Below are 40613 nucleotides of genomic sequence, written 5' to 3' on the forward strand. Positions count from 1 at the left end.
GGCAGCTTGAGATCGAAGAAGTCGGCGTCCGGGCCGGCGCGGCGTACAGCACGCGCGACGCGACCTTCACCGCAGTTGTAAGCCGCCACCGCCAAGGTCCAATCGCCGAAGCGCTCATGCAGCGCTTGCAGGTAGTCGAGGGCGGCGTCGGTGGCGGCGATCGGATCGCGACGTTCGTCCACCCACCAGTCGATCTTCAGGCCGTAGCGCTTGCCGGTGGCGGGAATGAACTGCCACAGGCCCGCCGCGCCCCCCGGGGAGAATGCGAGGGGATCGAGGGCGCTCTCGATGATCGGCAGCAGGCAGAGTTCGGTGGGCAGCTGGCGTTTGCGGACGTCGTCGCAGATCCCCGCCAGGTAGCGCTCGACCCGTGGGCGCAGGCGCTCCAGGTACGTGGGGTGGCGCTCGAGCCAGGCCAGGTGTTGTTGGACGCGTTTTTCGTCCGTGGCATGAGCCAGCTGAAACCCGCCGCGGATCTCATCCATCAAGGTGGCGGGCGGCGGCGGCGCCGCGGCGACGGTCACCGGCTCGGGGGCCGCGGCGGGCTCGTCGACGATCTGTGAGTCGGGCTCGGCGGAGGGGGCCGCGGTCAACGCGGATGGTGGAACGGGATCGGTTTCTGGCGGCGCGCTGGTCTGGGCGGCGGGAGGTGAGGTGAGCGTTGCGCAGGCGCTCAAGCTTGCCGCCGCCAACAGGGCGGCCAGAGTTCTCGTCAAGGTTCCTTCCCCGGAGGAATGTCGAAGCGCGACAAGCTACGCGAAGTCGCGGGTCGACGGCAAACCCGGGGCGGTCGACGACAGGTGGTCGGGTGTGGACGGGGCGTTCAGCGACGCTTCAAGGCACCGCAGGACTTGCGCACGATCAGCTCCATGGGCAGCTGGGCGCTGTGGGTAGGCTCGCCCTCGATCAGCTTCAGCAGGTTGTGCACGAGGCGCTCACCCGCCTGGGCCGTGTCCTGGCGCACGGTGGTGAGACCGGGGTACACGTAGGCGGCGGCGGGCAGATCGTCGAAGCCGATCACGCTCACCTCTTGCGGTACATCTATCCGGGCGTCGTGCAGGGCGCTCATGGCGCCGATGGCGATCAGATCACTGGCGGCGAAAATCGCATCGAAGTGGGCGCCGCTCGCGAGCAAGCGCTGCGCCGCGTGGTAGCCGTCGCGCTCCTGGCTGATCGCCTCCTCGAACAGGCGAGGGTCCGGGTTCATGCCGGCTTCTTCCAACACGGCGCGGTAGCCCCGGTAGCGATCGCGGAACTCGGGACTGCCCGGCGACGCGCCCCCGATGAAGGCGATGCTACGCCGTCCGAGGGCCACCAGGTGGCGCACGGCCTGCATGGCGCCGTCGTAGTTGTCGCAGCTCAGCGAATGGCCTGGGCGGCCCTCTACCGGTGGCCCCCAGATAATGAAGTGGGCGTCTGCGTCCACCAGCGCCTTCAGCTTCTCCCCATAGTTCAGGTAATCGCCATAGCCGAGCAGGATGATGCCGTCGGCGCGATTGCTCGCCTCGTAGGCGGGCGTGAAGTGGTTGAGCTGCTGAAAGGACACCAGCACGTCGTAGCTGCAGGCGGCCGCGGCCCGGGTGATGCTGCCGAGCATCGAGAGGAAGAAGGGGTTGATCTGCGAGTCGTCGCTCGTCGGGTCCTCGAAGAGCAGCAGTGCGAGGGTCCCGCTGCGCCCGGTCCTAAGGCCAGCCGCGTTTCGATCGACGCTGTAGTTGAGCTCCTGGGCGGCCTGGAGGATGCGCTCACGGGTCTCCGGGCGCACCAGCGGGCTGCCGCGGAGTGCGCGCGAGACCGTGGCCTGGGAGACGCCCGCGGCGTGGGCGATATCCAGCGATGTCGTCTTGTGCACCCTGCTGCTCAAGGCATCCCCTCACTGCTCCATCGGACCCGCGGCGAATCGACGGCACTGCCCCGCCTAGCGCGCTTTCTCCGTGCGCCGCGGTGCACAACCGTTTGCATACGTTTTCACGTTTTTGTATCGACGGATCGCGTTAGCATCGATTGGAAGATAATCCAAAGAATACCCGTGGGGGGGAAGACATGGTAGCCGCCAGGCTTAGGGGGAAGAGTATGGAAGGTCAGGGAGCAACACTGTCCTTGTCGTTGGCCGTTGCAGCCGCGCTGTACGGCGGCGCGATGATCGCGCCGGCGGCCATGGCTCAGGACAGCAGCGCCAGCGGCGCGCAAGACGATTCGATGATGGAAGAGGTGCTGGTGACGGGCACCCGGGGACGCCTGATGCGTGCCCAGTCCTTGAAGCAGGACAGCACCACTATCGTCGAGGCGCTCACAGTCGACGACATCGGTCAGTTACCCGATACAAGTATCGCGGAATCGTTGGCGCGCCTTACGGGTCTAGCAGGTGAGCGTCGTAACGGGCGCACCTCCGGCATCTCCGTGCGCGGGTTCCGAGAGGATTACGTGGGCACGACGCTCAACGGGCGAGAATTGCTTGGTATTGGCGACAATCGCGGTGTTGAGTTTGATCTGTACCCGTCGGAGATCCTGAGCGGTGCACTGATCTACAAGTCCATGGAGTCGAGCCTGTACGTGCAGGGGATCGGCGGCGTGGTCGACCTGCGTACGACCAAGCCGCTCGAGGCAGCGTCGTACCTGACGACCAACCTGTCATACGAGCAGAACGGTCAGTCATCTGCCAACCCGGACTTCGATGACAACGGCTACCGGCTCGCCCTCGGCTTTTCCGATCGCTTCGCCGACGACACGGTGGGCCTTGCCTTCGCCGTGACTCATACGGAGTCGCCGAGTCAGGAAGAACACTTCCGCGGTTGGGGCTACCCCACTGTGGATCCGGCCAACGCCGGCGACGGCGTCAGTCTCACGGGCGATGAGACGGTGGTGGGCGGACATGACTCCTTCGCGCGCTCAGCGAGCCTCGAACGGACCGCCGCCACGGCCGTCCTTCAGTTCGAGCCGTCGGAGAAAGTCACTGCAACTTTCGATGCTCTTTACATTGATTTTCAGGAGGACGAAGTCTTCCGCGGCGTGGAGGAAGGCGGCGCTGTTTGGGGCACCGGCGACTACACGATCACCGGCGTCGAAAACGGCTTCGTCACCAGCGGTGATATCGACGGCGGTTTCCTCTCTGTTATCCGTAACGACGCGGAGCGGACCCGCGGAGAGCTCACCACCTTCGGCGCCAACCTCGAGTTCCGCCCGAACGACAACTGGGTGCTGGGCGTTGACGCGTCCTACGGCGAGACCGAGAAGCGCATCACCAACATCGAGAGTTACTCGGGCGTGGGCCGCGCTGGCCTGGACACGCAGGGCGATCCCACGGTGCGCAGCTTCCAGTCCGGTCCCGACGGCACGGTCTACAGCGGCGAGAGTGTGGACCTCACGGACTTCAACATGATCCGCTTAGCCGGTCCTCAGTCCTGGGGTGGTGCCCTGGCGCCGGTCGATGCCTTCGCGCCCAACGATGTGTTCCCCGACATCGGTCCTTCCCAGGCGCAGGACGGTTTCGTCAATGAGCCGATCTTCGATGAGGACCTGACGGCGATCGCCTTCAACGGTCAGCGCTACTTCGAGGGCGCCTTCGTGGATCGCTTGGGCTTCGGTTTGCGCTACTCCGACCGCAGCAAGTCGAAGGACAACGACGGCTTCTTCCTGACCGCACCTACCTTCCCCGAGGATGCGTTGATCCCCGAGGACGTGCGCGCGGGCGCGACGGACCTGAGTTTCATCGGCATCCCCGGGGTGGTGGCCTACGATGCTCTAGCCCTGTTCGACAGCGGCTTCTACACGCTGACGGACGCCTCTGCCTTGGAGACGGGCCGCCTTGGTGACACTTACACGGTGAACGAGGAGCTGCTGCAGTTCTACACTCAGCTCGACTTCCGCCATGACTTCGCCGCCTTCGGCATCAGCGGTAACGCCGGTGTGCAGGTGGTGAACACGGATCAACAGGCAACGGGCTTCTCTACTCAGACGGGCCCGGATCTGTTCGTACAGGCCACACCCGTAGAGGGCGGTGACGACTACACGGATGTCCTGCCGAGCTTCAACTTGAACTTCGACTTCAACAACGGTCACAAGGTGCGTCTGGCCGCGTCGAAGACCCTGAGCCGCCCGCGCATGGACGACATGCGGCCCAACACGACGGTGTCGTTCAACTTCAATGCGTCCAATGTCGCCGCGACCGACCCCGCCGGCGGCCCCTGGAGCGGTAACGCCGGCAACCCAGCCCTACGTCCGCTCGAGGCTAACAACGTCGATCTGGCCTACGAGTGGTACTTCGCCGACGACGGCTTCCTCTCGGTTGGGTTCTTCTACAAGGACCTCCTCAACTGGCATCGCAACGGCGCCTTCCTCGCGGACTTCAGTCAGTTCTTCATCCCGGGCTACCACCAGGCCACGGATGATGACGGCAACATCATCACCCCCGCCACCTTCGACGGCGTGGTCACCTTCCGTGAGGACGGTCTCGAGGGCGATGTGCGCGGCTACGAGTTCCAAGCGAACGTGCCCTTCCACATCTTCCACGAGGCGTTGGATGGCTTCGGTGTTGCCCTCGGCGTCGCGATTGCCAGCGGCGGACTGGAAGACGGTGGGCGAGTCCCCGGACTCTCCGATGAGAACTACCAGCTGACGGCCTTTTACGAGAAGGCGGGCTTCGAGATCCGCGTCTCTGGCCGTCGGCGAACGGATTTTCTAACGGAGGCCCGCGGCTTGAGCCTGGCCCTGACCCCCCTGACGGACCAAGGTGCTGAGCTGTGGGACGCGCAGATTGCATACGACTTCGGAGCCGGCGGTTTCGATCGTCTGTCCGGTCTGCGTGTAGCCTTGCAGGGGCAGAACCTCACCAACGAGGTCACCACCCTCACTAACGACGACACGCGTGAGGTGCTGCAATTCCAGACCTTTGGGGCGACCTATCTCTTGCGCGTGAATTACCAGTTCCGGTAGTACTCGAGCACAAGAGTCGGTGAACACGACGCCCGGGCGCCTCGCGCTCGGGCGTCGTGCCATACTGCTCAGGAAAAATACGCCGCGCCGTTCATGAGTGCCGGCCACGTGTACGCGACACGGCGGTCGTATGCGGCAAGGGAGTAGCTCATGGGAAAGCTAACGAAGAAGGTAGTCATCGTCGGCGGTGGCACGGCCGGCTGGATGTCCGCGGCGTTGTTCAGCCGCGTGCTGGGGCAGCAGGTGGAGGTCGAGCTGGTCGAGTCCGACGCGATTGGCATCATCGGTGTCGGCGAGGCGACGATTCCGCCTATTCAGCATGTCAATGCGGTGCTTGGCCTCGACGAGGCGGAGTTCCTGCGCGAGACCAAGGCCAGCATCAAGCTCGCTATCCGCTTTGAAAATTGGCGAGTGCCAGGTGAGCAGTACTACCACACCTTCGGCGCCCCTGGGCGCAGCCAAGCCTTCTGCCACTTCCACCATTTCTGGACGCGCGCAGAGAAGGCGGGGCAACACAGCAACCTCTGGGACTACGATCTCAACTATCTTTGCTGTGAGGCGGGTAAGTTCGCCAAGCTGCAGGTCAGCGACGCCATGTTCGAGCTGCCCTACGCCTATCATTTCGATTCGTCTCTCTACGGCCAGTACCTGCGCCGCTACAGCGAGGGGCGGGGCGTCACGCGCACGGAAGGGTTGATCCGCGCGGTCGATCTCGATCCCGAGAACGGCCACGTCAACCGCCTGCACCTGGACAACGGCAAACAGGTGGACGGTGATTTCTTCATCGATTGCTCCGGCGGCCGTGGCTTGCTGATTCAGCAACACTTGGGTGTGGGCTTCGAGGACTGGGGGCACTGGCTACCTTGCGACCGTGCCCTCGCCGTGCCGTCGAAGCGCTTCCAGGAGACAGCCCCGTACACTCGCTCCATTGCCCACGGCGCCGGCTGGCAATGGCGAATTCCGCTGCAGCATCGTAATGGCAACGGCCTGGTCTACAGCAGTCGCCACTACAGCGACGACGAGGCCGCAGCGCTGCTGATGGGCAACCTCGATAGCGAAGCGCTCGAGGATGAGCCGCGCCTGATTCGCTTCCGCACCGGGCGCGCCCGCAAGCAATGGCACCGCAATGTGGTGGCCATCGGGCTCTCGAGCGGGTTCCTGGAGCCGCTTGAGTCCACCAGCATCTACCTGATTCAGTCGGCGATTGTGCGCCTGGTTAAGATGTTCCCCCACGCCGGAGTGCTGCCTACGATGGTGGATGAGTACAACCGCCAGTCTCAGGTCGAGTTTGAGTACATCCGCGACTTCATCATACTCCACTACCATGTAAACGGCCGGCACGACACGCAGTTCTGGCGTGATCTGCGGGAGATGGAGGTGCCCCACCGCCTGCGCGAGAAGATCGACGTGTTTCGCGAGAGCGGCGCCTTGTTCCCGGACAATATGGATATCTTCCTGGAGCCCTCATGGCTGCAGGTATTGTTAGGCCAAGGGGTCATGCCGCAGGACTTCCATCCCCTGGCTGGCTCGCTCACCGACGCCCAGCTGCGCGAGAAGATGACCACCATGGCGCGGGTCAAGCGCGAGCCCCTGGCTCGCATGCCTAGCCACGACGGTTTCCTCGATATGTTCTGTGCGGCGAATACCTAGCGCGGTGGGGCCACCGTGAAGCCTAAGCGTATTGTTATCCTGGGAGGAGGCACGGCGGGATGGATGGCCGCCAACCTCTTCGCCCGGGCGTGGCCGTCGCACGAAGTACGGGTCAGTCTCGTCGAGTCGCCGCAGATTGGCACCGTGGGGGTTGGGGAGGGGTCCACCCCCACCCTCAAGCGTTTCTTCGAGATGATCGACGTGCCGGAGGCGCAGTGGATGCCCCGGTGCAACGCCACCTACAAGGTGAGCATCGCCTTCGAGGGGTGGAGCCCGAAGTCTGGCCTTGCCCGCTACGCCCATCCCTTCGTCTCGCAGATTGACACGCTCTCCCAGAACACCTTCATGGGCAACTGTCGCCGCCGTCGCTTCGGCCTTGATGTCCACACCGATCCGGGCGACTTCTTTCTGAACGGCGTATTGGCCCAGGCACGCAAGGGGCCCCAAGCAGCGCAGACCTTCCCGTTTGTCATGGACTACGGCTATCACTTCGACGCCGGCAAGCTGGGCGCTTTCCTGGCGCAGACTGCCGTAGGCCGTGGCGTACAGCACCTGCAACGGCGCGTTGTGTCCGTGGAACAGGATGACGCCGGAGATCTCGCCGCCCTTATCGCGGAGGGCGAGGAGCGCATCGAGGCGGATTTCTTCGTCGATTGCTCGGGCTTTGCCTCAGTGCTGATCGAGAAGACCTTGGGTGTACGTTTTGAGAGTTTCGCTGACAACCTCTTCAACGACGCGGCGGTGGTGTTGCCGACGCCGGTGGAGGAGAGGGCATTGCCGGTGGAGACCGTCTCAGTCGCCCTGTCCAACGGTTGGTGCTGGCGTATCCCGCTTACGCACCGCTTCGGAAATGGCTACGTCTACAGCTCTCGCTACCTGGATTCCGATGCGGCGGAACGCGAGCTACGCGATTTCTTGGGGTTGACGGAAAGCTCGGAGGAGGCGCGACATCTGCGGATGCGCGTGGGGCAGCGCGAACACCATTGGTATCGCAACTGCCTGAGCCTTGGACTCTCCCAGGGCTTCATCGAGCCGCTCGAGGCCACGGCCCTGCTGCTTACGCAGATTAGCGTGGAGCTGTTTATTCACCACTTCAAGAAGGGGGCCTTCGAGCGTGAGGACCGTGATGCGTTCAATCGCCTTGTCCACCAGCGCTTCGAGCGCGTGCGCGATTACATCGTGGCTCACTACAAGTTGAACACCCGCGAGGACTCCGCCTACTGGCGTGACAATCGTGACAACATGGTGCTCTCCAAGTCCCTCCGTCAGCTGCTCGATGTGTGGTACCGCCGAGGCGATCTCACGCAGGAAGTGCAGCGCCAGAAGCTCGAATCTCACTTCGGCAGCCTGTCGTGGCATTGCCTCCTATCGGGCTACGGTGCCTATCCTGAGCTCTCCAAGGAACAGCCCGACGCCAACGATCTCTATCGGGAGGCCGGCGTGGCCCACATGCTTCGCGGTTGTGCCCTCAACTTTCGCGAGCATCGAGAAAACCTGAGCGTGCTCCGCGAGAGCACGAAGGTCCGCGCCTGATGGCGAGCGTGCCGCGTGGGGGCGCGGATCCGGTCACGATTGCGGTTAACCCACTAGCCAAGATCGAGATTCTAGAGATCGGTGACGGCCGACGCTGTGCAATCGTCGATGAATTTCTCGCGGACCCAGCTTCCTTGGTGCGCTACTCGCAAGCGCACGCCAGCGAGTTTCGTATCCGCCCTCACACCTACCCCGGGCCGGGACGCGTGGTTGGAGCGCCGTGCATGGAGCAGATCCAACGCTTCATTCGCAGCCAACTCTCGCGTCACTTTCCCTTCCACCGCAGCGCCATCAAGCTTACGGCCGGGCTGTCCATGGTGACGCTTCGTCCGGAGCAGCTGTCGAACTTCCAGCGCATCTGCCACATCGATCCGCGCCATGCGCAAGATCGACGTACCTTTGCAGGCTTAGTTTACCTGTTCGATAACGCGGCGCTTGGCGGCACGGCCTTCTACCGTTGGAAGCGACAGGCGATTGCCTTCGAGGCGATGGCGAGGGAGCTACGGGATCCGCAGGCGGCGCACCGCTACCTGCAGGCAAACTCGGCCTACTATCGTGAGGCGCCCCGTTACATGACACAAAGCAACGACATTGCCGAGCTCATGGAGGTGGTGCCGGCGAAGTGGAACCGCTTCGTGTTCTACGACGGCGAATACCCTCACTCGGGGCATATCACCCGACCGGACCTTCTGACGCAGGACTTCTCCACCGGTCGCCTCTCGCTCAACCTTTTTGCCAGTGTCAGGCCCACACCGGCCGACACGGCGCCGCATGAGGGCGCTACCCCCCGCGGCGACGCTCGTAGGCTTCGATTTGATTGATCAGCTGGTTGCGCCGCTCCGGCGACAGGTTGACTCGCTCCAGCTGCGCTCGGGCCGACGTCGGGTCTTGGCGCGCCAACCTACGAATAATGTTTGTGGTGGTGCTTTCGCGTTGGGCCGGGTCTTCGATCTCGCGCAGCCAATCGATCGCCTCGTTGACGAAGTCAGGCTGCAGGCTCATACCCACCTGCAGAGCAGCACCGATGGCCTGATCCCGGCCGGAGTCCCGGCTGAGGTCCGTCGCCCAGGAGATCGCTTGCTGTACGTCTGATTGGGCCCAAGCGCTAGCGACTGCGCGCGCCGAGCCCGACCGAGCAGTGTCTGGTAGGCGGTTCACCCAGCGTGAGGCCGCCGGGGGGGCCGAGCGCGCCCACTGACCCATGAGTTGCGGGGCGAGCTTTGCGGTTTGCGACGCCTCGATACGGTCCAGAGCCAACATGGCGCTACGCGGATCGGTCTGCACCCAGTTGTTCAACACGCCGGATAGGGACTCGTCGTAGCCGGGCTCTCCAGCGAAACCCTGAACCCAACTCAGGGCAGCGGCGGGCTGCTTCGCGCCGTAGCGGGTGGCCACCTCGTTCAGAGCCTGGCGTCGCGTTGGGCCGTCCAGGGTCGGCACGAGGTTTGCGGCGGCCATCAGGTCTTCCTGAGCCAACATGCCGATGGTCTGCGGCAGGGCTTGCGCGCGCTGAGCCTCCGGCAGGCGCTCCGCCCAGGCGAGGGCGGCGTAGGGGTCTGAGCGGGCCCAGAGGCTGGCGAGATTCTGCAGGGCGTTCGTGTGCTGCTGAGAACCCTCTGGCAGCAGCGCGAGCAGCGCAGCCGCTTCCTCCGGGCGTTGGTCGGCGATGCGATTGACAGTTGATGCGAGCGCTTCGTTACGGATGCGCTCTGTGGGTGCGCCTTCCAGCATGGTAATGGCCGCGCTGGTATCAGTCAGGGCGAGCGTGTTTACGGCCGCGCTGAAGGCCATCGAGCGCTCGGATGAGGAGCCCAAGGAATTGATCCAGCCCAGCACACCCTCCGGTTGCTGGCGAGCCAGGGCGATGGCGATGCTAGAGACCACCTGTTGGCGCGATCCGCTGGTGTTCAGGCGCGCTAGCTGATCGGCGGCTAGCTGCGCGTCGTGTTCCGCCAACTCACGCAACACATTCTGCGTGTAGCCCGAGTGGCCCTGCACGGATTCGAGCTCCTCGGCCCATCGCAGGGCACCCTGTGGGTCGACGGGCGTTAGGTAACGCAGGATCTTCATCAGCTGCTGTCCACGCTCGGAGCTGCGCCGCCGTTGAGCGATTTGAGCGATGGCGGCGCGCGGATCGCGTTGGGCCCAGCGGTCGGTCACTGCCCGCTCGAAGGCGAGGCGGGCGTTGGCGTCTTCGATCAGCGCTGCTTGGGCGAGGGCGGCGTAAGGATCCGTGTCCGCCCACAGGCGTGCGATCGTCGCGACCTGCTTCCAGCGCGTGACGCGGTCCCTGGTGGCGAGGGCCTTGCCCAGGGTTGCGGCTGGGTCCGTGGCCACGTCGCGCGCGAGAAGTCGTCGGCGTGCCGATTTAGCTTGGTAGGTTGCGGGTAGGCGGGAGATGATCCAGTCCACCCGCGAGGGATCTAGAGCACCCCACACCTCGACAATCGTATCGCCGGCCACTTGACGCATCGGCGAGGACTGTAGCTGGCGTACGCCTTCGATGGCTGCCGTCAGGTCCACCTCGGCCCAGGTGCCGAACACGATGCGCGTGAAGTAGTCCGCATCCACGGTGGCTGCCTGGTTGATTTGGCCGAGTGCTTCCTGCGGTGAGAGCTCCGTGAGCCGCTGTAGGAAGATGCCTGCCGCCGCGCCCCGGCCGCCGGCGCTCTGCCCGGTGCCCGCCATCCGTTCGATGCCGCTGCGCAGCGAGCGAGGGGCGCTTTGCGCCGCGAGTTGGTGTAGCGCGAGGTCTCGGCCGAAGGGAGTGCTGGCGGCGAGGGCTGACGCGAGATCTGGCGGCAACGCTTTGCGCGTCGCATCAGTGGGCGTTTGCCGGAATGGGGTCGCCTCGTGTTGGCCTGCGGCCGAAGGGGCCGCAAGCGCGGGGTCGGTGCGCTGGAGTCTGTGCGTCAACGGGCCGCTAAGGATGGCGCCGACGGTAAGCCCGCCGAGGGCGGCGACAAGCAGGCGGACACCAGGGGACATGAGCAGCAAGCCTCGACGATCAGCACTAGCTCACGATGCCAGATCGCGCCGACGTACGCATCCCGTGGCAATACCGCTCGCCGGCTACCTAGGGGATTTCTATGCGGGCCAAGGGTCAGGACGTCGACTCGATCGTGCGAGCCGTGCGAGGCGCTCTTACGCCTCGCGGGTGGCCTCTGCGAGACGCTTCATCGTCGTTCCCTGCACCAGGATGGAGAACACCACGACGCAGTAGGCTACTGCCACCAGGATTTCGCGCTCGGCACTTGGCGGAAGGGAGAGTGCCAGGGCCACCGAGATGCCGCCGCGGATGCCTCCCCAGGTCATCATTCGCACCACGTTCGGCGGGAACTCCTGACGGGCTCGCAGGAGCTGCACGGGCCCGAGTACGCTGAGCCAGCGCGCGATGAGCACCAGTGGAATGACCAGCACGCCAGCGGCCAGCTCGCGCCCGCCGAAGGTGATCGCTAGCACCTCCAAGCCGATGATCAGGAACAGCACGGCGTTCAGTATTTCGTCGATAAGCTCCCAGAAATCGTCCAGGCGCAGTCGGGTCTGCTCGGACATGGCGAAGGCGCGCCCGCGATTGCCGATCAGCAAGCCAGCCACCACCATAGCGATTGGGCCCGATAGGTGAAGGGAGTGAGCGAGCGTGTAGCCACCAGCCACAAGGGCTAGGGTGAGCAGGATCTCCACCTGGTAGTTGTCGATGGGGGCGAGCAAGCGGTAGACGACCCAGCCGAGGGCAAGGCCGAGCGCGGCGCCGCCCAGCGCTTCGTGCACGAAGAGCTCCGCGATGTGCAGAGCGCTCGCCTCATCGCCCTGCACGGCGATGCCGCTGACGGCGATGAAGACAACCACCGCGACACCGTCGTTGAATAGGCTCTCACCCGCGATCTTGGTCTCGATCGCTTTGGAGACGCCGGCGGATTTGAGCACCGCTAGCACCGCGACGGGATCGGTCGGTGCGATCAGGGCGCCGAAGAGCAGGCCGTATATCCAGGGCAGCTCGATGCCGAGCAGGCCGAAGAGCAACCACGCGCCCGTGCCCACCACGAACGTGGTGAAGACCACCCCGAGGCTCGCCAGGATCCCCACCAACCAGCGGTAGCGGGCCAGTTCCTCGAGCTTCACGTGCAGGGCGCCGGCGAACAGCAGGAAGCTCAGCATGCCGTCCATCAGCGCCTGGTCGAAGTCGATGCCGCGCACGATGTCGCGTGCCTCGCCGAGCTGGGCCTGAAGGCCGAAGTTGCCGGCGAGCACCAGGATAAGGGAGGTGCACATGGCGAGGAGCATCACGCCGATGGTCATCGGCAGACCGACCACGCGATGGTTCAGGTAGGCGAAAGTCGCCGCCAGCGTTAGGAGCAGGGCGCTCAGTTCGAGGATGTTCATTGGCATTTCGTGGCTGCGTCGCTGCGCAGGGCCGGCAGTGTACCCCAGTCCCAGAGCACAGCGATGTGGTTGTTTCAGGACGCCAACCAGATGTGGTGGTAGCCCCCCTTGCCTTGACGGTGAGGACTCACCTTGTGCTCTTGTACGCGATAGCCACTCTTGCGCAGGCGTTGGACGAACTCGCGGTCCGGTCCGGCAGACCAGATGGCAAGCACGCCGCCTCTGCGCAGGGCAGCGCGCGCCGAGCCCAGCCCTTCCAGGGAGTAGAGCCAATCGTTGTCCGAGCGGACCCAGCCTTCGGGCCCGTTATCCACGTCGAGCATGATGGCGTCGAAGCCGCTCCCCGGACGCCGCAGCTGCTTGGCCACATCGCCGATGAAGACGCTAGTGCGGGGATCCTCGAGCGGGTGACCGGCCGGTGCTCCGATCCACTCGCGGTTCCAGTCGACGACCTCGGGCACCAGCTCGGCGACGACGACTTGCGCGCATTCCCCCAACGTGTCCAGGGCGGCTCGGAGGGTGAATCCGATGCCTAGGCCGCCCACGAGCAAGCGCGGCGTTGGGGTCTTGGCGAGGTGGGCGGTGGCGAGCTCCGCTAAGGCCCGTTCGGAGCCGTGCATGCGGGTGGTCATTAGGTCGCCGAGGCCGAGGACTTTGATCGAGAACAGATCGCCGGACTGATACAGATGCAACTGCTTGTTCGTATCCGGGATTGGGGCTGTGGCGAGGAGTTTGCGCGGGAGCATCGGGAGGAGTCTAGAGCACGCTGGCGAAAGCGCTCAAGCTGGGCTTCGGGCTTCGGCGTGCCGCGAGAGGTGGGCGTTATCGACGAAGCGGCGGTATGCTGCGGCCGTGCGCCCACCCTTGCCGAGGACCGTTCCCTATGCGACGTTGGCTCCGATCGCTGAAATACATCTCTCTGTTCTGCTTGTTAGCGGGCGCAATCCCCGGCGCACCGAGCAGCGCCCAGGCACACGGGGATGACCACGAGCTCGCCCCGACACCTACGCGAGTGCTAGGGAAGATCGACTTTCCGACTAGCACGGACTCCAAGGCGGCCCAAGACGCGTTCATTCGCGGCATGCTGCTGCTGCACTTGTTCGAGTACGACTTTGCCAAGACGCACTTTGAGCAAGCACAGCGAGCGGATCCGTCCTTCGTGATGGCCTACTGGGGCGAGGCCATGGTTTACAACCATCCCTTGTGGGATCAACAAAACCGTGAGGCAGCGCGGGAGGTGCTGGCGCGCCTGGGGGACTCTGCCGAGACCCGCGCGGCCCGCGCAAAGAACGAGAAGGAGCGCGACTTTCTGGCCAGCCTCGAAGTGCTGTACGGGGAAGGGGCCAAAGCACAGCGCGATACGGCATATCTGCGCGCGATGGCGCAAATGGCCGCTCGCTACCCTCAGGATCATGAGGTGCAGCTCTTCTACGCCCTCGCCCTCATGGGCGAAGGTGCTGGCGTGCGCGATATCCCCGCGTACATGGAGTCAGCCGCCATCTCGCAAGCGGTCTTCTACGCTAACCGTGAGCACCCAGGCGCTGCACACTATCTGATCCATGCTGTTGACGATCCTATCCATGCCCCCCTGGGACTGGAGGCGGCGCGCGCCCTTGCAATCATGGCACCTGATGCTGGCCATTCCCTGCACATGACCTCGCACATCTTCACCGCTCTGGGGATGTGGTCCGACGTGGTGAGCGCCAATACGGACGCCTCGCGCGTGGCCAACGCGATGGCCAGCGAACGCGGTCGTCAGGCACGAAGCTGGGGTCATTACAACTTCTGGTTGCTCTACGGATTGCTCCAGGAGGGAAAGGCAACCGAGGCCAGGCGCCTGCTCGAAGCCGCCTACGGTGAGTTACCGGAGGCGTCGCGGGCGGATATGGACGTGCTCGAACTCGATGCCGACCGTTCGCAGCTCGGCTCTACGGTGCAGATGTGGGCACGCTATCTGATCGAGATCGGCGGTCGTGATCCGAAGGTGGCCGCGTGGGAGTTCGATCTTGGCGAGGCCTACGATCCTCAGTTGCTGTACCACTACGTGAAGGCTCTGACGGCCCAGGAACTCCCCGACGTTGGACAGCACCTGGCCACCTTCCTCGATCTACAGGCATCGCTCGAGGCGGCGCTGACGGCGCAGAACCGTCGCACCCCATGGAACTTGCTCTACCTAGACCGTCTCGAGGTGATGGTGCTGCAGATGCGTGCGATGCTAGCCCGCCTCGACGGCGACAAGGAGACGATGCTGGCCCACGCTCGGGCAGCAAGCGAGCGGGAAGGCGAGATGCCCTACTCGTACGGCCCGCCCTTCGTCGACTATCCCGCCGCTCAGTTTCTCGGCGACCTGCTGTTGGCGGAGCAGCAGCATGCGGCGGCGGCGTTGGCGTACCGCGAGCAACTCGTGCGCTCCCGCAATCGCGCCCAGGCCGTTCGCGGACTCGCGGTCACGGAGCAGCGCTAAGCGGGCCTGTCTCGCTCAGGCTGCCTTGGCGGGCTGCGCCGCGCGCATCATTGCATCGAGCGCCAGTGGCTGACCGGCACGAACGGTAGTGACACCGAAGTCGAAGGCAACTGGCGCGCCATCGGCCCGCCCCTGTTGCGCGCGTAGGTTCATGCGAAGGCGAGTCAACGCGCGGCTGGCTTCGCCATCGGTGCAGTTGGCGACGAGGGCGACGAAGCGTCCGCCGCCCAAGTGGGCCAGCAGGTCGCGTTCGCGAAAGACCTCCTGCATCGCCTCTGCAAAGCCGAGCAAGGTGCGCTCGAAGGCGGCGTTGCCGAAGTCGCGCTTGAGCTCGCGTGCGCCCTTCACCTGCAGCACCGCCATCGACGCTGGCAGACGCTGGCGCGCGCAGCGCCGAAGCAGCCCTTCGCCCGTATGCTCGAAGCCGCGCTGGTTGGGCAGGGAGGTGATCGGATCCTCGATGGCAGCGCGATCGGTGCGCACGACGTGATCAAGAATTCCGCCGAGATCTAACAGGCGCTCGATGGCATTCTGATCGAGCTTGCGCGGGGCATGGTCGTACACGCAGAGGCTGCCGAAGGGCATCCCGGTGGCGGTCTTCAGAGGCACACCGGCGTAGAAACGTACCTTCGGCGTGCCGCTCACCCAGGGGTTGTCCGCGAAGCGATCGTCCGCCAAGACGTCGGGGACGACCAGGGGGCCCTTGTGGCAGATCGTGTGGGCGGCAAAGGCGACCGGGCGGGGCGTCTCGGTAACCGTAAGCCCTTGGCGCGACTTAAACCACTGGCGATCGTCATCGACCAGGCTCACTAAGGTGATTGGTGCTTCGAGCAGATCGCTCGCGATACGGGTGACGCGGTCGAAACGCTCGTCCGCGCGCGTATCCAGCAGCTGGAGCTCGTGCAGGGCGGTGACGCGGGCGGCATCGTTGTTGGGGATCGGTGGCGCGGCGGGCATCGGTTCTCAGTCGTTGCTGATGGGGTGGCGGCAGCGTTGCCGCAAGCGCCAATATGCCATCATCGGTATCGCCGATACTTAGACCCAGCCCGCCTCTCGCGCACATGTAGGGCCCGAGGTGGGACGTTAGTCTCGCCTTATGTCTCAAGGACGCCTGTGCCCCATGTTGAGCGCGCTTCTCTTAGGATTTCTGAACGGTGCCCGCACCTTCGCCGCGCCCGCGATCGTCGCTTGGGCCGCCGCACTGGGGGTGGTGCGAGTGACCGACTCCAGCATGTCGTTTCTCACCTCTACGGCGCCCGCTGTCATTCTCACGGCCTTGGCGCTGCTGGAACTGGTAGCGGACAAGCAGCCAGGGATCCCGTCGCGTAAATCCCCAGCGGCGCTTGTGGCGCGCGCGGTGGCGGCCTTGTTGATCGGCGCAGCGCTCGCCAGCCACTTGGACGGAGGGATGATCATCACGGCCCTCGTCGTGGCCGCCGCCGTGGTCGGCACCTTCGTCACCTACGAGCTGCGCGCGCGTTTGGCGCAACGCTTCGGACGCGATCGTCCGGCGGCCCTGCTTGAAGATGCCACGGTGATCGGTCTGGCGTGCCTGGCGCTCTCCCCCTTGCTCCTCCCCGTCCCGACCCAAGCCGCTGCGGCGACGGCAAGTGATCGCGTGCCTACGCCGCCCTTAGTCGCAATCGCCACGGCTTTCGGCCCTGAGTTCGATGCCCTCGCTCCCCATGTGGTGTCGGGTGAGGTGGTCCAGCACAACGGGGTGTCTTTCCTAAGGGGATCGATCGCTGGGGTGCCGGTCGTCTTGTTCCGCACTGGCATCAGCACGGTCAATGCCGCGATGACGACTCAGCTTGCCATCGATCGACTTGCCGTGGCTGAGATCGTCGTGAGCGGAATCGCCGGCTCCTTAGATGTCGACCTCGCCATCGGTGACGTGGCGATTCCCGCGCGATGGGGCAAGTACGACGAGATGGTGTACCTGCGCGAGGTGCCCAATGCGGCGAGCGCTTTGCCGCCGGGGATTGCCACGGACTATCCGCCCTTCGAGTTCATGGCGCCGCGTAGCATCCCCGTCGCATCAGTGGACACGGCCGAGGCCCGAAGGCGATTCTGGTACGAAGCGGATCCCGCCCTGTTGGCCGTTGCCACGCGCGTCGCCGATACGGCGGTGTTGAAGGCGTGCCTAACACCGGACGGTGCATGCCTTCGCGCCGATCCGCGTGTGCACCTAGGCGGCAACGGCGTGACCGGATCGGTGTTCCTCGACAACGCGCGCTTTCGCGAGTATCTGCGGCGCACCTTTGATGCACAGGTGGTGGAGATGGAGACCGCGGCAATCGCTCAGGTGGCTTATGCCAACGGTGTGCCCTTCGTGGCCTTCCGCTCCGTGTCAGATCTGGCCGGCGGCGAACCGAAGGGCAACGAGATGCGCGTCTTTATGGGGCTGGCTGCGCACAATGCGGCGACCTTGGTTCGCGCCTACCTCACCGCGCGGGCGCGGACGCCCTGATCAGTTGTATCGGCGCCGCGTAGGGCTGTGATAAGCACGTATACTCGTGTCCCATGCCCTTCACCGTCTCCCACGTGGCTGCCGTGATACCGCTTCAGCGGATGCTTGGCCATCGAACGTCGTTCTCCGCCTTGGTGATCGGCGCGATGGTGCCGGATCTGGGTTACTACGTGCAGTCGTGGACCCTGGCGGTGCATCTGCACACGATCGAGGGGGCCATGACCTTGGGCGTGGCGGTCGGACTCGGCCTGTATCTGCTATACCACTGGGTAGTGCGCCCCGCGTACGTACGCTTGTTACCGCACTGGATCACGAGTCGCCTAGAAGCCGATGTGTGGCGTCGAGGATGGCCAACAGGTGAACCGGTATGGGCCGTGCTCTTGTGTCTCGTTGTGGGGCTACTAACGCACGTTGGGTGGGATTCGTTCACGCATCCCCGCGCTGGCAGCCACTGGGGCGATTGGTTTGCTGCACCGGTCTTCGCGGACCACGCCTGGCCCCGTTACCTGGTGTTGCAACACGTGAGTACGCTCGTCGGCGCGGTGGTGCTGTTTGTTGGGGTTGCTCTGTGGACGAGCGCCACACCCGCCGGGCTCAGTCCTGCGGCCGCACGTCACGGCGTGTTCGGGCATCCCTTGTTGCTGTTGTCGCTGCTCGTCGTCCCGGCACTGGTGGGACTCGCCAGCGCGTCGCTGGCCCTCGCGGGGGTTAAGCCGATGAACGAGTTCGTCGTGCTGGTGGCCTACTTCGGTGGGGCTTGCGTGTTGGCCCTAGGCGTGGTCACAGGCGCCCTCGTGCCTTTGCTGGGGCTAGGTGATCGCAGCTGAGTGACCGCCGCCTATTCACCGCGCCTGACAATATCCTTCGCCATGTTACTGAGGGTGGGCACCATCGCCTTGAAGTGGTTCGCTTGCTCGGGGTTCGAGGCGTTGCCGTCCACCGCTCGCTTTACCACACCCTGAACGATGGCGGCCAGGCGGAAAAAGCTGAAGGCCAGGTAGAACGGCCAGTGCTCGATCCCGTCGCGTCCCGTGCGCTCGCAGTAGTTGCGCACATACTGCGCTTCGCTCGGGATGCCAAGTCTCTCCCGTGCCAGTCCGAGCAGTCCGCGGGTGGCAGCCGTATTTGGCAATCGCCACTGCATGCACTGGTAGGCGAGGTCCGAGTAGGGATGGCCGAGCGTCGATAGCTCCCAATCGAGCACGGCGACGATTCGGGTGTCCTGTGCCGGCCGAGCAGTCTGGATAATGAGGTTGTCGAGGCGGTAATCGCCATGCACGAGCGACACCTGGCCATCGTCCGCTGGCTGGTGCTCCGCCAGCCACCCCATCAGCCAGTCCATCGAGGGGATGGGTTCGAGCACCGAAGCCTCGTACTGCTTACTCCAGCGCGCGATCTGTCGCGCGTAGTAGTTGCCCGGTTTGCCGAAGTCGCTGAGGCCGGCCGCATCCACCTGAACCTGATGGAGCGCCGCCAACACCTGGTTCTGCTGATCGTAGACCGCGCTGCGCGTTTGCTCGTCGACCGTCGGCAGGGCCGGATCCCAGAAGATCTCGCCTGCCACGAAGTCCATGATGAAGAAGTCCCGCCCAATTGGGGAGTCGTCGGTAGCCAGCAGGTGCACCGCGGGGACCGGGACGTCCTGATCGGCCAGTGCGTGCATCACCCGATACTCGCGCGCAACCTGATGCGCTGAGGGCAGCAATTTGCCAGGCGGTTGGGTGCGCAGCACGTAGCGCCCCCCTTCCGCTTTGAGGAGGTAAGTTGGGTTGGACTGGCCTTGGCGGAAGCGCTCGATACTCTGCAAGTTGCCAAAGCCCGAAATCCGGTCGGCAAGGTATGTTCCAATGAGGTCCTGATCCAGGCTGTCGCTGACGTTATCCACGCGCGCTCCGGCGGTCTTGCAAAGTGGGGCTGGCAGGGCGTTCGAGGTCGTCCCTGGGTAGTTGGCGTCAGCTTAACCCGCTCTAGGATCGGCCGACACCCGCGCTTAGCGAGAGGAGTTTCGCCTTGGAAGAACTCACCATGAATCTCGGCCTGAACCCAAAGGCGCAGGCCATGCGCGAGCAAGTGCGCGAGATCGTCGATCGGCACGTGAGGCCGGCCGAGGAGATCTACGCTCGCGAGGTGTGCGTGGGAGATCGTTGGGAACTCACGCCCGTGCAATGGGAGGTGCTCGGTGCCCTCAAGGCACGGGCGCGGGAGGCGGGCCTGTGGAACCTTTGGCTAACCGCCACGGAGGATGCGGCGCTCAACACCGTAGACTACGCCTACCTTGCCGAGGAGATGGGGCGCTCACCGCTCGCGGCGGAGGTCTTCAACTGCTCGGCGCCGGATACGGGCAATATGGAGGTGTTGCACCGTTTCGGAACACCTGCCCAACAGGCCGCGTGGTTGGCCCCCCTACTCGAGGGGGAGATTCGCTCCGCCTACCTGATGACCGAGCCCGATGCGGCATGCTCCGATGCCACCAACATCGCCATGCGGTGCGAGCTCGACGGCGATCACTACGTGCTGAACGGCGAGAAGTGGTGGGCCTCAGGTGCGGGCGATCCTCGCTGTAAGGTCTACATCGTGATGGTGCGCACGGGTGCTGGCGACGTACCGCGCCACCAAGCCCACTCGATGATCCTAGTCCCGAGCGATGCGCCTGGCGTCGAGGTGTTGAGGGCGATGGAGATCTACGGTCACGACGACGCCCCGCACGGCCATATGCACCTGCGATTCACCGATGTTAGGGTGCCGCGCGACCACCTGGTGCTCGGTGAAGGGCGAGGCTTTGAGATTGCTCAAGCTCGCTTGGGGCCTGGTCGAATCCACCACTGCATGCGCGCGGTGGGCATGGCGGAGGAGGCCTTGCGCTTGTTGTGTCGGCGAGCTGTCTCACGCGAGGCATTCGGCAAGCCCATCGCGCAGCTGGGGGCCAATCACGACATCATCGCCGAATGCCGCATGGAGATTGAGATGGCACGCCTGCTATGCCTCAAGGCAGCCTGGATGATCGACCGTGGCGATCCGCGGGCCGCGGCGCCGTGGATCAGCCAGGTAAAGGTGGTGGCACCACGCATGGCGCTGCGTGTGCTCGATGAGGCCATCCAAGTGCACGGTGGTGCCGGCGTTAGCCAAGATACGCCGCTGGCGCGCGCCTGGACCCTGATGCGCACCCTGCGCCTGGCGGATGGGCCTGATGCCGTCCATCGCCGCCAGGTGGCACGCCACGAGCTGCGCGGATACGTGCCTGGTTAGCTACAAATTTTGGCGTTCGCCTGCTGCCCTTCGCGGCGCGCCGTCGGCGGATGCACCGCCTTTGAAAACTCCTGTTACCGTCGTTGACCCCGCGAGGTGTCGGTCCGCACAATTGCCGCGCTAAACAAAGATGATTGCGCCAACGACGTATCGGCGGAGCGCATGTTTCTGAGTTCAAGGGGCTCATAGCGCGCGGCAACATGATGGACATGGCCGTCGGCATGACCATCGCCGCGGCCTCCAACGCGATCGTCAACTCCGCTTCCTCATCCTGTCCTTTGCGATCTTCACGATGGTCAGGGGGATGAACCGCCTGAGGTGTGCGGTGGAGGAAGAAGAGAGTAAGCCGAATCCGCAGGCGCCCGTAGCGCCGGCTGAAGGCGTCGTGTCGCTACCAGAGATTCGCGACCTTTTTGCGAAGCAGTAGCAGGGCAGGACGCCCTGCGATCCCTTGCCGCGCGTATCCCGGCGGGTGCGTGCTGCCTTGGCCGGCCGCCAGGGGGTGGTCGGTCCTTTTTTTGCTCGCCTTATCGAAGTGTTAAGTAGCGTTACAGCGGTTGGTTGCCCTCTGGGGCGGTGGCACGATGGCGGGCATTCAAAGCGGTGTTGATGGAGGGGACGTGATGGATGTTTGGAAGTTCGTACGAGATGCTGGCAAGGCCATCGGCATCGGTCGCAAGAAGGATGCAGGGTCCGACGCAGACGCGCTCAGCGCGGAAGTGAAGGAGCTAGGTCTGCCTGGGGGTGATCTGCGGATATCCGTAGAGGGAGACCGCGTCCGCCTCCAGGGCAGTGCCCCGACTCAGGAGGAGAAGGAGAAGATCATCGTTGCCGTGGGCAACGTCGAGGGGGTAGGAGAGGTCGAAGAGGCAATCGTGGCTGATGCTGGCGCGGCGGAGCCGGTGTTCCACACGGTGGCGTCTGGCGACACCCTGTGGGCGATCGCCGAGAAGACTCTAGGCAGTGGGGCGAAGTACATGAGCATCTTCGAGGCAAATAAGCCTATGCTCAGCAACCCCGATCGCATCTACCCTGGGCAGGTCCTGCGCATTCCTCAGGGCTAGGGAGCGTAGACCTTCCAAAGTCCGCCGACTGAGGACTAGCAGTTCCGGGCGCAGTAGCGGAGTATCTGGGTTGGAAGAAGTCCTCGGATCGCGTAGGCGGTTCGGGGATTTTTTTCGTGGGGTAACCACTCGAGGAGCAGTCCGCTTGAGTCGCCTGGAAAGCCTGGTCGAAGACTACGCCACCGAGCCGGTGCCCGAGGCGAAAACCTACGGGGGCGTACGCATCGGGCTGATTCTCGGCGGCATCGGCGTGGCACTACCGGCGCTATTCAGCGGGGCGGAGGTGGGCATCGCGCTCGGGTTTGAGGCTAGCCTGGCTGCATTTCTCGCGGCCGCATTGCTGGTCAGTGCCCTTGCCATGGTGAGCGGTTGGGTGGGCATGCGCAGCCGCCTCTCCACCTATATGATCCTGCGCTTCTCCTTCGGCGTGCAGGGGGCACGCTGGGTCAACCTTACCTTCGCCATTGCCCAATTTGGCTGGTTTGGCGTAAACGCTTACTTCTTCGGCGCGGCCGCCGAGCAGATTGGCGGGCAAGTGTTGGGCGAGTCGTTGCCATCGGCCGCCTACGTGATGGTCGGCGGACTGTTCATGACCGGCGCTACGATCTTCGGCTTTAAGGCTCTCGACAAGTTGGCGTTGATCGCTTTCCCCCTGATGCTAACGATGCTAGTGCTGATGGCGAGCCGCACCTTCGAAGCGACCTCGTGGACCGCCCTCACGGCGCTCGCACCGACCGAACAGATGAGCTTTGGTCAGGCCGTGACCACCCTCTCTGGCGGCATCATCGTGGGCGTTCTGCTCGTGCCGGACCTGACCCGCTACGCGCGAGGGCCGCGCGATGTGGTCATCGCCATCGTCATCGCCCTGACCCTAATAGAGACCCTCGTTCACGCGGTGGCGGCAGGGCCTGCCCTATACCTCGGCGAGATCGAACCCTTAGCGATCATGCTCGCGTTGGGCTTCGGTGCCTTCGCGCTAGTCTTTCTCGTCGTCGCCAGCCTCACCACCAATGCGGTGAATCTGTACGGGGCTGGGTTGTCCCTCGCGTCGATCTTCCCACGCACTGGCGAGTGGGTTTTCGTGGTGACCTCTGGGGCCATCGGTACGGCGATCGCCCTAACGGATGTGAGCGCCGTTTTCATCGACTTCCTCGTTTGGCAGAGCGTGATCTTCTCCTCGGTGTTGGGAGTGTACGTGGTGGACTTCTTCTTCCTCAGAGGCGGCGACTACCGCTTGGAGCAGCTGCACGGCTGTGAAAGTGCGCTGAACTGGGCGGCCTTTCTCGCTTGGGGTGTGGGTGCGATCGCCGCCGCCTTGGCCTATTTGGAGAAGATCCAGCTAACCGGGATTGCCAATCTGGACGGCGTGATCGTGGCGGCCCTTCTATACGCCGCCTTGGGGGCGGTCAAGGCGCGTGCTGGCCGCAGGGCCAACGCATGAGGGTGGGTGTAGATGTAGGCGGGACGCACACCGATGCGGTCGTCATCGACAATGACCAGTTGCTGGCGGCACACAAGACTCTGACCACAGGTGATATTGCCAGCGGTGTACTGGGAGCCGTGAACGAAGTGCTCAAACAGGCAGGTGTCGCGCCCGGTGCCGTGCGCATGATGAACCTCGGCACGACTCAGTTCACCAACGCCGTAGTCGAGCGCCGCCGACTCTCGCCGATCGCCGCGATTCGCATCGGCGCCCAGTCCTCCTCGGCGCTGCCGGTCGCAGCGAAATGGCCCGATGACTTGAGGGAGGTGGTGCTGGGGCAGCCTGATCTGGCGGGCGGCTTGTTCGTCGACGGAGGCACGGAGTACGACGGCAAGCCTATCGTCGCCCTCGACGGCGACGCCTTAGACGAGGCCGTGGAGCGGATAGCGCGCAGCGGCGTCAGCACCGTGGCAGTGACGTCTGTGTTTGCGACCACGGACGCGAGCGCTGAGCGCGAAGCGGCGGCTCGTCTGAACGCGCGGATACCGGGCGTGCGCGTCGCCTTGTCCCACCAACTCGGCCACCTCGGGCTCTATCAGCGGGAAAACGCGACGTTGCTCAACGCGTCGCTGCTGCCCTTGGCCGACGAGGTAGTGAGCGCGTTCGAGCAGGCCTTCGCCGCCCTGTCTATGCGCTGCCCGTTCTTCATTTCCCAGAACGACGGCACGCTCATGGCTGCCGCCTTTGCGCGCGCCTATCCCGTGTTCACCTTCTCCTCAGGCCCCACCAACTCGATGCGCGGCGCCTTGTGGCTCGCCCGCCACGGCGACGCAATGGTGGTCGATGTGGGGGGCACGACTTGCGACATCGGCATGCTCGTGGACGGCTTCCCGCGACCCTCGGGAAGTGCCGTGCGCGTCGGCGGCGTGTTGACTAATTTCCGCATGCCCGATGTGTTGGCGGTGGCATTGGGCGGTGGCTCTAGGGTCAGCGCGGAAGGCCATCAGGTGGGCCCCGGCTCCGTAGGGCGGGAACTTCGCTCTCGCGCTCTCGTGTTTGGTGGCTCCGAGCTCACTGCGACGGACATAGGCGCGGCGCAAGGATGGATTGAGATCGGCGATCGGGCATGCGTGGCGCACTTGCCCAAAGCTCTGCTAGAGGCGGCTTCCAGGGTCATGCGTGAGCGCCTAGAGCTACACGTCGATCAGATGAAGACAAACCCTGCGCCGTTGCCCCTGGTCGTGGTGGGCGGGGGCGCCTTCCTCGTGCCCGACGGCCTGGCGGGCGTGAGTCAGACGCTGCGCCCCAGGGATGGTGCGGTGGCCAATGCGATCGGGGCCGCCCTCGGGCAGATTGGTGGTGAGGCGCAGAGCGTTTACGTCGCGTCGCGACGGCCGCGCGAACAGGCCCTCGCCGCGGTGAAGGACGAGGCGATAGGGCGAGCCATTCAGGCCGGTGCTCGCCAGGGCACTGTGGATGTCGTCGAGGTGGGTGAGGTGCCCCTGAGCTACTCCGATGAGCCGGGTGGCACGCTGCATGCGCGCGCGGTTGGGGATGCGGATCTCGATCGGGTGGCGGGGGCCAGTGGGGAGGACGCGCGATGAGCCGGGAAACGGGCGAGGCCTTGCGCCAGGTCCGGGCCGAACACGTGGAGGCGATCGCTCGCGGGGGAGCCTTCTTGGCCACGGGGGGCGGGGGAGACACGCTCATTGGCGAGATACTCGCCGAGCGAGCCCTCGCGGGATCGGGCGGTGTGGATCTGATTCCCCTTGAGGCGGTCGAGGACGATGCCCTAGTGGTGGCGATAGGCTCCGTGGGCTCGCCAACGATCATGCAGGAGAAGCCCGGCAACGGCCGTGAGGCAGGGTGGGCCCTGGACGCACTGGAGACTTTTTTGGGGCGACGGACCAGCGCGCTAATCGCGTTCGAGGCGGGAGGCGTAAACGCCTTGGTGCCCTTTGTCGCAGCGGCCGAGCGGGGCCTGCCGGTGCTCGATGCCGACGGTATGGGGCGCGCCTTTCCCGAGTTGCAGATGGAGTCCTTCTCCATCTACGGCATCTCCGCGACGCCGCTGGCGGTGGCTAGCGAGCTCGGCGATCGCGTCGTCCTCGATCACGTGCGTGACCCTCATATCACCGAGCGCTTGGTGCGCCAGTTCTCGGTCGTCGCCGGCGGCGGTCAGTGCCTGAGCGCCGAGCACTGCATGAGCGGTGCCGAGGCGAGAGCGGTCACTATCCCGAACACGATCAGTCTGTGCTACCAAATTGGCGAGTTGATCGGACACTTCGGCAACCGCCTCGATCCCCTGGTCGCTGCGCTGAGAGAAACGCTGGCGCCAACACACTATGGAGAGGTACACGTGCTGACGACCGGCAAGGTCATCGATATCGCCCGTCGCGTGGAGGGCGGTTACGACTTCGCGACGTTACAAGTCCAACCTTTCGCAGGCGGCGCTCCCGTCAGCGTTGCGATCAAAAACGAGTACCTGCTCGCCACATCTGGCGATGCCGTGCTGGCGACGACGCCGGATTTGATCTGTGCCCTGGACCTAGAGACCGGGCGGCCGATCACGGCAGAGACACTACGATACGGGCAGCGACTACAGCTGCTCGCCATCGGGGCGCCCGCCCGTATGCGCACGGCGAGAGCCTTGGAGGTGGTAGCGCCGCGCAACTTTGGTTTCGACGTGGACTACGTGCCGATCGAATCCCTGGCGAGTTGAGAATTGCTGCAAGGCAGCGTCACTGTCGCCGCGTCGCCGCATCTGAAGTGGATTTCGCGCGTGTCCCACGAGCCGTGACCTGGCGTGTTGTCGAGGGCGGAACGGCCCGCTAAGCTGCCTCGCCTCAAGCTGTGCGCTTCGCTGATTCCAGCCGCGTTCAGCACACCTCGAAGCGACGCAAAAGCGTCAGATCTTTGGCGAGCCGGTGAGGAAGGACGATGGCGCAGCGGCAAGAAGATCATCACCAGTTCAGCGAAGCGCTCAAGCAGCGCTTAGGAACTACCTGGGCCGAACAGATCCCCTTGGCGCGATTCATGCGTCTGCAGCTGCAAGAGCTCGATGCGCGAGGCTTGCGACTGTCCGCCCCTCTGGCGCCGAGCGCCAACCACATGGGTACGGGTTTTGCGGGGGCCTTGCAGACCGCGATGACGCTCGCCGGGTGGGGGCTGACCGCCGCTCTGGTAGATGGCGGCCCACCTAGCGATATCGTTGCGCAAAGCGTGAAGGTCAAGTTTCTTCTTCCCGTGCGCAGCGACTTTGACGCGATGGCAGTAATGCCTGATGGCCAGACCGTGGAGAGTTTCCTGACCCAGTTCCGCCGCCGCGGCCGAGCGCGCCTGCATCTGCGGGTGCGGGCCATGGTGGGTGATGAGATTCACGCCCTAGGAGAAGTTGGCTACGCGGCGATCCCACCTAGTCCTTAGCGTCCAGTCCGGTCCATTCGTCGATAAAATCGCGCAGGGGTGATGGTTGCTTGGCGTGGCGTCAAACCCAACCCAGCGACTAGGCAACTAGACCCTGCAACGATCTCACCAGACAGGACGTTAGGCGAGCACATCCGCGGCGAAAAAACCGAGATAGGTGCCCACAGCGTTGCCGAGAGATCCGATCAACAGGGCCGGCGCCACCAACTCTGGTCGATCCAAGCCCCGCGCGAGGGCGAGCGCTGAGGTGCCGCCCCCGATGTTCGCTTGGGAGGCGACGGCGGCCACGGCCGGGTCCACGCGTAGCACGTAGGCTCCAGCGAACACGAGCATGCCGTGGACGAGCACGGCGAGCGTGACGAGGGCCGATAGGCCTAGTCCGAGGCTGCCGGTCCCGGCGAGTTCTCCGAGGTCGCAGAGTGCACCGATAGCGGCCAGAAACAGCAGTACCGCGAACATCCCCAAGGCACGGGCGCCGCGTAGGCGCTGGATCGTCGGTATCTGTGCAAGGGTCAAGGCGACGGTGGTCAACACCAAGATCTGTGGAAGCTCCACCCCAGTACCAGCGATGAGATCAGTTAACTTCTGGGAAGCGAGCAGGGCGCCCGCTCCCAAGGCCAGCATGAGTGCCAGGTCGCCCGGGCCGACTGTCTCATCGTCCGACCCCGCATCGTGAGCGGATGTCGCTGGGGTAGTATCGTCGGGCGTCACCTTGGCATCGGCGGCTGCGTTGCGCGGCCAAAGAGGAGCCAGGACGCGCGGCAGGGCGATCGTCGCGATCATCCATACGGTGGTCATGAGGTTGTCGATGACCCCCGCGCTGGCGTAGAGCAAGCCCTCGCGCTGAATGCCGAACTCGAGAGCTACAGCATTAAAGTTGAGGGCTCCACCGATATAGGTGCCCACGAACATCCCCGCTAGTGCGGCCCGATACTCGCCGAAGACATCGGGCGGGATGAGCGTCATGGCGGCTAGGACACCCACTAGGGTGCCGGTCGCGCCTAGGACGAACATGCTTAGCATGGGCAGGCCAGCGGCGACGATGCTGCGGAGGTTTACGCCGAGCAGCAACCAGAAGATGGCCATGGGCGCCACGTAGGAGAATACTGCCTCGTAGGCAACCGAGCCGTCCGTCACCGACGGAATCAGGCCCACGTTGGCGCACACGGCCGTGAGTGCGATTACCAACAGGGCGGCGCCAAGCAGGTGCCAGCCCGGGCGTCGGCCCAGCCAGTCGCTGACACTCACATTGACCGCCAGCACTGCGAGCACCCCGAGTGGGGCGGTGATCATCACGGCGCGCCGAGTTCCGGAAAGGCCTCTCGCAGGCTGCCGTAGAGCGCGTCGAGTTCTCTCTGTTCCGTGCCGTCCACGTTGATCAGGCGCATCAGTTTGGCCACAAATGCCATGCGCATGGTCGGGCTGTCCTTGAGGTAGGCGCTCACGGTCTCGACGTCTTCGAGGGGGTCCCCGCGCGAGCTTTGCGCTGCTTCGAACAGGTGGGCGATTTGCGCGTCGCTAAGGTCGAACTCCTCGCGCATGATCTGGTGGAAAGCGTTGCGCTCGCGCTGGCTGATCGTCTGATCAGCCGCAATGAGGTGGTAGAGCACGGCCGCGACGCCGCTATGCAGCATGGCATCGTCCCGGTTTGTGAAGAGATGGCTTTCCTCGTTCAGGGAGTCCAACCACTGGCGAATCGAGGAGAACATGCGGGGCGGTCGTCCTTGGGCAGCGCAGGTTTGAGGGCAGGGGTAAGGATCCCAGACCCTTCGCTGTGCAGCATACTCGATGCGGTGCGGGGGCGGCGATCCTCGAGCCGGCGCGGTTGGGCTGCAGCATGCGCCCGGGGCCTGGCAGCCGTAGAATTGATCCTAGAGTTTTAGGACAGCCGGGGTCGTCATGAGACTGACCGTTGCCAACGCGCTGGCGCGTCTGGCCCAAGTCGATACGCCGTTCCGAGAGCTGTTCACCCACGGCAGTATGAGCGTTGAGATTTATCGGCCGATTAGTGTCGATAGGCAAACCCCCCATACGCGCGATGAGCTGTACGTGGTGGCGTCGGGCAGCGGCTGGTTCGTAAGCGATGGGGCGCGCGAGCGATTCGAGGCGGGCGAGGTGCTTTTCGTGCCTGCGGGGGTGCCGCATCGATTCGAGGATTTCTCCGAAGACTTCGTCACCTGGGTGTTCTTTTATGGCCCAGAGGGCGGGGAGGCATCACCGCAAGGGTGACCGACAGCCAGCGTCTGCTTGATCGCAGAGCCGCTCACGCTATACTTTTCGCCGTCCCTAGGGACACCGCCGATTTAAGTACCAACTTGCGGGCGGAATAGAAATACGGCTAAAGCGGCGCCCACGAATCCTCCCGCCCCGGATTCCGGCTCCCGCCGGAACTGAGTAAGGGGCCACGCTAGAGGGTTCCATGTCCTACGATAAATGCGACTCGGCGTCCGCCGCGTCGAAGGCCTTTTGCGCGGCCGTGGCTGGCGCGATCGCCGCGCGTGCCCACGAGCGCAGCGAACGGGTCTACGTCGCCTGCCAGGTGCTGTTGGCCCATCGCACCGTGGTGGTGGCTGGCGAGCTCGGCTTCTGGCCGCCAATGGGGGCCTTCGAAGGCGTCTGCGACGGGTTGGAGTCGATCGTGCGGGAGGAGCTCCGCGCCGTGCAGGCCGCGGGCTGGTCCCTAGACGCATCGACGAGCAGCTACTCGGTGATCAATCGACTGCAACGCCTACCGGCAGCTCAGGCGAGAGAGCTCGCCGCCCATGGCGCTGGGCGATGGCGCGCCGCTGACGATTCGCGACGTCTCGTGGCCGCTCATGGGCAGCGAGTCCTGGAGCCGCCGCTGCCGGATCCGCTGCGCCCATCGCGACCGCACCTGCATCAGGTTGCCGTGTCGTTGCCCGTCCCGAAGCGCGATGACAGGGTAGCGAAAGCTTGGGAATCGATGAGCGCGCAGCAGGGCAGCTAGAGCACGCCCAGCACCGCTCGGTGATCTGCAAACTCCTGCCCAAGGCGGTATAACGCCTGCTGGGCCTGCTTGGGGCTCGCGGAGGGTAGAGCGGCGTGAGTACAGGGTTGATTGCACTGTTGGACGATGTGGTGTCGATCGCCAAGGTGGCGGCGGCCTCCTTGGACGACGTGGCTGGCCAGGCGGCCAAGGCGGGCGCCAAGTCTGCCGGTGTCGTCATCGACGATACGGCGGTCACCCCGCGCTACGTGGTCGGCTTCGCTGCCGCTCGGGAAATCCCCATCGTCTACAAGATCGCGGTCGGCTCCTTGCGCAACAAGGTGTTGGTGCTGTTGCCGGTGGCCCTGCTGCTCAGCAAGTTCGCCCCATGGGTCATTACCCCGCTGCTGATGCTGGGCGGCTTCTACCTCTGCTACGAGGGGGCGGAGAAGGTGCTTGAGGTCTTCTTGCCGCACCATGCGCACAAGCACGAGGCGAAGGTGGGGTTGGTAGAACCCGAGGGGCAGGCGCTGGAAGACAAGAAGGTGGCGAGCGCTATTCGCACGGATTTCATCCTTTCCGCCGAGATCATGGCCATCGCCCTCTCCGAGGTGGCGGACTCGCCCCTGCTCACGCAGGCGATCGTGTTGGCCATTGTCGGGATCGGCATCACCTTGGCCGTTTACGGCGTCGTGGCGATCATCGTGAAGGCCGATGACATGGGCGTTGCCCTGGCGGCGACGCAGTGGGAAGGGCCCCTGGGCGGCGCCGTACGCGCCCTTGGCCGTGGGCTGGTGGTTGCGATGCCCGGATTCCTGAAGCTGCTCGCGGCCGTCGGCACGGCCGCGATGGTCTGGGTCGGCGGCGGCATCGTAATCCACGGGCTCGCCGAGTTTGGTGCAGACGGTGTGGAACACGCCCTGCACGATTTCGCCGTCCTTGTGGCTCACGCCGTGCGCGCGCTAGAGGGCTTTATCGAATGGCTCGTGTTCGCCACCGGCGCGGGGGTGTTCGGTCTGGTGGTTGGGCTGTTGCTTATCCCTGTCGTGGGTCGTGTGGTAGCGCCAACGTGGTCGGCCCTGAGCGCCTTGCTGCCCGCTGGGGGCAAGGGGGCGCAAGGTGTGGATCATGGCGACTAGCACCATTGATACTGGCTGCTCTCAAGTGATTAGAACGATTAGGCAAATCGTGGCGGCGATGACTGCGGTGTCGACCCTGGGCCTCGTGGCCTGCGGCGACCAGGGTAGCGCCACCAACGCTGCGATCCCAGACGTCGATGTGTTGGCCCGAGAGTACGTGTCCCTCGAGCTTGCGATGGGCCGGCACGATCCTGCGCACGTCGACGCGTACTTCGGTCCCAAGGAGCTCGTGGCGCTCGCCGATCAGGCGGAGCTCTCCCCCGCCCAGATCATCGAGCAGGCCGACGCCCTCGTCGAACGCTTGGAGCCCCTGCTAAGCGTGCGCGAGGGGCGGCCGCGCGATCGCCTGCGCGGTTTGCTGGCTCGCCTAACGGCACTGAGGACGCGGGCCTCGATGGCGCAGGGCGAGCGCCTGAGCTTCGATGAGGAAGCGCGGGCGCTGTTCGGCGTGACGCCACCTCGCTACGAGGCTGCACACTTCGACGCCCTGCTTGTCGACATCGAGGCCCTGCTCCCGGGCGAAGGGCCTCTGGCAGATCGAGTCAGCGGGTTTCTGAAGTCGTTCGAGGTGCCTGCTGAGCGCCTCGATGCGGTCTTTCAGGCTGCGATCGGCGAGTGTCGCACTCGCACGCTGGCGGCCCTGGAGCTTCCCGCTCAGGAGCGCTTTACCCTCGAGTACGTGAGCGACAAACCTTGGAGCGGCTACAACTGGTACCAGGGCGATTCAGAGAGTCTGATTCAGGTCAACACGGATCTTCCCCAGCAGATCAATCGGGCCGTCGACCTCGGCTGTCACGAGGGGTACCCCGGCCACCACACCTATCAGACGCTGCAGGAGCTGAACCTCGCACAGGGCGAGGGGTGGATCGAGTACACGGTGCAGCCGCTGTTCAGTCCCTCGGCCCTGCTGGCGGAGGGGAGCGCAAACTACGGGATACGGGTAGCGTTCCCCGGCGAGGAGCAGGTCGAGTTCGAAAGGCGTGTGCTATGGCCCCTCGCCGGTCTGGAGGCGGGCGAGGCGGAGCGCTACTACGCGCTGCAACGACTACGAGCCCGCTTGAGCTACGCCCGCAACGAGGCAGCACGCGGCTACCTCGACGGGCGGATGACCCGCGAGCAGGCCGTCGATTGGATCGTGCGCTACAACCTGGTCGATCTTGCTCAGGCCGAGAAGTCGGTGGATTTCATCGAGACCTATCGCAGCTACGTGGTGAACTACAACCTGGGCCAGGATTTGGTTCGCGACTACGTCGAGCGGGTCGGCGGAGACCGCTGGGCCTCCTTCACGCGCCTGCTCTCCGTGCCGATGATCCCCGCTGACCTACTAGAACCCTGATGGCTAACGGCGTCGTCCCCCAGCGACGCTCATCGCCAAGGCCGGTCGAGCGCTCAGCGGCGTGCGACCGCCGTGCTGAAAGCGGCATCTATCCTGCCGTGGATTGGATCTAGATCACGCTTCTCCGGTCGTAAAGAACGCTGCCATGCAGCATAATACGACCCCTCGCGCGTGTGCCCCCAGGACCCCCCGAATGATCAGTTTGCTGCGAAGCCCGTGGACCCTCTCCATCTTTATCGTCCTGGCCCTGGTGGCCTGGATGGCCTCTGGCGCCCTGTCGGATGGTGTGCCGTCGTCCTCCACGCCACTTGCGCAGGACGCGGGCACCGTTGGCGCGCGCGAGGGCAGACTCACCCGCGTGCAGTACCAGGAGGAGTTCGCGCAACGCATCGAGCGCCGTCTGCTGGTGAGCGGGCGCACGGAAGCCTCGCGTGAAGTGCAGGTGAAAGCGCAGACCTCCGGACGCATCGACTCCACCGTGGCCGAGCGCGGCGCACGCCTGAACGGGGGGCAGGAGGTGCTACGCCTCGACCTCGGTGACCGCGAAGCGCGTCTCATCCAGGCCAAGGCCCTGGTCCGCCAGCGCGAGCTCGAGTATGCCTCGAACAAGGCCTTGAAGCCTGCGGGTTTCAACACGGAAGGGCGCGTGGCAGAGACCTTGGCCAACCTCGAGGGCGCACGGGCGGAGCTACGGCGTGCGGAACTCGACCTAGAGCGCATGGTGGTGCGAGCACCCTTCGACGGTGCCTTGCAGGACCGATCGGTGGAGGTTGGCGACTACGTTACTCCGGGCGATCCTCTGTTTACGTACCTGGACGATCGAAAGGTAATCGTCAGTGCTGACGTGTCCGAGGGCGACATTGCCTACTTGCACACGGGCCTGATCGGTGAAGCGAAGCTGGTCGACGGTGCTCGCCGGCAGGGTCGCGTGCGCTACATCTCGCCCCAAGCGGACACTTCGACGCGCACCTTCTTAGTGGAGTTGGAACTGGACAACGCGCAGGGGCGCCTGCCCCTGGGCGCGTCGGCCGATCTGGGCTTGCCTCTGGAGACCGTCATGGCTCACCCGGTCTCGCCCGCGCTGATGAGCCTCGATGATGCGGGAGGCCTGGGCGTCAAGATCGTGGACGATGACAACCAGGTGCGCTTCTTACCCATCGAAGTGGCTCGAGCAGACGGCGACACGGTGTGGGTGACCGGCTTGCCCGATCCGGCGCGCGTCATCACCGTGGGCTACGGCTTTGTCAGTGAAGGGGAGCGTGTTGCGCCGACCTTAGAGTCACAGGATCAGCGTACAGCCCTAGAGCGGGAAGCTCTCCCCAATACTCGCTTGGTTGAAGCAGGCGTCGGCGAGGAAAACTGATGAACGCCATCATCGACTTCGCGGTGCATCACGCACGCACGGTGCTACTCGGCTTGTTGCTGATTCTCATCGCAGGTGCCTTCAGCTATGTGAGCATCCCCAAGGAGGCAGATCCGGACGTCGAGATACCCGTGATCTACACCTCCCTCTCCCATGAGGGGATCTCACCGGAGGATGCAGAGCGTCTGCTCGTGCGCCCCGTCGAGCAGTCCCTGCGCGCGATCGAGGGCATCAAGAAGATCTCCTCCAACGCCTACCAGGGCGGCGCGTCCGTGACCCTCGAGTTCGATGCAGGCGTTGATACGAGCCTCGCCCTGCAGGACGTGCGCGAGAAGGTGGACGGCGTGAAGGCTGAGCTGCCGGAGGAAACCGATGAGCCCATCGTCTCCGAGGTTACCTTATCGCGCATGGATCCTATGCTCGTGCTGCAGTTGAGCGGCGCGGTGCAGGAGCGAGTGTTGACGCGCCTGGCGCGAGACCTTAAGGACGACATCGAAGGGTTGGCCGGTGTGCTCGAGGTGAACACGGCGGGCGACCGGGAAGAGGTGATCGAGGTTCTTGTCGATCCGCGTGCCATGGAGAGCTACGAGATCTCTCAGTCGGAGCTGTTCCAGCTGGTGGATCGCAACAACCGCCTAGTCGCTGCGGGTACCCTGCAGGGCGAGCGCGGCCGATTTCCCGTGAAGGTGCCGGGCGTCTTCGAGACCGTCGAAGACGTAATGGCGATGCCGGTGAAGGCCGACGGCGACCGCATCGTCGCCCTCCAGGAAATTGCTAGCATTCGGCGCACCTACAAGGACGCAACGAGCTTTGCCCGCATCGACGGCAGACCATCGATCAGCCTCGAGATCATCAAGCGGGCCGGGGCCAACGTCATCGATACGGTGGATGAGGTGAGGGCACTTGTCGAGCGCGAATCGGCCCTGTGGCCATCAGCCGTAAAGGCGAGCTTCTCTAGAGATAAATCGCGGGATATTCGCAACATGCTCAGCGACCTGGAGAACAATGTGCTCTCCGCGGTGTTGCTCGTGTTCGTGGTGATCATCGGCATTTTGGGACTGCGCTCGGCGCTCCTCGTGGGGGTGGCCATCCCGGGGTCCTTCCTGGCCGCGATGTTGGTTCTGAATCTCATGGACATCAACGTCAACATCGTGGTGCTTTTCAGCCTGATCATGGCCGTCGGCATGCTTGTGGACGGTGCCATCGTGGTCACCGAGTTGGCCGATCGAAAGATGGCCGAGGGGCTGCCTCGCAAGGATGCCTACGCGACCGCAGCGAAGCGCATGGCCCTGCCGATCACCGCATCGACGCTGACGACCTTGGCCGCCTTCTTCCCCCTGCTGTTCTGGCCGGACGTCACCGGCCAGTTCATGCGTTACCTACCGATCACTTTGATTGCCGTGCTGACTGCCTCGCTGGTGATGGCGCTGGTGTTCGTGCCGACGCTCGGCGGCATCTTTGGCCGCGCGGGCACTCTCGATCCCAAGGCGCAGGCGGAGCTGGCGGCGGCTGAGCAGGGCGATCTCGATGAGATTCGCGGGCTCACAGGGGCCTACTTGCGCGTCTTGCGCGTGGCCCTGCGCGTGCCGCTGCTTGCCGTCACCGGGGTGACCGCCCTGCTTGTCGGCATCTACATCGCCTACGGCACCTTCGGCCGGGGGATGGAGTTTTTCCCTGATGTGGAGCCCGAGTTCTCGAGTGTAGAGGTGCGCGCGCGCGGCGATCTCTCGCCGCAGGAGCAGGATGCGTTGGTGCGTCAGGTTGAAGCGCGCATCCTTGACATGCCCGAGTTCGACTCGGTGTACGCGCGTACGGGAGCGTCGCGCGACGAGGGCACCAGCGATATCGTCGGCACGATTCAGCTGCAGTTCGTCGATTGGAGCGAGCGACGCCCGGCGGCGCAGATCCTGGAGGAGATTCGTGAGCGCACCGCGGATCTCGCCGGCATCGTGGTCACGGCACGCACGCCGCGCGCAGGCCCGAGCAACGACAAGCCGATCATCATCGAGGTGAGCTCGCGCTATCCGGAGCGCCTCGAGATGGTCACTACGCGTGTGCGTCAGCTGCTGGAGGAGGTGCCGGGCCTGCAAGATGTCTCCGATAGTCGCCCCCTGCCGGGTATCGAGTGGCGTCTCAATGTAGATCGCGCGGAGGCAGCACGCTACGGCGCCGACGTTACGCTCGTGGGCAACGCGGTCCAGCTGGTTACCAACGGCTTGAAGATCGGCGAGTATCGACCGGACGATGCGGACGATGAGGTGGAGATTCGCGTTCGCTATCCCGCGAGTAGCCGCAGCCTCACGGAGATCGACTCCCTGCGCGTGCCCTCCGACCGCGGCTTGGTGCCGATCGGCAACTTCGTCACGCGCAGACCGGCGCAAGAGGTTGGCACTTTGGAGCGCACGGACCTACGGCGCACGATGAGTGTGAAGTCCGATGTACGCCCCGGCGTGCAGATCCCCGAGCGCGTGGCCGTGCTGCGTGAAGCGGTGGGCGAGCTGTCCTTCGATCGCTCCGTCAACGTGAGCTTCCGCGGAGACAGCGAGGAGCAGGAGTCATCGCAGGCCTTCCTCTTGAGCGCCATGTTGGTGGCCGTGGCGATCATCTACATCATTCTTGTCACTCAGTTCAACAGCCTTTTTCAGGGCTTTCTGATCCTGACTGCCGTGCTGTTTTCCACCGGCGGAGTGCTCCTTGGTCACCTGCTGCTGCAGCAGCCCTTCGGCCTGGTGATGAGCGGTATTGGGGTGATTGCGTTGGCGGGAATCGTTGTGAATAACAACATAGTGCTCATCGACACCTACAACACGCTGCGGGCAGCTGGGATGGAGGCGACGGAAGCGATCCTTCGAACCTGTGCTCAGCGCATTCGTCCCGTCCTGCTGACCACCGTGACCACCGTCCTAGGCTTGTTACCGATGGTGTTCGGGATCAATCTGGATTTCTTCGACCGCGAGATTCTGATCGGCGGACCGTCTGCCCAGTGGTGGACGCAGCTGTCCTCGGCGGTCGCTGGCGGACTGGCGTTCGCGACCGTGCTAACGCTCCTACTGACGCCCAGCATGCTGATGCTGCAGGCGCGGGTGGAGCGCTGGGACTGGCGCGCTTTCCTGCGCCGGCTGCGCGATGCAGAGATCCCAGAAGGGTCGCACTGATTTAGCACCAGTGCGACTGCGCCTTGGCGGGCCGCCAGCGTAGAACCGCTACAGTTTGACTGGGGTCTGGAAGCCCTGGGGCTTGACCGCCAGCACAGAGCACTGGATCTGGTGCAGCACGAGCTCCGCTGTGTTGCCGATCAGTAGTCCGGGGATACCCGTGCGGCCAACGGTGCCCATGACCACCAGGTCGGCGGCCAGTGACTCGGCGAGCGCTGGGATCAGCTGACCCGCCTCTCCTCGAGGCAGGTGGGTGGTGATTTCCAAGGCCTTTCCTTCCCGTTCGGCGGTGGCCGCGGCGTTCTCGGCCACCAGCTGGTCAACCCATCGGTGTCTGGACAGGTCTTCGCTCTCCACCAAGCTTTCCACCTCGCCTGCGGTCAGGCCGCTGCGGGCCGAGCGCATGAAATCCTCGTGCGGCAAGGACCAGGCGTGCACGACGTCCAGGTGGGCGCCACTGCGGATAGCGAGCGAGCTGGCCATCTGCAGTATCTGTGCGTTCATCGCGTCGCCATCGCGGCGTGATCCGCTGTAGTCAAGACCGGCGATGATACGTCGGTACCCCTCCACCGCGGTCGATTTGATCAACCACACGGGACAGGGACACTTGCGCAGCAGCTTCATGTCCGTGCCCGTGTAAAGCTGCATCAGTCCATCTACCTTGTCGACAGTCTTGATCACCAGGTCGCGTTCGTTGCGCAGCACTTCGCGGGTGACTTCCAGGAAGGTGTTGCCGACGAGCACCTCCACCTTGAGGCGGGGGTTGCCGGCGGCCACCGCCTCGGCCAGCTGTTCGAGCGCTTCGCGGCGCACGCTCGTCATTGTCTCGATCAGCTCGCGCGTCTTGGTGTCTTTGGAGCGTCGTTCGCGCTCCGACATCTCCACGATGCCCACCACGGTGAGTTCTGCATCGTTGCTGTTTGCCAGCTCGACTGCCTGGCGCAGCGCTGCCGTGTCTGCCCGGTCCTGATCGGCTACGAACAGGATGTTGTGGAAGCGATTCATAGGGGTGCCTCGTCAAGCGGGAGGAGCGGTATTCTACAGAAACGGCGCCAGGCGCTCACGACCGGCGCCGGCATGACAGGCGACTTCTGTTTCTGATTCTTAGATTGCTTAGGTTTCTTGGTTGGGCGGGTTCGTCGTTTGCTCACGCCGCAGCTCATCGGTGTCCTCCCGTCCTTCGCCGGCGAAGAGATGCAACACCGCGACGGCCAGGGCGAGGATTACGATGGCGCCAGCCTCGTACAGGATTGTGGCCGGTTCCATCTCCTTCGACTGCAGCACGATGAGGCGGGAGAGGGCCGTGATAGCGATGAGCAGTGGGTAGACCGTGGGGATTCGGCGGCTGCTGTAGAAGGCTCCCGCCATGGAGACCACCTCTGTGTAGAGGAACAGGAGGAGGATGTCGGCGATGGCGACGTTGCGTTGCTCCCAGATGGTGGCGAGCTCAAACAGCACGGCGATCACCGTGAGGCCAATGATCACTGCGAGCACCGAGCGCTCGATGAGCGCGATGAGCCTGCCCATGTCCATACCAGTGTTCCCACGAGGAGCCGGCGCACAGGGTAGCGCATCGCCCCTGCAATTGAGTCGGCACACCGACAGATTTCGGGGGTGGCGTGATCCTGGGCCAGCCGGTAGGTGCTAGGCGACGGTAACTTAGGGTCTCCACCGCCTAGCTTGTCGCTTAGGACGTATCAGTCTCGCCCTGGTTGGTGGGTTGCGCCGAGAGTCTCGAGCCAGGCCTGGAACTCGGGGTGGTCTCGGTCGCGGGCCTCGCTGAGGGGCGAACGCCAGGCGCCGCGCGCGGTGCGCACGGTCTTCGAGACATCCGCCCCTTGGGCCACCAGCAGCTTGCCTATCTCCAGGTGTCCCTGCTGGGCAGCGTTGATAAGGGGCGTCTCATCGCCGAGCACATAGCCGTTGGCGTCGGCACCGGCGGCGAGCAAGCGCTCTGCCGCGGCGGCGTTACCGCGCAGGGCGGCGGCGATCAGCGGCGTGCCATCGCCACCGATCGCCACATTTGGGTCCGCTCCGGCCGCCAGTAAGGCGTCGATGATGGTCAGGTCATTGCGAGCCGCCGCACTGATCAGCGCGGCGCCATCGCCGGCGACGGTGAGGTCAGGGGTGGCGCCGGCGTCGAGTAGCAGTTCGAGGGCGACGCGGTCTCCCCTGCGGGCGGCTGCGATCAAGGCAGTGCCATCGCCGGGTGAGGTCACGTTGGGGTCGGCACCTGCCGCCAACAAGGTGCGCACGAGTGCCAGGTGCCCGCCACGGATCGCGCCCATGAGCGGCGTCCCGTCGCCGAGGGCAGGGGCACTTGGGTCGACCCCTCGATCGAGCATGGCGCCGACTTCGGTGGCGTTACCAGCTTCGGCCGCCTCGTACAAGAGGAGGCTGGCGCCGGTGCCGAACACCCGTTGGTTGAGCCGCTCGAGGGACGCCCCAATCCTACGCTCGTCCTCATCGGCGTCCTCGGGCGCGGCGCCGCCGAGGCTCGGGGCGAGGAGGTAGGCCGCGGTGGCCATCGTGGGCAGGATGATTCGTACCGTGGCGCAGGGCTTACGAACCTGTGCGGCATCGGATCTCCTAAGGTGTCTTACCCGCTCCTCAAGTGCGACGCCGTGAGCGTGGGCAGCGAGGCGAGGTGAGGGAGATGTGGACATCTGGGCCGACATGGCTGCTGCCTCCAGTAGGGCATGGGCCAGGCGCTTGGGGGCGCCCGTGGCGACGGCGGCATCGTGATCGCAGAGGCTCTCTCGCGTGCGAGCGATTACAGGCGCTAGGTAATGCAACGGTACATTCCACCAAAACGCGGCAGTCACTAGCCGCTGTGCCATGGTGATCCAGTTATCGCCCCGTCGGGCGTGGGCGATTTCGTGTTCCAGCACAGGGGCTGCCTGCGTGGATAGCGTGAAGTGCGCGGGCACGAGGATGCACGGTTGGCGAAAGCCCGCCAGCATCGGTGAGATGATCTCGCCGCTCGCGCGCACCTCGAGGTCCTTGGTCAGTCCGAGCGAGCCGGTGCTGCCAATAGGTTCGCTTCTGCCGCGCAGGCGAGCGAGGGCTCGGGCGTCATTGACCAGGCGTATCACCATCGCCAGGGTCCCGATGGTCCAGATCAGCAGGACCACGCTGTTGCTGGGAACCAAAGACGTACGCACTCGCTGCACCGTACGGTCCTCGGCCTCACCTGGCGCCGACGTACGCTGCCCGTGAGCCGAGATGGCGCGGTCCACCGCTATCGGCGCGCTGTTGATCGCTTCCGCGTCAATGGCAGCCGAGCCTAGAAGAGGCTTGCCGTGCTCCTGTGCAGGCAAGAGCGTCATGGCCATCAACAGGGGCACAAGGGCTACTGCCACTAGCGCCAGATCGTGGCGCTCGCGCACCCAGCGGAACGGGGCGTAGCGGTCCACCAGCTTGACCAGGCTGAGCAGCAGGGCGGTCTCCGCCAGCACCACAGCGACGGCAACTAGCAGCAGCGATGGGCTTGAGGTCATCGGGTTTCTCCTGAGCTGTTCTGATCATCGTCGTCGCCGCCCTGCTCATGCAGGAGCTGGGCGCGTAGTGCTTCGATGTCATCGAGGGTGAGTTGGTTATCTGTCACCAGATGCTGAGCGAGCCGTTGAGGGGAGCCCTCAAAGAGCGCTTGTACAAGATTGCCCAAGGCCTTCCGGCGGGCACCGTCGCGCGTGATTAGCGGACGATAGATATGGGCGCGGCCTTGCTTGCGGAAGTCCACATATCCCTTGTCCACCATGATCCTCACGGTGGTAAGCACCGTGGTGTACGCGAGATCGTGAGCATCTCTGAGCGCGTCCGTCAGCTCGCGCACGCTTGCCTCCTCGCGTTGCCACAGCACGTCCATGATTCGGTGCTCGGCGTCGGTCAGGGTTGCGGTTGTGGGTCGGGGCATCGACGAATTCCTTAGTAGTTCATCCGCAAGGTAGCGAGGGAACTGTCCTCTGTCAACTAATTAATACGTAGGAATGACCAACGAGCCCCCGTCGGCGCAGCCCCCCCCCCAGGCGAGACCGCCCCCCCACCGCCGGCCGCGGCGCCCCCACGCCCCCGGCGCCCAC

General features: G+C 64.6%; 33 protein-coding genes. 20 read left to right on the forward strand and 13 right to left on the reverse strand.

Annotation, left to right across the window (positions count from 1 at the left end; all coding sequences use genetic code 11):
• Together AAGA68_24000 and AAGA68_24005 are read right to left on the reverse strand one after the other, a co-directional pair.
• Positions 1 to 716, reverse strand: a 716-nt coding sequence (locus AAGA68_24000; GenBank protein MEM9388138.1) for a transglycosylase SLT domain-containing protein, incomplete at its 3' end; no start/stop codon positions are given.
• Between the two features lie 107 nt (positions 717 to 823).
• Positions 824 to 1864, reverse strand: coding sequence for a LacI family DNA-binding transcriptional regulator (locus AAGA68_24005; GenBank protein MEM9388139.1), 1041 nt, complete (start codon positions 1862 to 1864; stop codon positions 824 to 826).
• Positions 1865 to 2100: 236 nt separating this feature from the next.
• Here AAGA68_24005 and AAGA68_24010 point away from each other — a divergent pair, with 236 nt between their 5' ends.
• The 4 genes from AAGA68_24010 to AAGA68_24025 all read left to right on the forward strand — a co-directional run bounded on the left by AAGA68_24010 (position 2101) and on the right by AAGA68_24025 (position 8936).
• Positions 2101 to 4932, forward strand: coding sequence for a TonB-dependent receptor (locus AAGA68_24010; protein ID MEM9388140.1), 2832 nt, complete (start codon positions 2101 to 2103; stop codon positions 4930 to 4932).
• Between the two features lie 150 nt (positions 4933 to 5082).
• Entirely contained in the window at positions 5083 to 6582 is a 1500-nt protein-coding gene (locus tag AAGA68_24015) for a tryptophan halogenase family protein (GenBank protein ID MEM9388141.1), read from the forward strand.
• A 15-nt stretch (positions 6583 to 6597) separates the two neighbouring features.
• Positions 6598 to 8115 (forward strand): tryptophan halogenase family protein, encoded by a 1518-nt coding sequence (locus tag AAGA68_24020; GenBank protein ID MEM9388142.1) that lies wholly within the window; start codon positions 6598 to 6600, stop codon positions 8113 to 8115.
• Complete coding sequence (locus AAGA68_24025) at positions 8115 to 8936, forward strand: DUF6445 family protein (GenBank protein ID MEM9388143.1); 822 nt, start codon at positions 8115 to 8117, stop codon at positions 8934 to 8936. The genes AAGA68_24020 and AAGA68_24025 overlap by 1 nt, the downstream gene beginning before the upstream one ends.
• On the opposite strand, the gene AAGA68_24030 is transcribed toward AAGA68_24025, so the two are convergent.
• The 3 genes from AAGA68_24030 to AAGA68_24040 all read right to left on the reverse strand — a co-directional run bounded on the left by AAGA68_24030 (position 8896) and on the right by AAGA68_24040 (position 13244).
• Positions 8896 to 11103, reverse strand: a complete 2208-nt coding sequence (locus AAGA68_24030) for a hypothetical protein (GenBank protein MEM9388144.1) — start codon at positions 11101 to 11103, stop codon at positions 8896 to 8898. The two genes, AAGA68_24025 and AAGA68_24030, sit on opposite strands and share 41 nt — an antisense overlap.
• Positions 11104 to 11259: 156 nt before the next feature.
• Positions 11260 to 12498, reverse strand: coding sequence for a sodium:proton antiporter (locus AAGA68_24035; GenBank protein MEM9388145.1), 1239 nt, complete (start codon positions 12496 to 12498; stop codon positions 11260 to 11262).
• A 74-nt stretch (positions 12499 to 12572) separates the two neighbouring features.
• Positions 12573 to 13244 (reverse strand): hypothetical protein, encoded by a 672-nt coding sequence (locus AAGA68_24040; GenBank protein ID MEM9388146.1) that lies wholly within the window; start codon positions 13242 to 13244, stop codon positions 12573 to 12575.
• Between the two features lie 137 nt (positions 13245 to 13381).
• Here AAGA68_24040 and AAGA68_24045 point away from each other — a divergent pair, with 137 nt between their 5' ends.
• A complete protein-coding gene (locus AAGA68_24045; protein MEM9388147.1) occupies positions 13382 to 14962 on the forward strand; it encodes a hypothetical protein in 1581 nt (526 codons plus the stop codon).
• A gap of 15 nt (positions 14963 to 14977) precedes the next feature.
• Here AAGA68_24045 and AAGA68_24050 read toward each other — a convergent pair whose 3' ends face one another.
• The gene (locus tag AAGA68_24050; GenBank protein MEM9388148.1) at positions 14978 to 15919 is read right to left on the reverse strand and encodes a diguanylate cyclase; all 942 of its coding nucleotides are present in this window, start codon (positions 15917 to 15919) and stop codon (positions 14978 to 14980) included.
• 163 nt (positions 15920 to 16082) lie between these two features.
• Between AAGA68_24050 and AAGA68_24055 the strand changes: the two genes are divergently transcribed.
• The gene (locus AAGA68_24055) at positions 16083 to 17432 is read left to right on the forward strand and encodes a DUF4126 family protein (GenBank protein MEM9388149.1); all 1350 of its coding nucleotides are present in this window, start codon (positions 16083 to 16085) and stop codon (positions 17430 to 17432) included.
• Positions 17433 to 17485: 53 nt separating this feature from the next.
• Positions 17486 to 18259 (forward strand): DUF4184 family protein, encoded by a 774-nt coding sequence (locus AAGA68_24060; GenBank protein MEM9388150.1) that lies wholly within the window; start codon positions 17486 to 17488, stop codon positions 18257 to 18259.
• 11 nt (positions 18260 to 18270) lie between these two features.
• Here AAGA68_24060 and AAGA68_24065 read toward each other — a convergent pair whose 3' ends face one another.
• The gene (locus tag AAGA68_24065) at positions 18271 to 19317 is read right to left on the reverse strand and encodes a phosphotransferase family protein (protein ID MEM9388151.1); all 1047 of its coding nucleotides are present in this window, start codon (positions 19315 to 19317) and stop codon (positions 18271 to 18273) included.
• Positions 19318 to 19457: 140 nt separating this feature from the next.
• Here AAGA68_24065 and AAGA68_24070 point away from each other — a divergent pair, with 140 nt between their 5' ends.
• The 7 genes from AAGA68_24070 to AAGA68_24100 all read left to right on the forward strand — a co-directional run bounded on the left by AAGA68_24070 (position 19458) and on the right by AAGA68_24100 (position 26591).
• A complete protein-coding gene (locus tag AAGA68_24070) occupies positions 19458 to 20678 on the forward strand; it encodes an acyl-CoA dehydrogenase family protein (GenBank protein ID MEM9388152.1) in 1221 nt (406 codons plus the stop codon).
• A gap of 209 nt (positions 20679 to 20887) precedes the next feature.
• On the forward strand, positions 20888 to 20986 hold the full coding sequence (locus tag AAGA68_24075) for a hypothetical protein (GenBank protein ID MEM9388153.1): 99 nt from the start codon (positions 20888 to 20890) through the stop codon (positions 20984 to 20986).
• Between the two features lie 315 nt (positions 20987 to 21301).
• Positions 21302 to 21742, forward strand: coding sequence for a peptidoglycan-binding protein LysM (gene lysM / locus AAGA68_24080; GenBank protein MEM9388154.1), 441 nt, complete (start codon positions 21302 to 21304; stop codon positions 21740 to 21742).
• Positions 21743 to 21887: 145 nt separating this feature from the next.
• Positions 21888 to 23183: a cytosine permease gene (locus AAGA68_24085; protein ID MEM9388155.1), complete on the forward strand. Its 1296-nt coding sequence runs from the start codon at positions 21888 to 21890 to the stop codon at positions 23181 to 23183.
• Positions 23180 to 24769: a hydantoinase/oxoprolinase family protein gene (locus AAGA68_24090; protein ID MEM9388156.1), complete on the forward strand. Its 1590-nt coding sequence runs from the start codon at positions 23180 to 23182 to the stop codon at positions 24767 to 24769. The genes AAGA68_24085 and AAGA68_24090 overlap by 4 nt, the downstream gene beginning before the upstream one ends.
• Positions 24766 to 25887, forward strand: a complete 1122-nt coding sequence (locus AAGA68_24095; protein ID MEM9388157.1) for a DUF917 domain-containing protein — start codon at positions 24766 to 24768, stop codon at positions 25885 to 25887. Before AAGA68_24090 ends, AAGA68_24095 begins: the two co-directional genes overlap by 4 nt.
• A 218-nt stretch (positions 25888 to 26105) precedes the next feature.
• Positions 26106 to 26591 (forward strand): YiiD C-terminal domain-containing protein, encoded by a 486-nt coding sequence (locus AAGA68_24100; protein ID MEM9388158.1) that lies wholly within the window; start codon positions 26106 to 26108, stop codon positions 26589 to 26591.
• 120 nt (positions 26592 to 26711) lie between these two features.
• Here the strand turns inward: AAGA68_24100 and AAGA68_24105 are convergent, their stop codons facing one another.
• Entirely contained in the window at positions 26712 to 27884 is a 1173-nt protein-coding gene (locus AAGA68_24105) for a DUF819 family protein (protein MEM9388159.1), read from the reverse strand.
• Complete coding sequence (locus AAGA68_24110) at positions 27884 to 28300, reverse strand: TerB family tellurite resistance protein (GenBank protein MEM9388160.1); 417 nt, start codon at positions 28298 to 28300, stop codon at positions 27884 to 27886. The genes AAGA68_24105 and AAGA68_24110 overlap by 1 nt, the downstream gene beginning before the upstream one ends.
• A gap of 190 nt (positions 28301 to 28490) precedes the next feature.
• Between AAGA68_24110 and AAGA68_24115 the strand changes: the two genes are divergently transcribed.
• The 6 genes from AAGA68_24115 to AAGA68_24140 all read left to right on the forward strand — a co-directional run bounded on the left by AAGA68_24115 (position 28491) and on the right by AAGA68_24140 (position 36531).
• Positions 28491 to 28820, forward strand: a complete 330-nt coding sequence (locus AAGA68_24115) for a cupin domain-containing protein (protein MEM9388161.1) — start codon at positions 28491 to 28493, stop codon at positions 28818 to 28820.
• A gap of 190 nt (positions 28821 to 29010) precedes the next feature.
• On the forward strand, positions 29011 to 29559 hold the full coding sequence (locus AAGA68_24120; protein MEM9388162.1) for a hypothetical protein: 549 nt from the start codon (positions 29011 to 29013) through the stop codon (positions 29557 to 29559).
• Positions 29560 to 29654: 95 nt separating this feature from the next.
• On the forward strand, positions 29655 to 30677 hold the full coding sequence (locus tag AAGA68_24125; protein ID MEM9388163.1) for a DUF808 domain-containing protein: 1023 nt from the start codon (positions 29655 to 29657) through the stop codon (positions 30675 to 30677).
• Positions 30667 to 32013 carry a hypothetical protein gene (locus AAGA68_24130; GenBank protein MEM9388164.1) on the forward strand — a complete coding sequence of 449 codons (1347 nt, stop codon included), beginning with the start codon at positions 30667 to 30669 and terminating at the stop codon, positions 32011 to 32013. The genes AAGA68_24125 and AAGA68_24130 overlap by 11 nt, the downstream gene beginning before the upstream one ends.
• 193 nt (positions 32014 to 32206) lie before the next feature.
• Positions 32207 to 33376 carry an efflux RND transporter periplasmic adaptor subunit gene (locus AAGA68_24135; protein MEM9388165.1) on the forward strand — a complete coding sequence of 390 codons (1170 nt, stop codon included), beginning with the start codon at positions 32207 to 32209 and terminating at the stop codon, positions 33374 to 33376.
• Positions 33376 to 36531, forward strand: a complete 3156-nt coding sequence (locus AAGA68_24140) for an efflux RND transporter permease subunit (GenBank protein MEM9388166.1) — start codon at positions 33376 to 33378, stop codon at positions 36529 to 36531. The genes AAGA68_24135 and AAGA68_24140 overlap by 1 nt, the downstream gene beginning before the upstream one ends.
• Before the next feature lie 48 nt (positions 36532 to 36579).
• On the opposite strand, the gene AAGA68_24145 is transcribed toward AAGA68_24140, so the two are convergent.
• The 4 genes from AAGA68_24145 to AAGA68_24160 all read right to left on the reverse strand — a co-directional run bounded on the left by AAGA68_24145 (position 36580) and on the right by AAGA68_24160 (position 40447).
• Positions 36580 to 37536, reverse strand: a complete 957-nt coding sequence (locus AAGA68_24145) for a universal stress protein (GenBank protein MEM9388167.1) — start codon at positions 37534 to 37536, stop codon at positions 36580 to 36582.
• 108 nt (positions 37537 to 37644) lie between these two features.
• Complete coding sequence (locus AAGA68_24150; GenBank protein MEM9388168.1) at positions 37645 to 38064, reverse strand: phosphate-starvation-inducible PsiE family protein; 420 nt, start codon at positions 38062 to 38064, stop codon at positions 37645 to 37647.
• A gap of 164 nt (positions 38065 to 38228) precedes the next feature.
• The gene (locus AAGA68_24155) at positions 38229 to 40031 is read right to left on the reverse strand and encodes an ankyrin repeat domain-containing protein (GenBank protein MEM9388169.1); all 1803 of its coding nucleotides are present in this window, start codon (positions 40029 to 40031) and stop codon (positions 38229 to 38231) included.
• On the reverse strand, positions 40028 to 40447 hold the full coding sequence (locus tag AAGA68_24160) for a BlaI/MecI/CopY family transcriptional regulator (protein ID MEM9388170.1): 420 nt from the start codon (positions 40445 to 40447) through the stop codon (positions 40028 to 40030). Before AAGA68_24160 ends, AAGA68_24155 begins: the two co-directional genes overlap by 4 nt.
• Positions 40448 to 40613 lie beyond the last annotated feature (166 nt).

It is taken from the genome of Pseudomonadota bacterium (assembly GCA_039193195.1).
GTDB lineage: Bacteria > Pseudomonadota > Gammaproteobacteria > Steroidobacterales > JBCBZW01 > JBCBZW01.

Excerpts from the sequence above, each read along its gene's own strand:
- AAGA68_24015 (MEM9388141.1), top strand. The coding sequence starts at position 5,083 with ATGGGAAAGCTAACGAAGAAGGTAGTCATCGTCGGCGGTGGCACGGCC.
- AAGA68_24035 (MEM9388145.1), bottom strand. The coding sequence starts at position 12,498 with ATGAACATCCTCGAACTGAGCGCCCTGCTCCTAACGCTGGCGGCGACT.
- AAGA68_24070 (MEM9388152.1), top strand. The coding sequence starts at position 19,458 with ATGAATCTCGGCCTGAACCCAAAGGCGCAGGCCATGCGCGAGCAAGTG.
- AAGA68_24110 (MEM9388160.1), bottom strand. The coding sequence starts at position 28,300 with ATGTTCTCCTCGATTCGCCAGTGGTTGGACTCCCTGAACGAGGAAAGC.
- AAGA68_24120 (MEM9388162.1), top strand. The coding sequence starts at position 29,011 with ATGTCCTACGATAAATGCGACTCGGCGTCCGCCGCGTCGAAGGCCTTT.
- AAGA68_24025 (MEM9388143.1), top strand. The coding sequence starts at position 8,115 with ATGGCGAGCGTGCCGCGTGGGGGCGCGGATCCGGTCACGATTGCGGTT.
- AAGA68_24075 (MEM9388153.1), top strand. The coding sequence starts at position 20,888 with ATGGCCGTCGGCATGACCATCGCCGCGGCCTCCAACGCGATCGTCAAC.
- AAGA68_24050 (MEM9388148.1), bottom strand. The coding sequence starts at position 15,919 with ATGCCCGCCGCGCCACCGATCCCCAACAACGATGCCGCCCGCGTCACC.
- AAGA68_24145 (MEM9388167.1), bottom strand. The coding sequence starts at position 37,536 with ATGAATCGCTTCCACAACATCCTGTTCGTAGCCGATCAGGACCGGGCA.
- AAGA68_24040 (MEM9388146.1), bottom strand. The coding sequence starts at position 13,244 with ATGCTCCCGCGCAAACTCCTCGCCACAGCCCCAATCCCGGATACGAAC.
- AAGA68_24095 (MEM9388157.1), top strand. The coding sequence starts at position 24,766 with ATGAGCCGGGAAACGGGCGAGGCCTTGCGCCAGGTCCGGGCCGAACAC.
- AAGA68_24115 (MEM9388161.1), top strand. The coding sequence starts at position 28,491 with ATGAGACTGACCGTTGCCAACGCGCTGGCGCGTCTGGCCCAAGTCGAT.
- AAGA68_24055 (MEM9388149.1), top strand. The coding sequence starts at position 16,083 with ATGTTGAGCGCGCTTCTCTTAGGATTTCTGAACGGTGCCCGCACCTTC.
- lysM (MEM9388154.1), top strand. The coding sequence starts at position 21,302 with ATGGATGTTTGGAAGTTCGTACGAGATGCTGGCAAGGCCATCGGCATC.
- AAGA68_24060 (MEM9388150.1), top strand. The coding sequence starts at position 17,486 with ATGCCCTTCACCGTCTCCCACGTGGCTGCCGTGATACCGCTTCAGCGG.
- AAGA68_24150 (MEM9388168.1), bottom strand. The coding sequence starts at position 38,064 with ATGGACATGGGCAGGCTCATCGCGCTCATCGAGCGCTCGGTGCTCGCA.
- AAGA68_24130 (MEM9388164.1), top strand. The coding sequence starts at position 30,667 with ATGGCGACTAGCACCATTGATACTGGCTGCTCTCAAGTGATTAGAACG.
- AAGA68_24160 (MEM9388170.1), bottom strand. The coding sequence starts at position 40,447 with ATGCCCCGACCCACAACCGCAACCCTGACCGACGCCGAGCACCGAATC.
- AAGA68_24090 (MEM9388156.1), top strand. The coding sequence starts at position 23,180 with ATGAGGGTGGGTGTAGATGTAGGCGGGACGCACACCGATGCGGTCGTC.
- AAGA68_24100 (MEM9388158.1), top strand. The coding sequence starts at position 26,106 with ATGGCGCAGCGGCAAGAAGATCATCACCAGTTCAGCGAAGCGCTCAAG.
- AAGA68_24135 (MEM9388165.1), top strand. The coding sequence starts at position 32,207 with ATGATCAGTTTGCTGCGAAGCCCGTGGACCCTCTCCATCTTTATCGTC.
- AAGA68_24045 (MEM9388147.1), top strand. The coding sequence starts at position 13,382 with ATGCGACGTTGGCTCCGATCGCTGAAATACATCTCTCTGTTCTGCTTG.
- AAGA68_24155 (MEM9388169.1), bottom strand. The coding sequence starts at position 40,031 with ATGACCTCAAGCCCATCGCTGCTGCTAGTTGCCGTCGCTGTGGTGCTG.
- AAGA68_24030 (MEM9388144.1), bottom strand. The coding sequence starts at position 11,103 with ATGTCCCCTGGTGTCCGCCTGCTTGTCGCCGCCCTCGGCGGGCTTACC.
- AAGA68_24140 (MEM9388166.1), top strand. The coding sequence starts at position 33,376 with ATGAACGCCATCATCGACTTCGCGGTGCATCACGCACGCACGGTGCTA.
- AAGA68_24105 (MEM9388159.1), bottom strand. The coding sequence starts at position 27,884 with ATGATCACCGCCCCACTCGGGGTGCTCGCAGTGCTGGCGGTCAATGTG.